At 72.3% G+C, this 57,671-nt stretch carries 47 protein-coding genes and 1 pseudogene; 22 read left to right on the top strand and 26 right to left on the bottom strand.

All coding sequences use genetic code 11. The features are described from left to right. Window positions 1-47: 47 nt before the first annotated feature. Together ACFVWU_RS00240 and ACFVWU_RS00235 are read right to left on the bottom strand one after the other, a co-directional pair. Entirely contained in the window at window positions 48-1,280 is a 1,233-nt protein-coding gene (locus ACFVWU_RS00240) for a M64 family metallopeptidase (RefSeq protein ID WP_387613354.1), read from the bottom strand. A 144-nt stretch (window positions 1,281-1,424) separates the two neighbouring features. Beyond that, window positions 1,425-2,657 carry a benzoate/H(+) symporter BenE family transporter gene (locus ACFVWU_RS00235; RefSeq protein WP_387613352.1) on the bottom strand — a complete coding sequence of 411 codons (1,233 nt, stop codon included), beginning with the start codon at window positions 2,655-2,657 and terminating at the stop codon, window positions 1,425-1,427. 204 nt (window positions 2,658-2,861) lie between these two features. Between ACFVWU_RS00235 and ACFVWU_RS00230 the strand changes: the two genes are divergently transcribed. Both ACFVWU_RS00230 and ACFVWU_RS00225 read left to right on the top strand, forming a co-directional pair. Further along, complete coding sequence (locus tag ACFVWU_RS00230; protein WP_387613350.1) at window positions 2,862-3,755, top strand: hypothetical protein; 894 nt, start codon at window positions 2,862-2,864, stop codon at window positions 3,753-3,755. Between the two features lie 213 nt (window positions 3,756-3,968). After that, on the top strand, window positions 3,969-4,919 hold the full coding sequence (locus ACFVWU_RS00225; RefSeq protein ID WP_387613348.1) for a hypothetical protein: 951 nt from the start codon (window positions 3,969-3,971) through the stop codon (window positions 4,917-4,919). An 80-nt stretch (window positions 4,920-4,999) separates the two neighbouring features. On the opposite strand, the gene ACFVWU_RS00220 is transcribed toward ACFVWU_RS00225, so the two are convergent. From ACFVWU_RS00220 to pdhA, 3 genes are read right to left on the bottom strand one after another with little or no spacing between them, the layout of a single operon-like run. Further along, window positions 5,000-6,415 carry a dihydrolipoamide acetyltransferase family protein gene (locus ACFVWU_RS00220; protein ID WP_387613345.1) on the bottom strand — a complete coding sequence of 472 codons (1,416 nt, stop codon included), beginning with the start codon at window positions 6,413-6,415 and terminating at the stop codon, window positions 5,000-5,002. A gap of 15 nt (window positions 6,416-6,430) precedes the next feature. Continuing rightward, window positions 6,431-7,405 carry an alpha-ketoacid dehydrogenase subunit beta gene (locus tag ACFVWU_RS00215; protein WP_387613343.1) on the bottom strand — a complete coding sequence of 325 codons (975 nt, stop codon included), beginning with the start codon at window positions 7,403-7,405 and terminating at the stop codon, window positions 6,431-6,433. After that, entirely contained in the window at window positions 7,405-8,559 is a 1,155-nt protein-coding gene (pdhA, locus tag ACFVWU_RS00210) for a pyruvate dehydrogenase (acetyl-transferring) E1 component subunit alpha (protein ID WP_387613340.1), read from the bottom strand. The genes ACFVWU_RS00215 and pdhA overlap by 1 nt, the downstream gene beginning before the upstream one ends. A gap of 426 nt (window positions 8,560-8,985) precedes the next feature. Here pdhA and ACFVWU_RS00205 point away from each other — a divergent pair, with 426 nt between their 5' ends. Further along, window positions 8,986-9,645: a response regulator gene (locus ACFVWU_RS00205; RefSeq protein ID WP_387613338.1), complete on the top strand. Its 660-nt coding sequence runs from the start codon at window positions 8,986-8,988 to the stop codon at window positions 9,643-9,645. Window positions 9,646-9,710: 65 nt separating this feature from the next. Further along, window positions 9,711-10,799, top strand: coding sequence for a phosphotransferase (locus tag ACFVWU_RS00200; protein ID WP_387613335.1), 1,089 nt, complete (start codon window positions 9,711-9,713; stop codon window positions 10,797-10,799). Between the two features lie 5 nt (window positions 10,800-10,804). Here ACFVWU_RS00200 and ACFVWU_RS00195 read toward each other — a convergent pair whose 3' ends face one another. The 11 genes and pseudogenes from ACFVWU_RS00195 to ACFVWU_RS00145 all read right to left on the bottom strand — a co-directional run bounded on the left by ACFVWU_RS00195 (window position 10,805) and on the right by ACFVWU_RS00145 (window position 22,237). Beyond that, the gene (locus ACFVWU_RS00195; protein ID WP_387613332.1) at window positions 10,805-12,556 is read right to left on the bottom strand and encodes a protein kinase; all 1,752 of its coding nucleotides are present in this window, start codon (window positions 12,554-12,556) and stop codon (window positions 10,805-10,807) included. 112 nt (window positions 12,557-12,668) lie between these two features. Further along, a complete protein-coding gene (locus ACFVWU_RS00190) occupies window positions 12,669-14,105 on the bottom strand; it encodes a protein kinase (RefSeq protein ID WP_387613330.1) in 1,437 nt (478 codons plus the stop codon). A 284-nt stretch (window positions 14,106-14,389) separates the two neighbouring features. After that, entirely contained in the window at window positions 14,390-15,004 is a 615-nt protein-coding gene (locus ACFVWU_RS00185; RefSeq protein WP_387613328.1) for a bacterial proteasome activator family protein, read from the bottom strand. Between the two features lie 258 nt (window positions 15,005-15,262). Continuing rightward, the gene (locus ACFVWU_RS00180) at window positions 15,263-15,931 is read right to left on the bottom strand and encodes a hypothetical protein (RefSeq protein ID WP_387613325.1); all 669 of its coding nucleotides are present in this window, start codon (window positions 15,929-15,931) and stop codon (window positions 15,263-15,265) included. A 138-nt stretch (window positions 15,932-16,069) separates the two neighbouring features. Then, a complete protein-coding gene (locus tag ACFVWU_RS00175; protein ID WP_387613322.1) occupies window positions 16,070-17,047 on the bottom strand; it encodes an NAD(P)H-quinone oxidoreductase in 978 nt (325 codons plus the stop codon). A gap of 36 nt (window positions 17,048-17,083) precedes the next feature. Beyond that, complete coding sequence (locus tag ACFVWU_RS00170; protein ID WP_387613319.1) at window positions 17,084-18,142, bottom strand: potassium channel family protein; 1,059 nt, start codon at window positions 18,140-18,142, stop codon at window positions 17,084-17,086. 123 nt (window positions 18,143-18,265) lie between these two features. Continuing rightward, window positions 18,266-19,474, bottom strand: coding sequence for a molybdopterin molybdotransferase MoeA (locus tag ACFVWU_RS00165; RefSeq protein ID WP_387613316.1), 1,209 nt, complete (start codon window positions 19,472-19,474; stop codon window positions 18,266-18,268). Beyond that, a pseudogene (locus ACFVWU_RS00160) lies at window positions 19,471-19,752 on the bottom strand (DUF6457 domain-containing protein); the annotation flags it as partial. The pseudogene ACFVWU_RS00160 and the gene ACFVWU_RS00165, both read right to left, overlap by 4 nt. 106 nt (window positions 19,753-19,858) lie before the next feature. Next, window positions 19,859-20,455 (bottom strand): molybdenum cofactor guanylyltransferase, encoded by a 597-nt coding sequence (locus ACFVWU_RS00155; RefSeq protein WP_387613313.1) that lies wholly within the window; start codon window positions 20,453-20,455, stop codon window positions 19,859-19,861. Between the two features lie 31 nt (window positions 20,456-20,486). Continuing rightward, the gene (locus tag ACFVWU_RS00150) at window positions 20,487-21,461 is read right to left on the bottom strand and encodes an MBL fold metallo-hydrolase (protein ID WP_387613311.1); all 975 of its coding nucleotides are present in this window, start codon (window positions 21,459-21,461) and stop codon (window positions 20,487-20,489) included. Between the two features lie 128 nt (window positions 21,462-21,589). Then, a complete protein-coding gene (locus ACFVWU_RS00145; protein ID WP_387613308.1) occupies window positions 21,590-22,237 on the bottom strand; it encodes an FMN-dependent NADH-azoreductase in 648 nt (215 codons plus the stop codon). Window positions 22,238-22,341: 104 nt separating this feature from the next. Between ACFVWU_RS00145 and ACFVWU_RS00140 the strand changes: the two genes are divergently transcribed. Beyond that, window positions 22,342-22,749, top strand: a complete 408-nt coding sequence (locus ACFVWU_RS00140; protein WP_387613305.1) for a winged helix-turn-helix transcriptional regulator — start codon at window positions 22,342-22,344, stop codon at window positions 22,747-22,749. An 88-nt stretch (window positions 22,750-22,837) separates the two neighbouring features. On the opposite strand, the gene ACFVWU_RS00135 is transcribed toward ACFVWU_RS00140, so the two are convergent. After that, window positions 22,838-23,605 (bottom strand): polyprenol monophosphomannose synthase, encoded by a 768-nt coding sequence (locus ACFVWU_RS00135; RefSeq protein ID WP_387613302.1) that lies wholly within the window; start codon window positions 23,603-23,605, stop codon window positions 22,838-22,840. A 329-nt stretch (window positions 23,606-23,934) separates the two neighbouring features. Between ACFVWU_RS00135 and manA the strand changes: the two genes are divergently transcribed. Then, the gene (manA, locus tag ACFVWU_RS00130; protein ID WP_387613299.1) at window positions 23,935-25,134 is read left to right on the top strand and encodes a mannose-6-phosphate isomerase, class I; all 1,200 of its coding nucleotides are present in this window, start codon (window positions 23,935-23,937) and stop codon (window positions 25,132-25,134) included. Between the two features lie 72 nt (window positions 25,135-25,206). Here manA and ACFVWU_RS00125 read toward each other — a convergent pair whose 3' ends face one another. Continuing rightward, window positions 25,207-26,589 (bottom strand): acyltransferase family protein, encoded by a 1,383-nt coding sequence (locus ACFVWU_RS00125; RefSeq protein WP_387613296.1) that lies wholly within the window; start codon window positions 26,587-26,589, stop codon window positions 25,207-25,209. Between the two features lie 69 nt (window positions 26,590-26,658). Next, complete coding sequence (dnaB, locus tag ACFVWU_RS00120; RefSeq protein ID WP_387613293.1) at window positions 26,659-28,254, bottom strand: replicative DNA helicase; 1,596 nt, start codon at window positions 28,252-28,254, stop codon at window positions 26,659-26,661. A gap of 452 nt (window positions 28,255-28,706) precedes the next feature. Between dnaB and ACFVWU_RS00115 the strand changes: the two genes are divergently transcribed. Beyond that, window positions 28,707-30,041, top strand: coding sequence for an MATE family efflux transporter (locus ACFVWU_RS00115; RefSeq protein WP_387613291.1), 1,335 nt, complete (start codon window positions 28,707-28,709; stop codon window positions 30,039-30,041). Between the two features lie 76 nt (window positions 30,042-30,117). On the opposite strand, the gene rplI is transcribed toward ACFVWU_RS00115, so the two are convergent. The 4 genes from rplI to rpsF all read right to left on the bottom strand — a co-directional run bounded on the left by rplI (window position 30,118) and on the right by rpsF (window position 31,884). Then, on the bottom strand, window positions 30,118-30,564 hold the full coding sequence (gene rplI, locus ACFVWU_RS00110) for a 50S ribosomal protein L9 (RefSeq protein WP_270145722.1): 447 nt from the start codon (window positions 30,562-30,564) through the stop codon (window positions 30,118-30,120). 17 nt (window positions 30,565-30,581) lie between these two features. After that, complete coding sequence (gene rpsR / locus ACFVWU_RS00105) at window positions 30,582-30,818, bottom strand: 30S ribosomal protein S18 (RefSeq protein ID WP_030059640.1); 237 nt, start codon at window positions 30,816-30,818, stop codon at window positions 30,582-30,584. A 79-nt stretch (window positions 30,819-30,897) separates the two neighbouring features. Further along, window positions 30,898-31,497, bottom strand: a complete 600-nt coding sequence (locus ACFVWU_RS00100; RefSeq protein ID WP_387613286.1) for a single-stranded DNA-binding protein — start codon at window positions 31,495-31,497, stop codon at window positions 30,898-30,900. 96 nt (window positions 31,498-31,593) lie between these two features. Next, a complete protein-coding gene (gene rpsF, locus ACFVWU_RS00095) occupies window positions 31,594-31,884 on the bottom strand; it encodes a 30S ribosomal protein S6 (protein ID WP_030233085.1) in 291 nt (96 codons plus the stop codon). A gap of 319 nt (window positions 31,885-32,203) precedes the next feature. On the opposite strand from rpsF, the gene ACFVWU_RS00090 reads away from it, so the two are divergent. The 3 genes from ACFVWU_RS00090 to ACFVWU_RS00080 all read left to right on the top strand — a co-directional run bounded on the left by ACFVWU_RS00090 (window position 32,204) and on the right by ACFVWU_RS00080 (window position 34,839). Further along, window positions 32,204-32,503, top strand: a complete 300-nt coding sequence (locus ACFVWU_RS00090; protein ID WP_387613283.1) for a hypothetical protein — start codon at window positions 32,204-32,206, stop codon at window positions 32,501-32,503. A gap of 169 nt (window positions 32,504-32,672) precedes the next feature. Further along, a complete protein-coding gene (locus tag ACFVWU_RS00085; RefSeq protein WP_387613280.1) occupies window positions 32,673-33,791 on the top strand; it encodes a lipid II:glycine glycyltransferase FemX in 1,119 nt (372 codons plus the stop codon). A gap of 13 nt (window positions 33,792-33,804) precedes the next feature. Then, entirely contained in the window at window positions 33,805-34,839 is a 1,035-nt protein-coding gene (locus tag ACFVWU_RS00080) for an alanine racemase (RefSeq protein WP_387613277.1), read from the top strand. A 176-nt stretch (window positions 34,840-35,015) separates the two neighbouring features. Here the strand turns inward: ACFVWU_RS00080 and ACFVWU_RS00075 are convergent, their stop codons facing one another. Then, a complete protein-coding gene (locus ACFVWU_RS00075; RefSeq protein ID WP_387613275.1) occupies window positions 35,016-36,593 on the bottom strand; it encodes a glycosyltransferase family 87 protein in 1,578 nt (525 codons plus the stop codon). Between the two features lie 172 nt (window positions 36,594-36,765). Next, window positions 36,766-39,228 carry a transglycosylase domain-containing protein gene (locus ACFVWU_RS00070; RefSeq protein ID WP_387613272.1) on the bottom strand — a complete coding sequence of 821 codons (2,463 nt, stop codon included), beginning with the start codon at window positions 39,226-39,228 and terminating at the stop codon, window positions 36,766-36,768. Window positions 39,229-39,743: 515 nt separating this feature from the next. Here ACFVWU_RS00070 and ACFVWU_RS00065 point away from each other — a divergent pair. The 5 genes from ACFVWU_RS00065 (at window position 39,744) to ACFVWU_RS00045 (ending at window position 45,006) form a co-directional block, all read left to right on the top strand. After that, on the top strand, window positions 39,744-40,442 hold the full coding sequence (locus tag ACFVWU_RS00065) for a helix-turn-helix transcriptional regulator (RefSeq protein ID WP_387613269.1): 699 nt from the start codon (window positions 39,744-39,746) through the stop codon (window positions 40,440-40,442). Window positions 40,443-40,569: 127 nt separating this feature from the next. Further along, entirely contained in the window at window positions 40,570-41,652 is a 1,083-nt protein-coding gene (locus ACFVWU_RS00060) for an inositol-3-phosphate synthase (protein WP_387613266.1), read from the top strand. 133 nt (window positions 41,653-41,785) lie between these two features. Then, window positions 41,786-43,123: an MFS transporter gene (locus ACFVWU_RS00055; RefSeq protein ID WP_387613263.1), complete on the top strand. Its 1,338-nt coding sequence runs from the start codon at window positions 41,786-41,788 to the stop codon at window positions 43,121-43,123. Window positions 43,124-43,318: 195 nt separating this feature from the next. Further along, window positions 43,319-43,933: a hypothetical protein gene (locus ACFVWU_RS00050; protein WP_387613260.1), complete on the top strand. Its 615-nt coding sequence runs from the start codon at window positions 43,319-43,321 to the stop codon at window positions 43,931-43,933. A 35-nt stretch (window positions 43,934-43,968) separates the two neighbouring features. Next, the gene (locus tag ACFVWU_RS00045) at window positions 43,969-45,006 is read left to right on the top strand and encodes a hypothetical protein (RefSeq protein ID WP_387613257.1); all 1,038 of its coding nucleotides are present in this window, start codon (window positions 43,969-43,971) and stop codon (window positions 45,004-45,006) included. Between the two features lie 72 nt (window positions 45,007-45,078). Here ACFVWU_RS00045 and ACFVWU_RS00040 read toward each other — a convergent pair whose 3' ends face one another. Further along, window positions 45,079-46,503 carry a CCA tRNA nucleotidyltransferase gene (locus ACFVWU_RS00040; RefSeq protein ID WP_387613684.1) on the bottom strand — a complete coding sequence of 475 codons (1,425 nt, stop codon included), beginning with the start codon at window positions 46,501-46,503 and terminating at the stop codon, window positions 45,079-45,081. 364 nt (window positions 46,504-46,867) lie between these two features. Here ACFVWU_RS00040 and ACFVWU_RS00035 point away from each other — a divergent pair, with 364 nt between their 5' ends. From ACFVWU_RS00035 to trxA, 7 genes are all read left to right on the top strand, one after another. Next, complete coding sequence (locus tag ACFVWU_RS00035) at window positions 46,868-49,384, top strand: DUF6049 family protein (protein WP_387613254.1); 2,517 nt, start codon at window positions 46,868-46,870, stop codon at window positions 49,382-49,384. 58 nt (window positions 49,385-49,442) lie between these two features. After that, entirely contained in the window at window positions 49,443-51,938 is a 2,496-nt protein-coding gene (gene murJ / locus ACFVWU_RS00030) for a murein biosynthesis integral membrane protein MurJ (protein ID WP_387613251.1), read from the top strand. Between the two features lie 306 nt (window positions 51,939-52,244). Then, window positions 52,245-54,290 (top strand): serine/threonine protein kinase, encoded by a 2,046-nt coding sequence (locus ACFVWU_RS00025; protein WP_387613248.1) that lies wholly within the window; start codon window positions 52,245-52,247, stop codon window positions 54,288-54,290. A 37-nt stretch (window positions 54,291-54,327) separates the two neighbouring features. Next, on the top strand, window positions 54,328-55,098 hold the full coding sequence (sigM, locus tag ACFVWU_RS00020; RefSeq protein ID WP_387613245.1) for an RNA polymerase sigma factor SigM: 771 nt from the start codon (window positions 54,328-54,330) through the stop codon (window positions 55,096-55,098). After that, the gene (locus ACFVWU_RS00015) at window positions 55,095-56,009 is read left to right on the top strand and encodes an anti-sigma factor family protein (protein ID WP_387613243.1); all 915 of its coding nucleotides are present in this window, start codon (window positions 55,095-55,097) and stop codon (window positions 56,007-56,009) included. Before sigM ends, ACFVWU_RS00015 begins: the two co-directional genes overlap by 4 nt. 194 nt (window positions 56,010-56,203) lie before the next feature. Beyond that, complete coding sequence (gene trxB, locus ACFVWU_RS00010) at window positions 56,204-57,169, top strand: thioredoxin-disulfide reductase (protein ID WP_380608871.1); 966 nt, start codon at window positions 56,204-56,206, stop codon at window positions 57,167-57,169. A 131-nt stretch (window positions 57,170-57,300) separates the two neighbouring features. Continuing rightward, a complete protein-coding gene (gene trxA, locus ACFVWU_RS00005) occupies window positions 57,301-57,627 on the top strand; it encodes a thioredoxin (protein ID WP_387613241.1) in 327 nt (108 codons plus the stop codon). Window positions 57,628-57,671 lie beyond the last annotated feature (44 nt).

Here is a 57,671-nt window from a genome sequence, read left to right as displayed (position 1 = left end):
TTAGTCATCCCATGATTGGACGCCCAGCCTGGGGTGAGGGCGGGCCCTCAGCCGGTCACCGTCCAGGACACCGACCTGGTCATATAGCGGTCCCGGAAGGCCTCGTCCCGCACCCACTCCGTGGTGTCCCGGACGGTCGCGGTGACGGTGGCCGTCCGGCCCGGGGCCAGGTCCAGTTGCGCGGTGTCCAGCGAGCCGCCGTCCGGGGCCTGCGGCGTCACCGGGACCCCGTCCACCTTCCACTCCACCGTCAACTGCCGGGTGCCGGTCAGCGGCAGCGGCCGGACGTCCAGCCGGGGGCGCCCGGTCACCTCGCCGGGCGGCGGCGAGGGGGCGTCGGTCGGCCGGACCTTGCGGTACACCTCCTCGATGATCGCCTCGCGCGAGGGCAGGTTGTAGGTGCTGCCCAGGGTGCGCATCACCGAGTCGGGGGTGGGCCGGTAGAGGCCGTTGGCACCGCGGTACGCCCCGACGGTCCCGGCGCCGTCCGGGGAGTCGACGCCCAGCCAGCGCCACCACTTGGTCTGCTTCTTGCGCATGTCGTCGGCGTTGAGGGTGGAGAGGTTCGGGTAGTCGGCGTCCTCCGGGGCGCTGTCGTACTCGTCCCCGAGGTCCCCCACGGTGTGCCCGATCTCGTGCTGGATGATCCGCCCGGAGTCCGGGCTGCCCCCGGCCAGGGTGGTCACCCCGGTGCCCCCGGCACCGCCGTACTCGGCGGAGTTGGCCAGCGCTATCAGGTACTGCGGCCCGGCGCCGTCCCCGGCGTACCGGGCGGTGGCGGACTCGTCGGCGCAGAGCAGCCGGGCGGTCCCCTCGCACCAGAAGTGCATCCCGAGCGGGGTGGCGGGGTTGCGGCCGCGGCTCTCGGTCTCGGCTATCCCGGAGACCGGGGAGACCACCTCGACCCGCCTTATGTTGAAGAACCCCTGGTAGGTGCGGAACGGCTCGATGTCCATCAGCGCGTGCCAGGCCTTGTCGGCCTGCTGCCGGAACAGCTCCTGTTCGTCGCCCGTGTAGCCGTCACCGAGCAGGACCAGGGTGATCCGGTTGGCCGGGTCCCCGGTGCGGCGTATGTCGAAGGTCGGGGCGGCCGCGGGTATTCGCTGGTCGGCGTGGTGCGAGGTGTGCGGCGGCACCGCCCGGTCGGCCGGGGCGCCCGCCCCGATCACGCCGAACGGCGAGGGGCCGACCGCCTCCAGTGTGGCGGGGAGTACGGCGGTGGACGCCAGCACGAACGCGGCCAGACTTCGGACGAGACGGCCTGGGGTGCCAGAAGGCATACGGGTTCGTCCTCGGGGCTCCGGTCACCCGGCGTCGCCCGGGTGGTGGAGCGGAGACGTACCCGGACCGGTGTGTCGCCCCAACCGGCCGACGAAAATGTCACCGACCTGGCCGAACGATTCCTATCGCGCCATTCATACCAATCAATCCCGGCGGCGCTTCCCCAGGGTCAGCACGAGGTGCGTCCCGAGTCCGAAGAGCAGCCCCCAGAAGGCCGAACCGATGCCGAACAGGCTCATCCCCGAGGCGCTCGCCAGGAAGGTCACCACCGCCGCGTCCCGCCCGCGCTCCTCCGCGACCGCCGCCGCCAGGCTGCCCTGCAGCGAGGCCAGCAGCGCGACCCCGGCGATCACCGCGACCAACTCCTTCGGCAGCCCGGTGAACAGGCTCACCAGCACCCCGCCGAAACTGCCCACCAACACGTACAGCACGCCCGAGGACATCCCCGCGACGTACCGCCGGCGCGGGTCCGGGTGGGCCTCCGGACCCGAGCAGATCGCCGCGGTGATCGCCGCCAGGTTCACCCCGGGCGAGCCGAACGGCGCCATCAGCATCGCCATCGCACCGGTCGAGCCGATCAGCAGCCGGTCGTCCGCCTGGTAGCCGAAGGCCCGCATCACCCCGAGGCCCGGGGCGTTCTGCGAGGCCAGCGTGACGATGGTGAGCGGCAGTGCCAGCCCCACCAGGGCCGACCAGGAGAAGGCCGGCACCGTCAGCACCGGCACGGTCGGCCCGCCCGAGCCCAGGTGCAGCGGCAGCCCGACGGTCAGCGCCGCCAGCACCCCGCCGACCAGCAGCGCGACCGGTACGGCGTACCGGGGAGCGAACCGCTTGGCCAGCAAGAAGGCCGCGAAGCCGCCCACCACCAGCACCGGCGCGCTGTGCACGGCGCCGAAGATCCCGGCGCCGAAGGAGAACAGGATGCCCGCCAGCATCGCGTTCACGATCCCCACCGGCACCGCCGCGATCAGCCGGCCGAACCAGCCGGTCACCCCGAACAGCGTCACCACCGCGGCGCTCACCAGGAACGCCCCGACCGCCTCCCGGTACGGGTAGCCGCCCAGGCTGGTCACCAGCAGCGCGGTCCCCGGGGTGGACCAGGCGGTGATCACCGGCGTCCGGGTCCACCAGCTGAGCGCGAAGCCGCTCACCCCGCTGCCGATCGCCACCGCCCAGATCCAGGACGCGGTGTGCGCCTGGTCCAACCGCCCGGCGGCCGCCGCCGCCAGCACCACCACCAGCGGCCCCGAGAAGGACACCGCGACGCACACCAGTCCCGCCAGCAGCGCCGGCCCCGACACGTCCCGCCGCAGCGACCGCCGTTCCCCGCCCTCGACCGCCGTCTTCTCCGGTCGGATCGTCAGCTCATCCGTCATTCCGGCAGTATCCCGAAGCCCGGCCGAAGACTCCCGAAAAAACTTTTCAACCGACCTGCAACCCCCGGCGGGGATGGACGTCTATACGGATGAAGGCACGGAGAGCGAGACCGGCGAAGCCGGGGGGCGCTTCCGCTCACAAGGAGCGGGGCCGGTCGTCTTCACCCACACACCGTCAGACACATGACCCTGGGGAGTCACGTCATGCGCACGTCCGTTATCACCCGTTTTGCGAAGAACGACCGCGCCTTCTCCGGCCGCCGCCGCATCGCCGTCCTCGCCGCCGCCACCGTCCTCGCGGGCGGCGTCCAGGTCATCGCGACCACCGACTCCGCCTGGGCCTGCGGCGACGGGCGGTTCAGCACCCCGTACACGGTCGACAAGCCGACCGTCCCGTCCGCGGACTTCCGGGTCTTCGACTCCAACAGCGTCGCCGCCGACGGCAGCTGGACCGAATTCGGCCTGTCGATCACCAACTTCACCGGAGCTGACGTCGCCACGACCACGCCGTCCTTCAGCCTGGCGTCCGCCACCCAGGGCGCTCCCCTGCGCACCAAGGACCTCCGGGTCGAGGTCATGCAGCACGGCTCCTGGAAGTCGCTGAAGCTCAACGCGGGCTGCATCGGGATCGACGCCGACACCAAGTCGCTGGCGCAGCCGCTGTCCAACGGCCGGGCCGCCAACTTCATGTTCCGGGTCTCCCTCTCCCCCGACGCCCCGAAGGACCTGACCGCGCTGAACCTGGCGACGGATGCCAGCAACGACAAGTTCACGCTGGAGTCCTGGGACTTCCGCACCGTGAAGGTCACCCACCCCAAGACCGCCCCCGCCGCCCAGAAGCAGGCCCCGACCGAGAAGCCCGCGCCCGCCAAGCCCGCCGCCGAGAAGCCCGCCGCCGCTCCCGCCACCGAGCAGAAGCCCGCCACCGAGCAGACCCCCACCGCCGCTCCGGCGACCACCGCCCCGGCCGGCACCCCCGAGCTCGCCCACACCGGCGCTTCCGAGACCAACACCTTCCTCGCCCTGTCCTCCGCCGCGCTGCTCGCGCTCGGCGCCGGCGTCCTGATCGCCGTCCGCCGCCTCCGGCACCAGCGCTGACCGGCCACGGCACAACCGCAGGGGCCCTCGGCCCCGATCGATCGGAAGAAATTCCGAAACGACCTGCAACCCCCGGAGGGGATGCGCGTCTATCAATGTGAGGGCACGGAGACCGAGACCGGCAGAGCCGGGGGGGTGCTTCCGCTCACGAGGACCGGAGCCGGTCGCCCTCACCCAACACACCGCCAGACACGACCTGGGGAGAGTCACGTCATGCGCACGCCCGTTATCACCCGTTTCGCGAAGAACACCCGCTCGCTCTCCGGCCGCCGCCGCATCGCCGCGCTCGCCGCCACCACCGTCCTCGCGGGCGGCATCCAGTTCCTCGCCACCGACACCGCCTGGGCCTGCGGCGCCGACGAGGGCAGCGCGCCCGTCACCGCTCCCGCGAAGCAGTCCGCCGTGGAGGAGCAGGACCAGTCCGTCGAGCTGCACGGCCAGGGCGCCACGACCACGTTCACCTCGACCCCGGCCGCGATCACCATCGGCGGCCCCAAGGCCGAGTTCGATGTCGCGGTCTCCAACAGGACCGGCGCCGACTATCACTGGATCATGCCGGGAATCTCGGTCTTCAACACGCACGGCGCCACCCCGAGGCCCTCGCAGGTCACCGCCGAGATCATGGTCAACGGCCAGTGGCAGCGCCTGCCGATGCGGAACGGCTGCGACCCGGCGGTCGGCAGCGAGGCTCCGGCCGCCGGCGCTCCGCTCGCCAAGGGCCACACCGTCAACTACCGCTTCCGGGTCGGGCTCTCCGCCGACGTCGCCAAGGACATCGACGGGCTGCAGGTCATCGTCTCGCCGAGCAACGGCCGCGGCGCGATCACCGACGTCAAGGTGGCGCACCCGCAGGCGCCTGCCAAGCCGACCACCCCGGCCAAGCCCAAGCCCACTCCGACCAAGGAGGCCAAGGAGGCCAAGGAGGCCAAGGAGGCCGAGCCCGCCACCGACCGGACCCCCGCCGCGCCCACCGAGGCGACCAAGTCCCCGTCGCCGCAGGCCACTTCCGCCGCCCCGGCGACCACCGCCCCGGCCGGCACCCCCGAGCTCGCCCACACCGGCGCCTCCGGGACCAACACCTTCCTCGCCCTCTCCGCCGCCGCGCTCCTCGCGCTCGGCGCCGGCGTCCTGATCGCCGTCCGCCGACTCCGTCCCCAGCGGTAGTCGACGGGCGAGCACGACGAAGGGGCCCTCCTCCGTACGGCGGTACGGAGGAGGGCCCCTTCGTCAGTTCCGGCGAACCGTCAGCCCCAGGTGATCAGGCGCTTCGGGTACTCCAGCAGCGCGGCCACGTCGGCCAGCACCTTGGAGCCCAACTCCCCGTCCACCAGCCGGTGGTCGAAGGAGAGCGCGAGCGTGGTGACCTGGCGCGGGACGACCTTGCCCTTGTGCACCCACGGCAGCTCCCGGACCGCGCCGAAGGCGAGGATGGCCGCCTCGCCCGGGTTGAGGATCGGGGTGCCGGTGTCGACGCCGAAGACGCCGACGTTGGTGATGGTGACCGTGCCGCCCTGCATGTCGGCCGGCGAGGTCTTGCCCTGGCGGGCGGTCTCCACCAGCTCGCCGAGCGCGACGGCCAGGCCGGACAGGGTCCTGGACCCGGCGTCCTTGATGTTCGGGACGATCAGGCCGCGGGGGGTGGCCGCGGCGATGCCGAGGTTCACCTGCCCCTTGATCACGATCTCCTGGGCCGCCTCGTCCCACTGGGCGTTGATCTCCGGGTGGCGCTTGATCGCGGTGAGCAGCGCCTTGGCGACCAGCAGCAGCGGGCTGACCCGGACGTCCCGGCCCAGTTCGCCGCTCTCCTTGAGCCGACGGACGAACTTCATCGTGCGGGTCACGTCGACCTGCACGAACTCGGTGACGTGCGGGGCGGTGAAGGCCGAGGCCACCATCGCCTGCGCGGTCGCCTTGCGGACGCCCTTGATCGGCACCCGGACGTCGCCCGCGGCGGGGGCGAACACCGGCACCTCGACCGCGGCGACCTCGGTCACCTCGACGGCCGGAGCCGCCGGAGCGGCCTGGGCCGCGGCGTGGGCGTGCACGTCCTCGCGGGTGATCACGCCGTCCGGGCCGGTCGGGGTGACGGCCCGCAGGTCGATGCCGAGGTCCTTGGCCAGCTTGCGCACCGGCGGCTTGGCCAACGGCCGCTCACCGACCGGCACTTCGGCCACCGGGGCGGGCGCGGCCGGAGCCGGGGCGACCGGGGCGGCGGGCGCGGCCGGAGCCGGCTTCGACGCGGTGACGGTCTTGGTGGTGGTCGTCCGCCGGGCCCGGCGCTGGCTGCCGCCGGTGCGCGGGCCGTACCCGACCAGCACCTCCCGGCGCTCCGGCTCGGCCTCGGCGGCCGGCACCTCGGCGGCGGGGGCGGGCGCGGGCACAGCGGCCGGAGCGGCCGCCTCGCCGGCCACCGCGACCGAGATGATCACGGTGCCGACGTCGACCGTCGCACCCTCCGGGAAGAAGAGCTGCTCGACGACCCCGTTGAACGGGATCGGCAGCTCCACGGCCGCCTTGGCGGTCTCGACCTCGCAGACGACCTGCCCGTCGGTGACGGTGTCACCGGGCTTGACGTACCAGCTGAGGATCTCGGCCTCGGTGAGGCCCTCGCCCACGTCGGGCATCTTGAACTCGCGGAGCGAGCGAACTTCGGTGGTCATCTTCGCTCCCCGGTATCAGTACGCGAGCGCGCGGTCGACGGCGTCGAGCACGCGGTCCAGGTCGGGCAGGAAGGACTCCTCGACCCGGGACGGCGGGTACGGCGCGAAGTAACCGCCGACCCGCAGGACGGGCGCCTCCAGGTGGTAGAAGCACCGCTCGGTGAGCCGGGCGGCCAGCTCGGCGCCCATGCCCATGAAGACCGGAGCCTCGTGCACCACGACGGCCCGCCCGGTGCGCTTGACCGACTCCTCCAGGGTGGTGAAGTCCACCGGGGAGAGCGAGCGCAGGTCGACGACCTCCAGCCGGCGGCCGTCCTCCTCGGCGGCCGCGGCGGCCTCCAGGCAGACCTTGACCATCGGGCCGTACGCGATCAGCGTCGCGTCGGCGCCGGGGCGGACGATCCGGGCGTCGTGCAGGCCCAGGTCGGCGGCGGCGCCGACCTCGCCCTTGTCCCAGTAACGCCGCTTGGGCTCCAGGAAGATGACCGGGTCGTCCGACTCGATGGACTGCCGCAGCATCCAGTGCGCGTCGTGCGCGTTGGCCGGGGTGACCACCCGCAGACCGGCGGTGTGCGCGAAGTACGCCTCGTGCGACTCGCTGTGGTGCTCGACCGCGCCGATACCACCCGCGTAGGGGATGCGGACGGTGATCGGCATCTTGACGTGGCCCAGCGCACGGGCGTGCATCTTGGCCAGCTGGGAGACGATCTGGTCGAAGGCCGGGTAGACGAAGCCGTCGAACTGGATCTCCACGACCGGGCGGTAGCCGCGCAGCGCGAGGCCGATCGCGGTGCCCATGATGCCGGACTCGGCCAGCGGGGTGTCGATCACCCGGCCCTCGCCGAAGTCCTTCTGCAGGCCGTCGGTGATCCGGAAGACGCCGCCGAGCTTGCCGATGTCCTCGCCCATCAGGACGGTCTTCGGGTCGTTCTCCAGCGACTTGCGCAGCGCCTCGTTGAGCGCCTTGGCGATGCTCAGCTGACCGGCCATCAGTGGTTCTCCCCCGCCTCGAAGGAGGCCGCGTACTCGATGTATTCGGCCCGTTCCTCATCGACCAGCGCGTGCGGTTCGCTGTACACGTGGTCGAAGATCAGCGTCGGGTCCGGGTCCGGCATGCTGCGCACGCCCTCGCGCACCCGCAGGCCCAGCTGCTCGCTCTCGGCGTCGACGGCGGCGAAGAACTCCTCGTCCGCCAGGCCCTCCTTCTCCAGGAGGGTGCGCAGCCGCAGGATCGGGTCCTTGGCCTTCCAGGCCTCGGTCTCCTCGGCGAGCCGGTAGCGGGTGGGGTCGTCGGAGGTGGTGTGCGCGCCCATCCGGTAGGTGAAGGCCTCGATCAGCACCGGGCCGTTGCCGCTGCGGGCGTAGTCCAGCGCCCAGCGGCTGACCGCGAGGCAGGCCAGCACGTCGTTGCCGTCCACCCGCACGCCCGGGAAGCCGAAGCCGGAGGCGCGGCGGTACAGCGGGATCTTGGTCTGGGTGGTGGTGGGCTCGGAGATCGCCCACTGGTTGTTCTGGCAGAAGAACACCACCGGCGCGTTGTAGACCGAGGCGAAGGTGAAGGCCTCGTTGACGTCGCCCTGGCTGGAGGCGCCGTCGCCGAAGTACGCGATCACCGCGTCGTCCGCGCCGTCCTTGGTGATGCCCATCGCGTAGCCGGTGGCGTGCAGGGCCTGCGCACCGATCACGATGGTGTACAGGTGGAAGTTCTTCTCGTTCGGGTCCCAGCCGCCGTGGTTCACGCCGCGGAACATGCCGAGCAGGTTCAGCGGGTCGACGTCGCGGCACCAGGCCACGCCGTGCTCGCGGTAGGTGGGGAAGGCGTAGTCGCCGGTGCGCATGGCGCGACCGGAGCCGACCTGGGCGGCTTCCTGGCCGAGCAGCGAGGCCCACAGGCCCAGCTCGCCCTGACGCTGGAGGGCGGTCGCCTCGCCGTCGAACCGGCGCACCAGCACCAGGTCGCGGTAGAGGGAGCGCAGCTCCTCCGGAGTGATGGTGAGGGGGTAGTCCGGGTGCTCGACCCGCTCGCCTTCCGGGGTGAGCAGCTGCACGAGCTCCGGCTGGGCGTCCTTACCCGTGGCGCGGAGGGTGTCAGGGACGCCGGGGGCCGCCTTCTTGCGAGCCCTCGCCGTGCTTTTGACGGTCACGTTCACTCCTCGGTCTGTCCGGCCGCCCGGGGTCGCCGGTGACCGGTCCGGTCACCGCCTCGCGGGGCGCGCGTGGGTGTGCGCACCTACTGCGTGGCAGGTGGTGATCCTGTTCCGACGGCGTCCCTCACGAGAACGTTACCCAGCGTCCGCCCTTGGCGCGCTTGCGCTAGGACGTCCTACTTGTTCAGGGCCTACAACCCCGAGGGTGCCGCGCCGGGGCTCGCCGTCGGAAGGGTGGGGGTGACGGTCGGCGTGACGCAGCTCTCAATTCGAGCGCCTTCAGGACACCAGCGCACGTTATCCGGGCAGACGCCCGTACGAAAGGGGGTTCTCGGTATCGGTTTCGGCGACTGTGGCCGGATCACGTCTTTACGCCGATGCGAACGATAGGCCTTATGTAGGGTGATATGGGAGGCTTTGGGCGTGACTGATAACGGACAAATCAGGGTGTTCCTGCTCGACGATCACGAGGTCGTCCGACGGGGCGTGCACGACCTGCTCTCGGTCGAGGACGACATCGAGGTGGTCGGCGAGGCCGGCACGGCCGCCGAGGCGCTCACCCGGATCCCGGCGGTCCACCCCGACGTCGCGGTGCTCGACGTCCGGCTGCCGGACGGCAACGGGGTCGAGGTCTGCCGCGAGGTCCGCTCCCGGCTGCCCGAGATCAAGTGCCTGATGCTGACCTCCTTCTCGGACGACGAGGCGCTGTTCGACTCGATCATGGCGGGCGCCTCCGGCTACGTCCTGAAGGCGATCCGCGGCACCGACCTGATCACCGCCGTCCGGGACGTCGCGGCCGGCCGCTCGCTGCTCGACCCGGTCGCCACCAGCCGGGTGCTCGCCCGGCTGCGCGACGGAGGCGAGAAGGAGGACGAGCGACTGTCCCAACTCACCAAGCAGGAGCGGCGGATCCTCGATCTGATCGGCGAGGGGATGACCAACCGTCAGATCGGCAACGCGTTGCACCTGGCCGAGAAGACGGTGAAGAACTACGTCTCCAGTCTGCTCGCCAAGATGGGCATGGAGCGGCGCACCCAGGCGGCCGCCTTCGTGGCACGGCACCAGACCGACCATCAGTACTGATCCGGCCAGTTCACACATCCGACGGTTTGTCAAGGGCCCCCACCAGGGGGCCATAACCTCTGCACGTGACTTTCAGCCAGACCCTCGCCTGCGCCCCGGCCCGCCCCGACCTCTCCGCCCCGCCGATAGGGACCCTCAGTCCGCCCGTCCCGCGCAGCGCACTCGACGAGGTCCTGGCCCGCTACCGGGTGGGGCGGCTGCTGACCGCCGAACCGGTCGCCGAAGGCCTGCTGAACCGGGGTTACCGGGTCACCACCGAGGCCGGGGCGTACTTCCTGAAGTGCTACGTCGACGCCGCCACCGCCAACCGTCCGAAGATCCTCGCCCACCACCGCGCGATGACCGACCTGCACGCCCTCGGACTGCCCGTCTCACCCCCGCTGACCTGCACCGAACGCGCCGGCACGGTGGCCGGCCTGGGCGGCCGGCTGTTCGCGCTCTTCCCCTGGGTCGATGGCCGACACCAGCACGGCACGGAGCTCCCCCTGCCGCAGTGCGACGCGCTCGGCGCGCTGCTCGGCCGACTGCACGGCGCGCTCGACGACGTCTGCGCCCCCCTCGACCAGCCCGCCGGCTACCGCAGCGCCGACCCCCTCGACAGCGCCGAACTCGCCCGCGAACTGCGCCGCCACGCCCGCGAGCACCGCCCGTACGGCGAACTGGACGCCCTGGTCGAACAACGGCTCGCCGAACGGCTGGAACTGCTCGCCGACCACGCCCACCGCCGCCCCGACCCGCAGGCCGCCCCGCCCACCGGCTGGACCCACGGCGACTTCCACGGCCTCAACCTGCTGTACGACGGCGACCGGGTCGTGGCCGTCCTGGACTGGGACAAGCTCGGCCCCCAGCCGCGCGCCGAGGAGGCCGTCCGCGGCGCCACGCTGCTCTTCAACGACCGGACCACCGGCACCCTCGACCTGGTCCGGGTCCGCCGCTACTCACAGGCCTACCGGGCCTCCGGGGCCGCCACCGCCGAGCACCTGGCCGCCGCCGTCCACCGGGTCTGGTGGGAGCGGCTGAACGACTTCTGGATGCTGCAGTGGCGCTACCAGCGGGCCGACCACCGGGCCGACCCGCTCTACCCCGCCTCGGCGGGCCAGTTGGCGTGGTGGTGCCAGGAGTACGAGCAGGTCCTGGACGCCTTCGCCAACTGAGCCCGTCAGCCGGTCACCACCGGCGGCGGCACGGTGCCACCGCCGCCACCGGTCGGCTTGGAGGTCGGCGGCGCCGTGGTCGGGCCGCCACCGCCGCCCGAGGTCGGCGTCGACCCCCCCGAGGTCGGCCCGCTGGTCCCCGTCGAGGTGGCCGTGGGGACGTGGGTGGGCGTCGACGTCGCCGTCTGGGTCGGCGTCGGGGTCGGCGTGTGCTTGCCCGAATTCGGCGACGGCGACACGTTGTTGTAGCCACCGCCGCCGTTGCCGGTGTAGCTGCCGTTGTCGGTCGGCTGCTGCGGCCGCCGACTGCCGGTGACGGACGGCGGCGGGGTCGTCTGGCCGCTCTGGGTCGGCGTGCTCGGCTCGGTGGTGCTGACCACCGGGGCGGGCGTGTTCGGCGTGATCGTCTTGTCGTTGTCGCTGCCGCCGCTGAGGGCGAAGGCGATCCCGGCACCGGCCGCGAGCAGCACGGCGAGCCCGCCGACCACCCAGCCCCAGGGCCCGCGCCGACGGCCGGAGCCGTGGTCGCCGTGGTCGCCGTCGTCCTCGCCGCCACCGCCGTACGGGCCGCCGGCCGCCGGGTAGGGCGAGGAGGGGGTGCGCGGGCCGCCCGTCGAGTACGGCAGCACGGAGGTCTGGTCGCCCGCGCCGACCGCACCGAAGGCCTGGGTGGCCGCCGACTGGTCCGGGCGGATCACCTGGGTGGCGCCGGTGTCGCCGGCCGTCGCGCCGACCCAGCCGGCCCCGGCCGCGCCGTGCATCTCACGCAGCGCGTGCTGCACGTGGGCGCGGAACTCGTCGGCGTCCTGGAAGCGGTCGTCCGGGTTCTTGGCGAGCGAGCGCAGCACCAGCGCGTCCAGCCCGTACGGCACCCGGCTGTTGGCCTGCGAGGGTGGCACCGGCGGGTCCTGGACGTGCTGGTAGACCACCGAGAGCGGGGTGTCGCCGGTGAACGGCGGGCGCAGCGTGAGCAGCTCGTAGAGCATGCAGCCGGCCGCGTACAGGTCGGAGCGGTGGTCGACCGCCTTGCCGAGCGCCTGCTCGGGCGACAGGTACTGCGGGGTGCCCATGACCATGCCGGTCTGGGTCATCGTGGTGGCCCCGCCGGTCAGCGCCCGGGCGATGCCGAAGTCCATCACCTTGACCGCGCCGGCGTTGGTGATGCTCACGTTGGCGGGCTTGATGTCGCGGTGCACGATGCCGTTCCGGTGGCTGTAGGCCAGCGCCTCCAGCACCCCGGCGATGATGATCAGCGCCTGGTCGACCGGCGGCGCCTCCTCGTCCACCAGCAGCTCGCGGACGGTCCGGCCCTCGACCAGCTCCATCACGATGTACGGCGTGGACTCGTCCCCGACGTACTCCTCGCCGGTGTCGTAGACCGAGACGATCGCGTGGTGGTTCAGCGCCGCGACGGCGTGTGCCTCGCGGGTGAAGCGCAGTCGGGCGACGTCGTCCTGGGCCAGCTCGCCGCGGAGCAGCTTGACCGCGACGGTGCGGCCCAGCCGCACGTCCTCGGCGGCGAAGACCTCGGCCATGCCGCCGCGGCCGAGCCGGTGGGTCAGCCGGTAGCGGCCGTCGCCGACCGTGCCCAGCGGGGCGGCGGTGCCGCGGCCGGGGGTCTGCGGCCCGCTCCGGCCGAACGGCGGCAGCGCGGAGGTCGCGGCTTCGCTGCCCGGCTCGGGAATCCTCGGCGTCCCGCCGGTCCGTCCGTCCGCTCGGGCACCCGCGTCGTCGTCCGGCTGCTGCGTCTGTGCCATCGCTCCTCGCCCCGGGCGTTCGCTCGGAATCGCGGTGCCCTGTCGCTTACGTATCCCCGAACGCTACCGCTTCCGGCGCGCACCCGTGACAGCCCGAACCTGCCGGAAACCGTCAGAGCAGGCCATTCCGGTCGGTCGGCTGGTCCAGCACCAGCACCGCGGCCGGCCGCTCCGCGTGCCCGCCGAACTTGCTCTTGGTCTTGTCCTGCGCCTTGTTCACCACGATCGCGATGATGATGCCGGCCAGCACCAGCACACCGACGATGATCGCGACGACCACGAACGCCGTGGAGCAGCCGCCGCTGTTGGGCTTCGGCTGCTGGTACGGCGGCATCGGCTGGGGCATCGGCTGCGGCACCGGGGTGTGCATCGGCCGCTGCCCGCCCTGCTGGTGGAACTGCGGCTGCGGGGCCGGGGTCTGGTAGGCGGGCGGCGGCGTCCGGTACTGCGGCTGCGCCCCTTGCTGGAGGTACTGGGGGTGCGGCGTGTGCGGAGCCTGCGGGACCGGGGTCTGGTAGGCGGGCGGCGGGGTCTGGTACTGCGGCTGCTGGGGGAAGGGGTGAGGGGTCTGCGGGGTCTGCGGGGCCTGCGGCGCGGCGTGCACCGCGCGCGGGCCCTCCTTGATCATCAGCGGGGTGCTCGCCTGGAGCGAGTGTCCGCCGCCGCCCTTCAGCTCCGCGATCAGCCGCTCCGCCTCGTCCCGCATCGCGGCCGCGCTCTGGAAGCGGTGCGCCGGGTCCTTGCGCAGCGCCTGGGCGACGTAGGCATCCACGGCCGGGGTGATCGAGCGGTTGAGGCTGGAGGGCGCCGGCGGCTCCTCCTGGACGTGCTTGTAGGCGATCGAGAAGGCCGAGTCGCCGTCGAAGACCAGCTGGCCGGTGAGCATCTCGAAGAGCATCACGCCGACCGAGTAGAGGTCGGAGCGGGCGTCCACCGGCTTGCCCAGCGCCTGCTCGGGCGAGAGGTACTGCGGGGTGCCGACCACCATGCCGGTCTGGGTCATCGACGTGACGCCGGATTCCAGCGCCCGGGCGATGCCGAAGTCCATGACCTTGACGTTGCCCTTGCGGTCGAACATGACGTTGCCGGGCTTGATGTCGCGGTGCACCAGGCCCATGTCGTGCGAGGCCTCCAGCGCGTTCAGCACGCCGACGGTGACCTTCAGGGCCTCTTCGGTGGGCACCGCGCCGTACTGGGCGACCGCCTCGTTGATCGTCTCGCGCAGGCCCTTGCCGTCGATCAGCTGCATGACGATGTACGGCGTGCTGGAGCCGTCCGCAGCGACGTCCTCGCCGCTGTCGTACACCGTGACGATGTTGGGGTGCTCCAGCCGGGCCACCGCCTGGGCCTCGCGGCGGAACCGCTCCTTGAACGAGTCGTCCCGGCCCAGCTCGCTGTGCATGCTCTTCAGCGCGACCTGCCGGTCGAGCACGCTGTCGTACGCGAGGTGCACGGAGGCCATGCCGCCCTCACCCAGCAGCCGCTGCAGCACATAGCGGCCGTTGCCCAGGGAGAAGCCCTCGACCGCCGCGTTGCCGTGCTCGCTCATGGTCCTCTGCTCCCCCTCGGCGCGGCCGTGCTGCCGCAGCCGTGACGTTCGGTCTCGTCCGTGCGTGGTGGGCCCGGCCCGCTGGCCTGGCGGACCCCTGTCGCGGCGGCTCGACCGGCCAGCGACAGGGGTCAGGGTATCGGCTCTCGCCGACGGTGATCGGTGCAGGGCCGATCCTGGCCCCGGGCCGTCGGCGCCCCTCCACGGCGCCGCGGCCCGGGGCGGATCGTCGCGGTACGTCCGGTCCGGCGACGGCCTACAGGCTGCGGTCCGCAGGCTGCTGTCTACAGGTAGGGGCCGGAACGGATGCCGCGGCCGTGACCAGGCTCCTCCTCGTCCGGCTCGCCGCCGTGCAGACCGGGCGGCAGGGCGCGGCGCATCTGCTCCAGCTGGGCCCGCGCGGCCATCTGCTGGGCGAACAGGGCGGTCTGGATGCCGTGGAACAGGCCCTCCAGCCAGCCCACCAGCTGGGCCTGGGCGATCCGCAGCTCGGCCTCGGTCGGGATGCTGTCCTCGGTGAACGGCAGCGACAGCCGCTCCAGCTCGGCGACCAGCTCCGGGGCCAGCCCGAGCTCCAGTTCCTTGATCGAGCTGGCGTGGATGTCCTTCAGCCGGGCCCGGCTGGCCTCGTCGAGAGGCGCGGCCCGGACCTCCTCCAGCAGCTGCTTGATCATGCTGCCGATGCGCATGACCTTGGCGGGCTGCTCGACCATCTCGGTCACCGGGAGCTCACGCGGGAGGTCGCCCTCGTCGTCCCCGTCTCCCGCCGGCCCGGCGAACCCCTGGCCCACCGGCAGCCCGTCCGGTCCGACGATCAGCACCTTCTGGCCGTCCTGCGACTGCCCGCCGGCGGCCCGGAAGGGCTCCTGCGACGAGCGCTCGTTCATCGGATTCGTCATGAACAACATTCTCTCTCACTGGGGTTGGTCGGGCGGAAGCCCCCGTTCGTCCCGCCGTCCTGCGCCACCCCGTCACGACGGTACGCCCCCACGCCCCGCGCGGGAATCCGTACGGATACTCAGTTCCCGCCCCGCCCCGACCGACTCCCGCCGCACGCCCCCCAGGAGCCCACCCCGGAACCCGCACCGAACCTCCACCTCCGGCAGGGCCGGAGGGGTGCTCTCGACGGGCCGAAGCGGGCCGAAGCGGGCCCCGGTTCAGCCCTTCCGCAGGCGGAGGCCGATCAGACCGAGACCGCAGCCGATCAGGCCGAGGCCGACGCCCAGGGGGAGCTGGAGGGTGGAGGGGTCCTGCCAGCGCGCCGGGAGGACGGCGGGGACGACGGGGACAGCGGGGGCTGCGACGGGCTGGTCGGAGGTGCCCGTGACGGTGTCCGGGGCGGTGGGGTCGGCGGGGGCCGGGGTGCCCGCGTCGCTGTCCGGCCGGTCGGCCTCGAAGCTCCGGCCCTGGGCCTGGCCGGGGGCCTGGTCCGGGGCCTGCTCGACGCTCTGGTCCGGGATCCGCGCGGGAGGCTGCTGGACGGCCTGGTCCGGCGCCCGGTCCGGCGCCTGCTCGACCGCCGCACCGGGGCGCTCAGGCGCCGAGGCCAGGCGGTGGCGATGGGCATGGGGGAAGTCGCCGGCGGCCCGGCGCGGCCTGGGCCCCTGATGTTGCGGCCGTGCGACCGAGGGCTCCGCCCCGACGCTCAGCCCGGTGTCCGACAGGGCCCCCGCGGCGGTCGTCGTCGCGGGGGCCGCCGTCGCGACGGCCAGCGGGAGCATCAGCCCCAGCACGGCCGCCGCGAGCAGCCTCTGGGTGCGGTGGGTACGACGGTGGTGCGGCGCGGCGGGCAGCGGCCCGAGGGATGAGTGGAATGATGCGGCCACGGTCGGAGTCCTTCCGACGGCCGACCGCGCCCGGAGGCGGGGCCGGCGGCGGGACAGCTCCGGACCAGCCTCACACATTCCGCCGAATGCGGCATTTCAGACGCCCCGGGCCACCCCGCCGCCCTGCGGACCCGCCGCTCAGGCCTTCAGCACGACCTTCCCGACCTGCTCCCCCGCCTCCAGCACCCGGTGCCCCGCACCGGCCTCGACCAGCGGCAGCACCCGGTCCACCACCGGCTTCACCACGCCGGACTCGACCAGCGGCCACACGTGCTCCCGCACCGCCGCCACGATCGCCGCCTTCTCCGCCAGCGGCCGCCCGCGCAGGTTGGTGGCGATCACCGCCGCCCGCTTGCGCAGCAGCGCGTTGAGGTCGAGCTCGCCCTTCACCCCGCCCTGCAGCCCGATGATCACCAGCCGTCCGTTGACCGCCAGCGCGTCCACGTTCCGCTGCAGGTACTTGGCGCCCATGATGTCCAGGATCACGTCCGCCCCGGCCCCGTCGGTGGCCTCCCGGAGCACCTCGACGAAGTCCTGCTCGCGGTAGTCGATCGCGATGTCCGCGCCCAGCTCGACGCACCGGGCCAGCTTCTCCGCGCTGCCCGCCGTCACCGCGACCCGCGCGCCGACCGCCTTGCCCAGCTGGATCGCCATCGTTCCGATGCCGCTCGCGCCGCCGTGCAGCAGCACCGTCTCACCGGGCCGCAGGTGGGCCGTGAGGAACACGTTGGACCAGACCGTGCAGGCCACCTCCGGCAGCGCCGCGGCCTGCTCCGCGCTCAGCCCCTTCGGGATCGGCAGCAGCTGCCCGCTCGGCACCGCGACCCGCTGCGCGTACCCGCCGCCGGCCAGCAGGGCGCACACCTCGTCGCCGACCGCCCAGCCGGACACCCCCGGCCCGAGCGCGACGATCCGCCCGGCGCACTCCAGCCCCGGGTAGGGCGAGGCGCCGGGCGGCGGGTTGTAGAAGCCCTGCCGCTGAAGCAGGTCGGCGCGGTTGACGGCGGTGGCCGCCACCTCGACCAGGACCTCGCCCTCGCCGGGGACCGGGTCGGGCACCTCGGCCCACACCAGGGCCTCGGGGCCGCCGGGTACGGGAATCGTCATCGCATACATGCCCCGAACCTACTGCGACTCACGGCAGTTCGCGGGTCAGGCCCCTCGCCGGTCGGTCGACTTGATGACGATCACCCGATCGGTCAGCTGCAGCACGGCGGCCTCCGGCTCGGTGTAGTTGAGCACCCGTCGGCCCCGGACCACCGCGACCACCAGGTCCGCGCACTCGCGCGGGCTGTGCCCGGCCTCGGCCCGGGTGACCGGCCGCTCCACCACATCCAGCCCGTGCCCGTACGTCAACAGGTCCTCCATCACCGCTCCGGCGTGCGGGCTGAGCATCGACAGCCCGAGCAGCCGCCCGGCCGAACTGGAGCTGGTGACCACGACGTCGGCGCCGCTCTGCCGCAGCAGCGGCGCGTTCTCGTCCTCCCGCACCGCCGCGACCACGGTGGCGGCCTTGTTCAACTGCCGCGCCGTCAGGGTGATCAGCACGGCGGTGTCGTCCCGCTCGGGCGCGACCACCACCCGGGCCGCGGTGGGCAGGGCGGCCCGCACCAGGGTGTCGGTCCGGGTCGCGTCGCCGACCACCCCGACCAGGCCGTGCTGCGAGGCGTGCTCGATCACCTTGGGCTGCGGGTCGACGACGACGATCTTCTCCTTCTTCACCCCCTGTCCGAGCAGGGTGTCGACGGCGCTGCGCCCCTTCGTCCCGAAGCCGATGACGACGGTGTGCTCGCGCACGGTGGACCTCCAGCGGTTCAACCGCCATTGCAGGCGGGTCCGTTCGGTGAGTACCTCCAGCGTGGTGCCGACCAGGATGATCAGGAACAGCACGCGCAGCGGGGTGATCACGAAGATGTTGGTGAGACGGGCGCTGTCGCTGAACGGGGTGATGTCGCCGTACCCGGTGGTGGAGAGCGTCACGGTGGCGTAGTACGCCGCGTCCAGGAAGCCGAGCTCGCCGCCCGCGTTGTCGTGGTAGCCGCCCCGGTCGAGGTACACGATCACCGAGGTGGCGACCAGGAGGGCCAGCGCCAGCATCAGCCGCGAGCCGACCTGCCGGAGCGCCGGCGCGGTCCGCCGGGCGGGCAGCACGATCCCGGCGTCCGCCCACGGCTCGGTCCCCGACGCCGAGATCCGCCGCAACCGGCTCATGCGCCCGCCTCGCTGCGCTCGGCAGGGGCACTCGCCCACGCGCACCCTTCGACGATGAGCTCGCTCCGCTCACTCATGCGCCCACCCCACCGGCCTCCGGCCGGGGGTGCCCCCATCGCTCGCTCACGGCGCCTCCACCAGCTCGACGGCCTGCCCGGCCGCCGCCCCGCCGGGCGGGACCACGGCCAGCGCCTCCGCCCGCGCCAGGCCGCGCAGCATCGCGGGCCCGTCGAAGGCGAGCGGTACGACCCCCTCGACGGTGCGCCGCACCGGCTGCAGCCGGGTGTCCACCGGGTGCCCGGGCAGCAGCACGGCCGCCGGCGCGAGCGCGGGGGCGGCGACGGACCGCCCGTCGCGGGCGTGCAGCAGCGGCAGGGCGAGCGTGACCATCCCGGCGACCGCGGCCAGCGGGTTGCCCGGCAGGCCCACCAGGTGGCGCCCGCCGGGGAGTTCGGCCAGCAGCATGGGGTGTCCGGGCCGCACGGCGACGCCGTCCACCAGCAGCCGGGCACCGGACTCGGCGAGCGCCCGGTGCAGGAAGTCCACCGGCCCGGCGGCCGTCCCGCCGGTGGTCACCACGACGTCGGCGGTGGAGTGCCGCAGCGCGTCCCGCAGCAGCCCGAAGTCGTCGCGGACGCACCGGACTTCGGCCACCTCCGCACCGGCCGCCCGCAGCCAGGGCGGCAGAAGCGGTCCGAGCGCGTCCCGGACCAGCCCCGGCCCGGGAATCCCGGAGGCGAGCAACTCGTCGCCCAGTACCAACAGTTGGACCACCGGGCGGCGGCGGACGGCGAGCCGGTCGTGGCCGCAGGCGGCGGCCAGGCCGAGCGCCGCCGGGCCGATCACCGTCCCGGCCGGCAGCAACTCCTCGCCCCGGCGGCACTCCTGGCCGCGAGGGCGGACATCCTGACCGGGGGTCAGCTGCTGCGGGCCGCGGTCGTGCAGCAGCGCGCCGTCCGCCCGACCGTGCTCGCGGCGCAGTACGGCGGTGGCGCCGGGCGGAAGTTGGGCCCCCGTGGCGATCTCGACGGCGCTGCCGTCGGCCAGCGGCGTCACGTCGGTGCGGCCGGCCAGCACCCGCCCGGCGACCCGCCAGGGCCCGGGACCGGCGACCGCCCAGCCGTCCATCGCGGAGGTGTCGAAGGCGGGCAGGTCGGTCAGCGCGCCCAGCGGTTCGGCGAGGGTGTGGCCGAGCGTCTCGGCCAGCGGCAGCCCGATCACCGGCAGCGGGCGCAGCCCGGCCCGGCGCGCGGTCTCCCGGGCCCGCGGCCAGCTCAGCAGGCCGGGGCCGGTCGCCGGGGTGGCCACGGTGGCCTGCCCGACCTCGCTCACGGCTCGCCCGGCCCGGCGGCGGCGCTCCAGCTCTCGGCGAGCGCCGTGGTCCGCCGGGACGCCTCGGCCACGGCCTGCGACCCGCCGCCCTGCTGCGCGGCCGCGTAGCCGATCAGAAAGGCGGTCAGCGGCGCGGCCGGCCGGGCGACCCCGTGCGCGACCACCCGGGCCATGTCGAGCAGGCCCCGGACGTCCACGTCCAGGTCGATACCCAGGTCGGCCTTGACCTCGGCGATCCAGTCTTCCAGCGTGCGCTCCATGCGCCCATGCTGCCTGATCGGCGGTTTCCCCGAGGTGTTCACCCCGTGTGCAAGGCGCGTCGTTTCCCTCACGGACCGGCGACGGACCCCGTGAGGTCCCTGGCGACCGCCGCGCGGCGAACCCTCAGGACTTCTCCCGCCAGGACTTCTCCCGCTCCCGGGCCTGCTCCAGGTCCTCCCAGGTGTCGCAGTCGTACGCGACGTTGTCGGTGTCGGCCACCAGCAGCCGGGACAGCCCTCCGACGAGCCGGCGCAGCGGCAGCCCGTCCGGGTCGCCGAGCCCTGCCAGCGCGGCCCGCAGCGGGGCGGTCCGGTAGGCGGCGGCGAGCGGCTGCTCGCGTCCGCCGGCGTCGACCAGGACGGTGGCCGCCACGGTCGGGTCGGCCGCGTCGAGGGCGCCGACCAGCCGGTCCACCGTCCTCCGGTCCAGGAAGGGCAGGTCGGCGGCGAACAGCAGCACGGTGTCCGCGGTGACGAGGTCGAGCCCGGCCGCGACGGCGGCGACCGGCCCGCCGCCGGGCGGCTGCTCCCTGGTCCAGCGGACCCCGTCGCGCGCGGTCGGCCGGGCGGGACCGACCACCACGGTGGTGCGGGCGCCCGCGCAGGCGGCGAGCACCCGGTCGAGCAGGGTGGTCTCCCCCACGGTCAGACCGGGCTTGTCGACCCCGCCGAGGCGGCGGGCGGCCCCACCCGCGGGGACGATCACGTCGTACGGCGTCATGCGGCCAGTATCCGCCCGGCCGCGCCGGGCCCTACTCGGGCGGGTCGTCCTCGACGATCTCCGCGTCGATGATCCCGTCCTCGGCCTCCGCCGCCGCCTCCCGGGCGGTGTTCGCCACCGCGCCCAGTTCCAGGAAGGACGGCAGGGTCAGCTCCCCGTACCGCTCGCTCATCGCCGTGACCAACGCCTCCGGGTCGGCCGGGTGCGCGGCCAGCGCCCGGTCGAAGTCCCGCAGGTACTCCCCGGTGAAGGCGAGCACCCGGGCCGCGTCGTCGCCCTGTTCGGGGGCGCGGTGTCCGGCGATCACCCGGTCCACCCCGAGGTCGGCGATCCGGCCGAGGTTGTGCCCCCAGGTGGCGCGCTGGGCCGGGGTGGTGTCGGCGGTCCACACGTGGGTGCCGTTGCCGACGAAGTCCCCGGCGATCACGGTCCGGATGCTGGGCACGTGGACGACCGAGGACTCCCCGCAGTCGGCCTGGCCGAGCAGCAGCACCGGGATCACCTGGCGGTCGAGCATCAGCGGCTGCGGCAGCAGCGGGGCCGGGACCAGCGGGTGGTCGGGGATGTCGTCGCCGTACACCGGTTTCCACTGCGCGACCTTGGCGGCGACGGTGCGCCGGATGCCCTCGACCACCGCCGGCGCGGCCAGCAGCTGGGCGTCCGGGAAGAGCTTCAGCACCTCCTCGGCGCCGAAGTAGTGGTCGGGGTGCTGGTGGGTGACCACGATGGCGAGCAGCCGGCGGCCCTTGCCCGCGACCCACTCGGCCAGTTCCCGCCCGGCGCTGCGGGTGAGCTGGGCGTCCACCAGGATCGCGGTCCGCTCGCCGAGGATCAGCGTGGAGGTGGTGAAGAAGGCCGACTCGGGACCGGTGAAGACGGCGACCTCCAGCGGCCGCGCGGGCCGCTCGGCCTGCGCGGCGGCGTCGGCCGCCACGGGATCGGTCGCAGCGGGCTCGGCGTCCGCCCGGTCCGCACCGGCGCTCTCCTCGGGCGGGGACGACGTCACGGGCTGCTCCCTCTGGTCGGCGGTCGGACTCCCTGCGCCCTACAGCATGGGAGTACCGGCGGCCGATCGCGCGGAAGGCGCGCCCGGCGGGGCGCGCCTTCAGACGCGGCTCACACGGCTCGGACGGCTCACACCGCGGCGAGGGCGGCGGTCTCCTTGCCGCGGCGGGCGGCCTGCTCCAGCGCCTGCGCCTTGGACTCGGCGGCCTTCGGCACGAAGTCGGCCATCGCCGGGACGGTCCCGGCCAGGGTGAACTCCGGAACGATGAAGTCGACCTCCAGCCCGAGCATGCCGGTCAGCACCTTCTCCAGGTAGGTGGTGACGAACTCGTACGGCTCGCGCGGGGCGCCGGGCGCGTACGAGCCGCCGCGGGCGGCGACCACGGTGACCGGGGTGCCCTTGGCGGAGGGCTCCTCGCCGGCCGTGCGGCCCATCAGGATCACCTGGTCCAGCCAGGCCTTGAGGGTCGACGGGATCGTGAAGTTGTACATCGGGGTGCCGATCAGCACGGCGTCGGCGCCCTCCAGCTCGGCCATCAGCTCGTCGCGCAGCGCGAAGGCGGCGCTCTGCTCGGCGCTGCGGCCCTCGGCCGGGACGAACCCGCCGGTGATGCCGTGGACGTCCAGGTGCGGGATCTGGTCGACGGCGAGGTCCCGGTAGATCACCGTGCCCTCGGGGTGCTCGGCCTGCCAGGCGGCCCGGAAGGCGGCCGTGACCTCGCGGGAGACGGAGCCGTCGGCCACCGCGGAGGAGTCGATGTGCAGAAGCGTGGGCATGAGGGACCTCCAGAGAATAAGTAGCTGCTGTTTTCGCCGCAGCTGCAAGTACCATAGCAGCTTACTTTTCTGCAGTCACTAGTGGCACGAGTAGTCTGGATCCCATGGCCGAGCACGAGGTAGTGACCGATGGGGCGCCCACCGCCGTGGAGGCGTGCGTCGCCGGGGAACAGGGCGGCTGCACCAACGTCGAGCTGGCCCTCACCCGGGTGTTCACCCTGCTCGGGAAGCGCTGGACCGGCCTGCTGCTGGGCGTGCTCGCCCAGAGCGGCCCGGCCTACTTCTCCGAGCTGCGCCGCGCGGTCCCGGGCATCAGCGAGCGGATGCTCTCCGACCGGCTGTCCGAGCTGGCCGAGGCCGGGATGCTCGTCCGTGAGGTCGACGCGGGCCCGCCGCTGCGGGTCAGCTACCGGCTCACCGAGGGCGGCATCGCGCTGAAGCCCGCACTCACCGAACTGGCCGTCTGGGCCGACCGCTACCTGCCGGAGAGCGCCCTCAAGGGCGGCTGCTGACCGGCCCGGGCCGCAGCAGCCGAAAACCCCCGGACACGACGAAGGGCCCGCCCGCCGGAAACCGGCGGACGGACCCTTCGCCCAGGACTCAGCGCTTGGTCAGGCGACCACGCAGTCGGGCCACCCGGTCGGCGACACCCCAGGAGGTGACCCGCCAGAGCGCCTCGATCACGATGTTGCGGCTCATCTTGGACGCGCCCAGCTCGCGCTCGACGAAGGTGATCGGCACCTCGGCGACCTTGAACCCGGCCTTCACCGTGCGCCAGGCCAGGTCGACCTGGAAGCAGTACCCGGCCGAGGCCACCTGGTCCATGCCCAGCCCCTGCAGGGTCTCCTTGCGGAAGGCCCGGTAGCCGCCGGTGACGTCCCGGATCGGCACGCCCAGCATCAGCCGCGAGTAGGTGGAGCCGCCGCGCGAGAGCAGCAGGCGCGACTTCGGCCAGTTCACCACCCGGCCGCCCGGCACCCAGCGCGAGCCGAGCACCAGGTCGGCGCCGCGCAGCGCGCCCAGCAGCCGGTCCAGCTCCTCGGGCTGGTGCGAGCCGTCCGCGTCCATCTCGACCAGGACGTCGTAGCCGTTGTCGATGCCCCAGCGGAAGCCCGCGAGGTAGGCGGCGCCCAGGCCCTCCTTGCCCTTGCGGTGCATGACGTGCACGTTCTGGTCCTCGGCGGCCAGCTTGTCGGCCAGCTCGCCGGTGCCGTCGGGGCTGTTGTCGTCGGCGACCAGCACGTGCGCCTCGGGCACCGAGGCGCGGACCCGGCCGACGATCCGCTCGACGTTCTCCGCCTCGTTGTAAGTCGGGATGATCACCAGGACCCTGCCGAGATCAGCAAAACTCTGCTGGTTCACGGTCACGTACAAACCTCTCGGCCGGTGGCGGGGAGTATCAGAACACCGTCGCCCGCACTCTGGAACGCGGTCCCGCCGACAGCCCGCCGACGGGGTTGACCACGGTGGAGAATGCTGTGCGGGGCTGGGACTACTGCGTCCTGGCATCCTACTACCGCGCCCGGGAACCACCGGTCCGACCATGGCACTCCCACCGGATGACCACCGTTTCCCCGTGGGTCCGGCAGGTGGGCTAGGGTCGATGCCCTTGCCCGTGCCCGGACTCCCCGCACCGCCGGGCCCGCCCCGGCGATCCGGCAGACCCGCCCAGACAGCGAAGGAGTAGGACCGCGCGCATGGACAGGCTCGTCAACACCGTCCGCCCGTATGCCTGGGGGTCGCTCACGGCCCTGCCCGAGCTGCTGGGGCAGCAGCCGACCGGCGAACCGCAGGCCGAGCTGTGGATGGGCGCCCACCCCGGCGACCCGTCCCGCGCCGACCGCGGCGAGGGGCCGCGGCGGCTGGACGAACTGATCGCGGCCGACCCCGAGGGCGAGCTCGGCCCGGCGAGCGTGGCCAGGTTCGGCCCGACCCTGCCGTTCCTGTTCAAGGTCCTCACCGCGGGCACCCCGCTGTCCATCCAGGCGCACCCCACGCTGGACCAGGCCAAGGCCGGCTTCGCCGCCGAGAACGCCCTCGGGATACCGCTGGACGCCCCCGAGCGCAGCTACCGCGACGACAACCACAAGCCCGAAATGATCTGCGCGCTGGGCGAGTTCGAGGGCCTGTGCGGCTTCCGCCGGCCCGCCGAGGCGGCCGAGCTGATGGCCGGGCTCTCGGTGCCCGGGCACGACGCGCTGATCGACCTGCTGTCCGCCGAGGACGAGGCCGAGGCGCTGCGCGGAGCCCTGGCCGCCGTCCTCACCATGGACGACCGGACCGCCGAGCGGATCGCCCGGGAGACCGCCCGGGCGCTGGTGGAGGGCGACGACGGCGACCCGGACTGGGACTACGCCCCGTACGCCAGGATCGCCGAGGACTTCCCGGAGGACCGCGGCCTGATCACCGCCTTCCTGCTCAACCACTTCCGGCTGCGCGCCGGCGAGGCGCTCTACCTGGGCGCCGGGGTGCCGCACGCCTACCTGTCCGGCGCCTGCGTCGAACTGCAGGCCAACTCGGACAACGTGCTGCGGGCCGGTCTCACCCCCAAGCACATCGACGTGCCGGAGCTGCTGAAGGTCGTGGTCTTCGAGCCCGGCGCAGCCCGGATCGTCCGTCCCGTCCCCGTCGCGGCGACTCCCGGCGAGCAGCTCTACCCCGTCCCGATCGACGAGTTCCGGCTCTCCCGCTTCGAGCTGGACGGCGTCGAGCGCGAGATCGACGGCCGCACCCCGCAGATCCTGCTCTGCACCGAGGGCGCGGTGCGGCTCACCGCCACCGACGGCACCGCCCTGGACCTCGCCCGCGGCCAGTCGGCCTTCCTCCCGGCCACCGGCGCCCCGACCCGCCTCGCCGGCACCGGCAGCACGCTCTTCCGCGCCACCGTCAGCATCTGACCCGGCACCCCGGACCGACGCGAAGGGCCCGCACCCCGGGGTGCGGGCCCTTCGATGTCCGTGGCGAGCCGCTCAGCCGCTGCGCGAACCCGACTCGGCCGGGACCTTCGGCTCGGTCGGAGCCGCCGGGGCCGGTACGCCCTGGGCCGGTGCCGCGGGCGCGGGCTGGGCCGGCGGTGCCGGCAGGACCCGTTCGAGCGTCTTCAGCGCCTTCCGGCCGAGCTTCTGGAACGGCAGTTCCACCAGCCGGTACATCAGGTAGGCGGCCACCAGCGACACCGACAGGAACTCGGCCGTCCAGAGCACCTTGGCCCCCGTCGCGGTGGGTCGCGGCGGGACGCCGACCATCGGGCCGATCGTGTGCAGCAGGTGGAGGTGCAGCAGGTACAGCGAGAAGCTCACCGCGCCGAGCCAGGTCAGCACCTTCGGGAAGCGCCGCTTGCGCAGCGCCATCGCACCGAGGAAGGTCGCCCAGGCCCCGGTGTAGGACAGGCACCACGCGACCCAGCCCGAGGTCCAGGTGGAGTTCTCCATGCCGTTGCGGTTGTACATCCACCCGATGGCCACGCCGGAGACCACCACGAAACCGCAGACCAGCCAGGCCTGCGTCCGGTCGATCTGCCCGTGCTCGGCCCGGTAGAGCACCGTGCCGGCGAACATCGTCGCGAAGATCGTCAGGGTCTCGAAACCGGGCGCCCGGCTGTTGGTGAACAGCAGCACGGCGCCCAGGGCGCCCACCAGCAGGCCGCCGATCCGGGTCAGCGCCGGGTTGCCGCTGAGCATGCAGACGAAGCCCATCAGCACGATCAGCGCCGCCGCCAGCACCAGGTGCCGGGTGGAGTCGACGTCGTGGCCGAAGACATCGGCGACCAGCGTGCCGCCGAACAGCAGGCCCACCGCGGCGAAGCCCACCGCGAACACGCTGCTGCGCTTGTGCCAGCCCAGCGTGAACAGACCGGTGACCAGGAAGTAGAAGACCATCTCGTAGGTCAGGGTCCAGGTCACGCCCATGCCGTTCACCACGTTCAGCATGTCCTGGAGCATGGTGGCGTTGGCCGTCAGCGAGATGAGGTCGTGGCCGGTCCGGAACAGCGCGACCGAGCCGTCCCCCTTGGGCAGGATCGCGATGGCCACCACGTAGGTGGCGATCAGCGCCGGGTAGATCCGGAAGAGGCGCCCCACCCAGAACGCCCGCACGTCACCCCGGCGCTCCAGCGAGGCCGGGATGATGTAGCCGCTGACCAGGAAGAACACCATCACCCCGTACAGGCCGAGGTCGAAGTGCGCCCAGACCGCCCCGCCGAACGGCAGCAGTTCGAGGATGCCGAAGTGGTGCAGCGCCACCACCAGTGCGGCCAGCCCGCGCAGCGCGTCGAGCCAGCCCAGTCTGGACCCCGCGGCCGGGGCGTTCTCGGCACCGCGCCTGCCAGGCGGCCACAGTCGTCTCTGCCTCATCGCAGGGACAGTAGCCCATCGCGGCGTCGTTTCCACCACGGGAGCTCCGCGTACGACTGACCGATGGGCTCAGTCCCTGGTCATGTCGACGAAGCGCGAGTAGTGGCCCTGGAAGGCCACGGTGATGGTGGCGGTCGGACCGTTACGGTGCTTGGCGACGATCAGGTCGGCCTCGCCCGCGCGCGGGGACTCCTTCTCGTACGCGTCCTCGCGGTGCAGCAGGATGACCATGTCGGCGTCCTGCTCGATGGAGCCGGACTCACGCAGGTCCGAGACCATCGGCCGCTTGTCGGTGCGCTGCTCGGGACCACGGTTCAGCTGCGAGAGCGCGATGACCGGGACTTCCAGCTCCTTGGCCAGCAGCTTGAGGTTACGGGACATGTCCGAGACCTCCTGCTGGCGGTTCTCGGCCCGGCGGGAGCCGCCGGACTGCATGAGCTGGAGGTAGTCGATCACGATCAGCTTGATGTCGTTGCGCTGCTTGAGCCGGCGGCACTTGGCACGGATCTCCATCATCGACAGGTTCGGCGAGTCGTCGATGAACAGCGGCGCCTCGCTGACGTCGGGCATCCGGCGGGCGACCCGGGTCCAGTCGTCGTCCGTCATGTTCCCGGAGCGCATGTGGTGCAGCGCGACCCGGGCCTCGGCGGAGAGCAGACGCATGGCGATCTCGTTGCGGCCCATTTCGAGCGAGAAGATCACGCTCGGCAGCTTGTGGTGGATCGAGCAGGCGCGGGCGAAGTCCAGCGCCAGGGTGGACTTACCCATGGCGGGGCGGGCCGCGATGACGATCATCTGACCGGGGTGCAGGCCGTTGGTGAGCTGGTCGAAGTCGGCGAAGCCGGTGGGCACGCCGGACATCTGGCCCTGCCGGGAGCCGATCGCCTCGATCTCGTCGAGGGCGCCCTCCATGATGTCGGCCAGCGGCGCGTAGTCCTCGTTGGTGCGCTGCTCGGTGACGGCGTAGATCTCCGCCTGGGCGGCGTTGACGATCTCGTCCACGTCGCCCTCGGCCGCGTAGCCCATGCCGGCGATCCGGGTGCCGGCCTCGACCAGGCGGCGCAGCACGGCCCGCTCGTGGACGATCTGGGCGTAGTACTCGGCGTTGGCCGCGGTCGGGACGGAGTTGACCAGGGTGTGCAGGTAGGAGGCGCCGCCGACGCGCTGCAGTTCGCCGCGCTTGGTCAGCTCGCCGGCCACGGTGATCGGGTCGGCCGGCTCGCCGCGGGCGTAGAGGTCGAGGATCGCGCCGTGGACCATCTCGTGCGCAGGCCGGTAGTAGTCGGCCGGCTTGAGCACCTCGACGACGTCGGCGATGGCGTCCTTGGACAGCAGCATGCCGCCCAGGACGGACTGCTCGGCGGCGAGGTCCTGCGGGGGGACGCGCTCGAAGCCGTCGACGCCGCCCTGGCCCTCGTCCTCGCGGCGGTCGCGGTCGTCCCGGCGGTCACCCTTCTTGAAGCCACCGCCCTTGCGGAAACCCTCGCCCCGGCCGCCACCCTGGCCGCCCTGACCGCCGCGGTTGCGGGAGACCGGGAGCCGGTCGCCGGGGCCGTCCGGGAAGGGGGCGTCGTCGAAGGCGCCGACCGGGAAGGGATCCTCGGCGGTCTGCCAGTCCTCCTCCGGCGGCGGGGCGTCGTGGTCGTCGTACTGGGGGCCGGTCACGCGTGTTCCCCGATCAGCGAGTGGTGCGAGTTGGAGCGGGCCTTGCCGGTGGCTGGGTGGAGCGGATCCGCTCCTCTTTGTACGCCACGGCACCGACAAATCGGACGCCGAGGCGGGCGGGAGTGTCGGGCGGAGAGCCCACGCTAAGGCGCCGGGAGCCCTTGCGCCAAGGCGGTTATCCACAGGGGGTGTGGACGAGTGGCCCCGGGCTGTGGAGAACTGCCGCAAAGCTGTGGACACCCCTGTGGAAGCTCCTGTGGATAACCGGACGATCGATCCACCGTCAACCGGCTGACCTGCGATTACCTCTTGCCGGGCCTGTGCATGAGAAATTCTTCACACACCTCCGAACGGCTGTGGGCGCACAGCGGACGGAGCTCGTCGCTCAAGGTATCGAGTAATGACCCAAAGCGCCTAGCAGTCGTTACCTGTGGATGAGTACCCTGGAGCCCATGACCGCCGCCCCCACCGAGCCCTCCATACGCCGACACGACCGCGAGATCCTCGCCCTGGCGATCCCGGCCTTCGGCGCGCTGGTCGCCGAGCCGCTGTTCCTGATGGCCGACTCGGCGATCGTCGGCCACCTCGGCACCCCCCAGCTCGCCGGGGTCGGCGTCGCCTCCGCCGCGCTCACCACCGCGACCGGCGCGTTCGTCTTCCTCGCCTACGCCACCACCGCCGCGGTGGCCCGCCGGATCGGCGCCGGGGACCGCCGGGGCGCCGTCCAGCAGGGCGTCGACGGCCTCTGGCTCGCCCTCGGGCTGGCCGTCCCGGTGGTCCTGCTCACCGTGCTGCTGGCCCCCTGGGTGGCCGACCTCCTGGGCGCCTCGCCGACCGCCGCGCCGTACGCGGTGACGTACCTGCGGATCAGTTCCCTGGGCATCCCGGCGATGCTGCTGGTGATGGCCGCCACCGGTGTGCTGCGCGGGCTCCAGGACACCCGCACACCGCTGCTGGTGGCGGTCGCGGGCTTCACCGCCAACCTCGGCCTGAACGTCGGCCTGGTGTACGGCGCCGGGCTCGGGGTGGCCGGCTCGGCCTGGGGCACCGTGCTGGCACAGACCGGGATGGCCGCCGTCTACCTGACCGTGGTGGTGCGCGGCGCCCGCCGCGAGCGGGCCTCGCTACGGCCCGACGCAACGGGCATCCGGGCCAGTGCCAGGGCGGGCGGTCCGCTGCTGGTCCGGACGGTCAGTCTGCGCGGGGTGCTGATGATCGCCACCGCGGTGGCCGCCCGGCTCGGCGACGACCAGGTGGCCGCGCACCAGATCACCATGACGCTGTTCAGCTTCCTGGCCTTCGCGCTGGACGCCATCGCGATCGCCGGGCAGGCCATCATCGGCCGCTACCTGGGCGCCTCGGACGTCACGGGCGCCAAGGCCGCCACCCGGCGGATGGTCCAGTGGGGTGTCGGCTCCGGGGTGGTGCTCGGCCTGCTGGTGGTGCTCGCCCGCCCGCTGTACGTCCCGCTGTTCACGCCCGATCCGTCGGTGCGGGCACAGCTGGACACCGCCCTGCTGCTGCTCGCGCTCAGCCAGCCGGTGGCCGGCCTGGTCTTCGTGCTGGACGGCGTGCTGATGGGCGCCGGCGACGGCCCGTACCTGGCCTGGGCGGCGCTCGCGACCCTGGCGGTCTTCACCCCGGCGGCGGCCGCGGTTCCGGCCAGCGGCACCGGGCTGGCCGGGCTCTGGTGGGCGATGAACCTGTTCATGCTGGTCCGCGCGGTCTTCCTGGCGGCCCGCGCCCGCGGCGGCCGCTGGCTGGTCACCGGCGCCGTCCGGGGTTAGCACCCCGCCCCCGCGAAAACGACCGAGGGCCGGACTCCCCCTGGGGAGTCCGGCCCTCAGGCCACTGCTACGGAACTCAGGCAGCCACGACGGCGACGTCGAGGTTGGCCACGACGTCCGAGTGCAGCTTGACCGAGACCTTGTGGGTGCCCACGGTCTTGATCGGCGAGGCGATCGCGACGGCGCGCTTGTCCACAGCCGGGCCGCCGGCGGCCTTGATGGCCTCGACGACGTCGGACTGGGTCACCGAACCGAACAGACGGCCGGCGTCACCCGAGCGAACGGCCAGCTTGACCTGGACGCCCTCGAGCTTGCCCTTGACCTCGTTGGCGGCCTCGAGGGTCTGGATCTCGTGGATCTTGCGGGCGCGACGGATGGCGTCGACGTCCTTCTGACCACCCTTGGTCCAGCGGATGGCGTAGCCACGCGGGACCAGGTAGTTGCGGGCGTAGCCGTCCTTGACCTCGACGACCTCGCCGGCGGAGCCGAGACCCGGGACCTCGTGCGTGAGGATGATCTTCATTACTCGGTCACCCTCTCTTAGCGCGCGGTGCTGGTGTAGGGCAGCAGCGCCATCTCACGGCTGTTCTTCACGGCCGTGGCGACGTCACGCTGGTGCTGGGTGCAGTTGCCGGTGACCCGGCGGGCACGGATCTTGCCGCGGTCGGAGATGTACTTCCGCAGCAGGTTCGTGTCCTTGTAGTCAACGTAGTTGACCTTGTCCTTGCAGAAGACGCAAACCTTCTTCTTCGGCTTGCGAGCAGGCGGCTTCGCCATGGTGTGCTCCATTTGGGGTTCACGGCCCGGCGGGCGTCCGGGGACGCCGACGGCCGGGCCGCACGAAATCTGTCAGCTCTTAGAACGGGGGCTCTTCCGAGAAGCCGCCACCGGACGGGGCACCCCAGCCGCCGCCCTGGTTGCCGCCGGACGGGGCGCTGGACGCCCACGGGTCGTCGGAGGGGCCGGACTGGCCGCCGCCGGAGTTTCCACCCCAGCCGCCGCCCTGCTGGCCGCCACCGCCGCCCCAACCGCCCTGGCCGCCACCCTGCTGGCCGCCGAAGCCGCCACCAGGACCACCGGGGCCACCGGACCGGTTGGCCCGGGTGACCTTCGCGGTCGCCGAGCGCAGGCTCGGGCCCACCTCGTCGACCTCGACCTCGAAGACCGTCCGCTTCTCGCCTTCCTTGGTCTCGTAAGACCGCTGGCGCAGCCGGCCCTGCACGATGACGCGCATGCCGCGCTGCAGCGACTCAGCCACGTTCTCCGCCGGCTGACGCCAGACGTTGCACGTGAGGAAGAGGCTCTCGCCGTCCTTCCACTCGTTCGTCTGACGGTCGAAGGTGCGGGGGGTGGACGCGATGCGGAACTTCGCGACCGCCGCACCCGACGGGGTGAAACGCAGCTCGGGGTCGTCGACGAGATTGCCGACGAGGGTGATGACGGTCTCGCCTGCCATGGTGGTGATGACCTCTCGGGAAGATGTCCGTTCACCGCTGTTTCACGTGAAACAGCGGACGCGAGCTACCCGAGACCCGAAGGCCTCAGAGGTGGCTCAGTGGGTGTCCGGGCGCAGGACCTTGGTCCGCAGAACCGACTCGCTCAGGCCCATCTGGCGGTCGAGCTCCTTGACGACCTCAGGCGTGGCCTTCAGGTCGATGACCGAGTAGATGCCCTCGGACTGCTTGTTGATCTCGTAAGCCAGACGGCGACGACCCCAGGTGTCGACCTTCTCCACCTTGCCGCCGCCGTTGCGGACGACAGTGAGGAAGTTCTCGATCAGGGGGGAGACAGCGCGCTCCTCGACCGAGGGGTCGAGGATGACCATCACCTCGTAGTGACGCATGAGTAACCCACCTCCTTTGGACTCAGCGGCCACGGTCTCTCCGTGGCAGGAGGGTTGTGCGTAGCGTCGGCACCGGAGCAGTGACGACTCCGGCCCACCGTAGCGGCCGGGTCCGACAGTCGGCCCCCGCTCACCCGAAAGAGGATGTCGCCCGGAAGAGGGCACAAGGGGGCACAACTACACCAGTGCAGACGGCACAGCCTACCTGCACCCGGACGGCCGAACAAAACGCATAGGGGTTGTGAGAGCGACCCAACCGCCGCAATCTGGACGGAACGGGATTCCTGCCCGTTCGTCTCCACGCCAGGAGGTGGGACTCATGGCCCAGTCCGTCCACCGCATGCCCGCGCTCACGCTGAACACCGACGGCCACCCGCACCCCCGCGAGAACACCCTGGTGGCACTGACCGCCGTGCTGGGCGTGATCGCCTTCACCACCTCGTTCTTCCACAACCTGCACGTGCTGACCTCGTGGACCGGCCTGGCCGGGATCGCCACGGGGCTCTGGGGCATGTACGTCTCGGTCACCACCGCCGAGCGCTTCGTCCTGATGATCACGCTCGGCGCCTCCGCGATCGGCTTCTACCTCGGCATCGCCCGCGGCGGTCTGGTGGGCTGAGCCGGCGGGCCCACGGAACCCTCGGCGCCCCCGTCGCGTATCTGCAAGAAGACAGGTACGCGACGGGGGCTCCGTCGTGCCCGCACCGGCGGGCCCCCGGGCCCCGGACGATAGGGTCACCCCGAGAACCTGGGGCCACCGCAGCCCGACCGACGAGGAGCACCGAGCAATGAGCCTTCGCCTGAGGACGATCACCCGCGAGGAGCACCTCGCCTTCATCAGGAGCCGTGCCTCGGCCAGCCACATGCAGGTGCCGTCCTGGGGCGACGTGAAGGCCGAGTGGCGCTCCGAGTCGATCGGCTGGTTCGACGAGCACAACCAGCTGGTCGGCGCCGGCCTGGTGCTCTACCGCCAGCTGCCCAAGGTCAAGCGCTACCTCGCCTACCTGCCCGAGGGCCCGGTCATCGACTGGTTCGACCGCGACCTCGACCGCTGGCTCTCCCCGATGCTGGCGCACCTGAAGTCGCAGGGCGCGTTCTCGGTGAAAATGGGCCCGCCGATCGTCATCCGCCGCTGGAACGCCCCCACCATCAAGGAGGCCATCGCCGCCAAGCAGGCCAAGCGCCTGCGCGACGTCGAGGCCGACTGGTACGAGGCGCGCGCCTTCGAGGTGGCCGACCGGCTGCGCAAGGCCGGCTGGCTGCAGGGCGAGGACGGCGGCGCCGGTTTCGGCGACGTCCAGCCGCGCTACGTCTTCCAGGTGCCGCTGGCCAACCGCTCGCTGGACGACATCCACAAGAACTTCAACCAGCTCTGGCGCCGCAACATCAAGAAGGCCGAGAAGAGCGGCGTCGAGGTGTACCAGGGCGGCTACGACGAGCTGCCGATCTTCCACCAGCTCTACCTGGTGACCGCCGAGCGCGACAAGTTCACCCCGCGCCCGCTGTCCTACTTCCAGCGGATGTGGAAGGCCCTCACCGCCGAGGACCAGAACCGGATGCGGCTCTACATCGCCTACCACGAGGGCGAACCGCTGGCCGCGACCACGATGCTGGTGGTCGGCGAGCACGTCTGGTACTCCTACGGCGCCTCGGCCAACCACAAGCGCGAGGTCAAGCCGTCCAACGCGATCCAGTGGCGGATGATGCGCGACGCCTACGCCCTCGGCGGCGGCGTGTACGACCTGCGCGGAATCAGTGACACCCTGGACGAGAACGACCACCTGTTCGGTCTGATCCAGTTCAAGGTCGGCACCGGCGGCCAGGCGGCCGAGTACCTCGGCGAGTGGGACTTCCCGCTGAACAAGCTGCTGCACAAGGCCCTCGACCTCTACATGTCCCGCCGCTGAGGAGGCTGCCCCGATGACGCTGTCGCTCTACCTCGACACCGAACGCTGGCGGACCCACCAGCGGTCCGTGCTGGCCGAGTTCCCCGGCCTGGTGCCGGTCGCCAAGGGGAACGGCTACGGCCTCGGCAACCACCGGCTGGCCGAGGAGGCGACGCTGCTCGGCACCGGGGTGCTGGCCGTCGGCACCGCCTACGAGGCGGCCGACGCCGCCGAGTGGTACGGCGGCGAGCTGCTGGTGCTCACCCCGTACCGGATCGGCGAGGAGGTGCTCCCGCTGCCGCACGCCCGGGTGATCCGGACGGTGGCCAGCGTGGACGCGCTGCGCGCGCTGCACGGCGCCCGAGTGGTGCTGGAGTGCATGACCACCATGCGCCGGCACGGCGTGAGCGCGGCCGACCTGCGGACGGTGGCCGGCGAGCTGGACGGGGTCTCCTTCGAGGGCCTGGCGCTGCACCTGCCGATGGACCGGCCGGACGGCTCCAGCCCGATCGAGGAGGTCGCGTACTGGGTGGACACCGCCAAGGCGGCCGGCATCCCGGTGCACACCGTCTTCGTCAGCCACCTCGGCGCGGCCGGCATGGACCAGCTGACCCAGCGTTACCCGGGCACCGTCTTCCGGGCCCGGATCGGCACCCGGCTCTGGCTGGGCGACCACGCCGCGCTGGAGGTCCGGGCCACGGTGCTGGACGTCACCCCGCTGAAGAAGGGCGACCGCTACGGCTACCGCCAGCACCCGGCGCCCTCCGACGGCCACATCCTGGTGGTCGCCGGCGGCACCGCGCACGGCATCGGCCTGGAGGCGCCCAAGTACGTGGCGAGCATGGGTGCGCGCGCCAAGGGCATCGCCCGGGCCGGTCTGGCGACCGTCAACAAGACCAAGTCGCCGTTCCACTGGGCCGGCAAGCAGCTCTGGTTCGCCGAGCCGCCGCACATGCAGGTCTCGCTGCTGTTCCTGGACGGGGAGACCGCGCCCCCCGCGATCGGCGAGGAGCTGGGCCTCCAGGTCCGGCACACCACCACGCACTTCGACCGCGTGGTGGACCGCTGAGCACACGCCCCTTTTTGGGGCTCGGCTCGCCTCCGGGCCGCTCCGACCCGGTGCCGACGGTCGGCGCTCCGGCGCTCGTGCCTCGCTGGTCGCTTCTCCCTTTCGGCACCGGCGCGGCCCTTCGGCTCGCTCGCGGTCTTACGGCTCGTTCGCGGCCCTTCAGGTCGTTCACGGTCTTACGGCTTCTCGACCGGCTCCGGCAGTCCGGGCTCCTTGAGCCACTGTTCGGAGCCGGTCGGCGCGTAGGCGGCGTAGCTCTCCTCCTCGTGCAGCCGCCGGGCGGCGCCCAGCACGAACACGTCCGGGGCACGGTCGAGCACCCCGCCGGAGGGGTCGTCGCTGCCGTCCCAGCGGACCGGGTCGCGGTCCGCGTGCAGGGCGTCGCGGACCACCAGCACGCCCAGGTAGAGCGTGCCGAGCAGGTGCAGCACGATCGCGAAGTGGTACCAGGGCTCGCCGATCCCGTGCTGCTTGGGCCCGGTCACGAAGCCCAGGTGGGACCAGATCCCCAGGGTGTACAGCACCTCGCAGGCCTGCCAGATCAGGATGTCCCGCCAGCGCGGCCGGGCCAGCGCCGCGAGCGGCAGCAGCCAGAGCGCGTACTGCGGCGAGTACACCTTGTTGACCAGCACGAACAGCGCGACCACCAGGAAGGCCAGCTGCGCGAGGCGCGGCCGGCGGGGCGCCGAGAGGCCCAGCCACGCTATGGCCGCGCAGCCCAGCAGCATCAGCACCCCGATGTAGAGGTCGAGGTCGGCCAGCCCGACGCCGCGGTTCTGCATCAGGATCAGCCAGAACGAGCCGTAGTCCTCGCCGCGGTGCTTGCTGAAGACGTAGAAGGTCGACCAGCCCTGCCAGTTGGCCAGCATGATCGGCAGGTTGACCACCAGCCAGGCGCCCACCGCGCCGCCCAGCATCACCCGGAACTCGCGCCACTTCCCGGCCCGCCAGCAGAGCACCAGCAGCGGGCCGATCAGCAGCAGCGGGTAGAGCTTGGCGGCGGTCGCCAGGCCGATGAACACCCCGGCCCAGCCCGGCCGGGAGCGCGCCCACCAGGCCATCGCCACGGCGGCCAGGGCGACCGCGAGCAGGTCCCAGTTGACCGTGCCGTTCAGCAGCAGGACGGGCGAGAGCCCGAACAGCAGGGCGTCCCAGGGGCGGCGGCGGTGGGTGCGCGAGAGCGCCACCACGGCGACCACCGCGCAGGCCATCAGCATCCCGGCGTTGATCGCCCAGAACCACTGCTCCTGGCTCTGCTGGTCGCCGCCGCCGGGCGTCAGCCAGGCCGCGACCTGCATGAACAGACCGGTCAGCACCGGGTACTCGAGGTACTGGAGGTCCCCCGAGCTGCCCGGGATGCGGTCCACGTACGGGTGCAGCCCGGCCGCGAAGCCGCGACCGGAGAACAGGTGCGGGATGTCGCTGTAGCAGGCGTGGATGTACTGCGGCGAGCCCGGCTGGAACCAGGCCTGCTGGTAGCAGGGCAGGTTGTGCACCATGCCGAGCGCCGAGACCACGATCACCACCAGCGCCAGGAAGCGCGCCGGGATCCACCAGGAGACACCGAGCAGCGCCCGGCGGCCGGGCGGGCCGCCGAACACCTCGCTGCCGGCCGCCGCCACCCGGTCCTCGTCGGCCGGGACGACCACGGTGTTGGCCGGCGGCGCGGCCGTGGCGACGGCTGCCGGGGTGGGCCCTGCGGCGGCGCCGGGCCCGTGCGGGCCCGCGGTTTCGTCACGATCGCTCGACGTCATGCCGGACATCCTGCCGCACCGCAGGCGCCGGGACGAGGAGGACCCCGCGGTGGCCCCGGCGGTACGGGTGGTACGCAGGGGGCGCGGACGGCGAAAGGTGACGAAACGGCGGTGGCGGCCCTCCGAGGAGGACCGCCACCGCCGTTTCGGCGTCTCACCGACCAGCCGCGCCCTACGGGGTGGTCGTACTGCTCGGAGTCGGCTTGCCACCGCCGGTCGGCTTGCCACTGCCGCCACCGCTGCCGCCACCCGGCGGGTTGGTGTCGGTCGGCGTCGGTGTCGTGCAGCCCAACAGGCCGCAGGTGGGCGTCGGCGGCTTCGGCTGGTGGGTCGGGGTCTGGGTCGGCTGGCAGTCCACACCCGGCACACAGCCCCCGCCCTGGGTGGGCTGCGGCGGCTGCGGCTGGGTCGGCTGCGCCTGGGTCGGCTGCGCCGGGGCCGACGGGGTCTCCGTCGCGGTCTGGGTCGGGGTCTGGGTCGGCGTGGCCGTGGCCGTGGACGGCGCACCGGAGGAGTCCACCTCGGTGCCGACCGGCTGCGGGTTCGGGAAGTCCATCTTCTTCTCGTTGGCCAGCGCGGCCTTCATGTACCGGGTGAAGACGTCCGTCGGGATGTCACCACCGTGGATGGACTCCTTGCCGCCGGTGCCGTTCAGCGAGAGCCGGTCGTGCTTGTTCGGGTCCTCGCGCCACATCGCGACGCTGGTCACCAGCTGCGGGGTGTAGCCGACCCACCAGGCCGACTTGTTCTGGTCGGTGGTACCGGTCTTGCCGGCCACCGGGCGGCCCAGCGTGTTGGTCTTGGTGCCGGTACCGTTCTTCGCCACGTTCACCAGCACGTCGGTGACGTTGTCGGCGACGGCCGGCTCCAGGGCGACCTTGGTGTCCTTCTTGCCGAAGCCCGGGCGCTCCTTGCCGTCCACCTCGACCTTGGTGGCCGAGTAGGGCTCGGCCTCCTTGCCGCTGGCCGCGAGGGTGCCGTAGGCGGTGGCCATCCGGATCGGGCTGATGGTGGAGGTGCCGAGCGGGAAGGTCGGGGTCTTCGGGTCGGCCAGGCTGTCCTTCTTGATGCCCATCTGCACCGCGATGTCGGCCACGTTCTGGCCGCCGACGTCCTGGTTCAGCTGGACGAAGGGCACGTTGTACGAGAACTGCATGGCCTGGCGCAGCGAGACGTAGCCGCGCTTGCCGGCGTCCTCGTTCTTCTGCCGGTAGGGCTTGCCGTCGTCGCCGATCACCAGCGAACCGTCCGGCTTGCGGATCTCGGACAGGTCGTCGGAGAGGTAGCGGCTGTCCGCGTTGATCCGCTTCGGCTTGCCGTCGTCGCCCTTCGCGGTCTGCACGCCGACCTGCATCGCGGTGGCCAGCACGAAGGGCTTGAAGGTCGAACCGACCTGGACGCCCGTCGCGTTGGCGTTGTTGTCGAAGTGGCCGTTCTCCACGCCGTCACCGCCGTAGATGGCGACCATCGCACCGTCGCCGGGGCGGATGCTGGCCGCGCCGAACTGGATGAAGGTGTCGTTGTCGGGCCGCTTCTGCGGGTTGAGGTTCTCCGCCTTGACGTCGTCGACCGCCTTCTTCAGGGCGTCGACCTTGTCCTTCTCGAAGGTGGTGTAGATCTTCAGGCCGCCCTTGTCGATCATCTGCTGGGTGATCGACTTGTCGGTGGACATCACGTACTGGTTGACGGTGTCGACCAGGTAGCTGATCTCACCGTTCATGTTGGAGCTGGGCTTCTGCTGGATCGGCTCGGGGAACGTGGTGCACTTGGCCCGCTCCTCCGGGGTGGTGTTGTGGGTGATCACCATCCGGTCCAGGATCCACTTCCAGCGATCCACGGCACGGTCGTGGTTGGCGGGCTTGGAGGGGTCGTAGTAGTTCGCGCCCTTCAGCAGTCCGGCCAGCATCGCGCTCTGGCAGAGGTTCAGGTCCTTGGCGTTGACGCCGTAGTACGCCTGGGCGGCGGCCTGCGCGCCGTTGGCGTTGCGGCCGAACCAGCTGGTGTTGAGGTAGCCCTTGAGGATGTCGTCCTTGCTCGTCTGCTGATTGATCTTCAGCGTGATGAAGAACTCCTTCAGCTTGCGGCTGAGGGTCTGCTCCTGGCTCAGGTAGGCGTTCTTGACGTACTGCTGGGTGATCGTCGAGGCACCCTGGGTCTCCCCGCCCTTCGCCATGTTGTAGACGGCGCGCAGCATGCCCTTGGGGTCGATGCCGCTGTCGGTGCGGAAGGTCTCGTTCTCCGCCGAGATGACGGCGTTCTGCAGGTTGGGGCTGATGTCGCTGAGCTCGACGATCTGGCGGTTGGTGTCGCCCTTGCGGGTCATCTCACTGCCGTCGGCCCAGTAGTAGATCGTGTTCTGCTCCTTCACCAGGTCCTTGAGCTGCGGGACCGTCGTGGTCTGGTAGAGGTAGAACACGATGCCCACGCCGGTGGCGAAGAAGAGCAGGAAGGCGCTCAGCCACTGCTTCCAGGACGGCAGCCAACGCCGGACGCCGGTCTTGCCCCACCGGGGGTAGTCGATGAAGCGCTTCTTGCCGGGGCCGGCGGCCGCGGCGGCGGAAGCGGCGGCGGCATCCCGTCGGCCGCCCCCCTTGCCCTTCTTCTGCGCGGCCTTGCGCATCTCGGCACGGCCCATCCGGGGCTGCTGAGCGGTCTCCCGGACGCCGGGCGGGCGTCGACGGCCGAGCCCTTCCGAGCTCAGCTCGTCGGGACCGGGTCCACCCCGACGGCCACCGCCTCCCGGGGGCTGCTGCCCGTCACCGCCCGGGTTGGGCGTCCTTCGCCGTCGCTCGCTCATGTTCCAGCCACTCCTCGCCAGGCCTGTCCAGCCTGAAGGCAGGGTTCACGTCCGATGCCCGGACCGCCCTAACCCCGGAGGTTGGTCCTCGTGCACACGCGACAGCGTACGCAGCACGAAATGGCAACTAATCGGGCATCAGCCGTCAATTACCGCAAAACGGCGACAGATCATTACACGCCCGTTGCCAACCCCACCCGCGCGTCGGCTTGTGATCACATTCACGCGTGCCCCCCTTGCCCGTTCCGAGGGCCGGGTTTACTGTTCTCGATATATCGAGCCGATACATCGAAGCGGTATACCGTCGGATGCAGCGGCCGGGACGAAGGTCGAGAGGGAGGAGGACGACGGCAGTGGGCAGGCGCTCAGGAGTGCTGGAGTTCGCCGTTCTCGGCCTGCTCCATGACGCCCCGATGCACGGCTACGAACTGCGCAAGCGGCTCAACATCCTGCTCGGAGCGCTGCGGGCGCTCTCCTACGGAACGCTCTACCCGTGCCTGAAGAGCCTGGTCGCCCAGGGTTTCCTGGTCGAGGACAACCCGGACGTCGAGTACGTCCCGGCCACCGCGCTCAACGGCAAGCGGTCGAAGATCGTCTACCGGCTCTCCCCCGAGGGCAAGCAGCGCTTCGAGGAGCTGCTCGCCGACTCCGGCCCCGACGCGTGGGAGGACGAGCGGTTCGGCGTCCACTTCGCGTTCTTCGGCCAGACCGACCGGGCGGTCCGGATGCGCGTCCTGGAAGGTCGCCGGAGCCGGCTGGAGGAGCGCCTGGAGCGGATGCGCAGCTCGCTGGCCCGGGCCCGCGAACGGTTCGACGACTACACCGTCGAACTCCAGCGGCACGGACTGGAGTCGGTGGAACGCGAGGTCCGGTGGCTCAACGAGCTGATCGAGACCGAGCGGGCCAACCGCACCGGCCGGACCGGGCCCGCCACCGGCGGCACCGCCGCCGGACCCCACCAGACTTCGGACGGCCGTGGCCAGGAGACCGGGTCCCCGGACCCGTCCGGGCCACCGTACGACCGCCCGGGGCGCTCCGCCCAGGAGCGCTGACACCGCGTCAGCCCTGTGCCACGCGGCAGGAGAGGGCGCCTCGCGCCCGGACAAGCAGTCATCGAAGAAGCAGGACGAGTACCGCCGACCTCGGCGGTCCTCATGAGATCACAGGGAGCAACCGGAAATGGGTTCGGTTCGCGTAGCCATCGTCGGCGTGGGCAACTGCGCCGCCTCGCTGGTGCAGGGTGTCGAGTACTACAAGGACGCCGACCCGGCCGGCAAGGTCCCCGGGCTGATGCACGTCCAGTTCGGTGACTACCACGTCCGTGACGTGGAGTTCGTCGCCGCGTTCGACGTCGACGCCAAGAAGGTCGGCTTCGACCTGGCCGACGCCATCGGCAACAGCGAGAACAACACCATCAAGATCTGCGACGTGCCGCCGACCGGCGTGACCGTCCAGCGCGGCCACACCCTCGACGGCCTGGGCAAGTACTACCTGGAGACCATCGAGGAGTCGGACGAGGCCCCGGTCGACGTCGTCCAGGTCCTCAAGGACAAGCAGGTCGACGTCCTGGTCTGCTACCTGCCCGTCGGTTCCGAGCAGGCGGCCAAGTTCTACGCCCAGTGCGCCATCGACGCCAAGGTCGCCTTCGTGAACGCCCTGCCGGTGTTCATCGCGGGCACCAAGGAGTGGGCGGACAAGTTCACCGAGGCCGGCGTGCCGATCGTCGGTGACGACATCAAGTCCCAGGTCGGCGCCACCATCACGCACCGCGTGATGGCCAAGCTGTTCGAGGACCGCGGTGTCATCCTCGAGCGCACCATGCAGCTGAACGTCGGCGGCAACATGGACTTCAAGAACATGCTCGAGCGCGAGCGCCTGGAGTCCAAGAAGATCTCCAAGACCCAGGCCGTCACCTCACAGATCCGCGACCGCGAGCTGGGCGCCAAGAACGTCCACATCGGTCCCTCGGACTACGTGGCCTGGCTGGACGACCGCAAGTGGGCGTACGTCCGCCTGGAGGGTCGCGCGTTCGGTGACGTCCCGCTGAACCTGGAGTACAAGCTCGAGGTCTGGGACTCCCCGAACTCCGCCGGTGTCATCATCGACGCCGTGCGCGCCGCGAAGATCGCCAAGGACCGCGGCATCGGCGGCCCGATCCTGTCGGCCTCCTCGTACTTCATGAAGTCCCCGCCGGTCCAGTACTTCGACGACGAGGCCAAGGAGAACGTCGAGAAGTTCATCCGCGGCGAGGTCGAGCGCTGAGCACTGAGCTGACGACTCGTAGTCGCTCATAGCTCTCCGGAAGGGCCCACGATCACCGGATCGTGGGTCCTTCACCGTTTCGCGGCCAATGTTTCACGTGAAACGGTGCCCGGTTCCATGGCACCCTGGGCGGGTGGCGATCACCGAGAACGGCAGCACACACCAGTCCGCGCACCGTGCCACGCTCCTCGGTCTGCTCCGCGGCCGGGACTTCCGACGGCTGCTCACCGCCCGGGTGCTCTCCCAGCTCTCGGACGGCGTCTTCCAGGTCTCGCTCGCCGCCTACGTGGTCTTCTCCCCCGAGAAGCAGTCCTCCCCCGCCGACATCGCCTCGGTGCTGGCCGTGATGCTGCTGCCGTTCTCAGTGATCGGCCCGTTCGCCGGGGTGCTGCTGGACCGCTGGCGCCGCCGCCAGGTGCTCTACTTCGGCAACCTGGCCCGCTTCGGGCTGGGCCTGGGCACCGGCGCGCTGCTCCTGGTCCAGGCCCCGACCTGGCTGTTCTTCGCCTCCGCGCTGCTGGTCACCGCGCTCAACCGGTTCATCCTGGCCGGCCTGTCCGCGGCCCTGCCCCGGGTGGTGGAGCAGGACCACCTGGTCACCGCCAACGCCCTGTCCCCCACGCTCGGGACGGTCGCCGCCGCCTCGGGCGGGGGCATCGGCTTCCTGCTGCACCAGGTGATGACCCCCGGGCCGCGGGCGGACGCCGCGCTGGTCACGGTCGCCTCGCTGCTCTACCTGTCGGCCGCGCTGGCCGCCCGCCGGATGGACCGCGATCTGCTCGGCCCGGAGAAGCACGACGACCACCCGGCGCTCAGCCAGGCGCTGGTGCGGGCTGCCGTCGAGCTCGGCGCCGCCCTGCGCCACCTGCGGCGGGACTGCCGGAGCGCCGTGCACGCACTGGCCGCCGTCACCGCGGCCCGGTTCTGCTACGGCGTGCTGATCGTGGTCGTGGTGATGCTCGCCCGGTACACCTTCAACGACCCGGCCGACAGCGCGGCCGGGCTGGCCACCCTCGGCCAGGCGGTCGGCTTGTCGGCCGCCGGGTTCTTCGTCGCCGCCGTGGTCAGCCCCTGGTGCACCCGGCGGCTGGGCCTGGCCGGCTGGATGACGGCCTGCCTGCTCGCCCCCGTCGTCTTCGTCCCCGCGCTGGGCCTGTTCTTCGCCCCGGTGCCCTGCCTGATCGCCGCGCTGCTGCTCGGGGTGGTCACCCAGGGAACCAAGATCTGCGCCGACACCGTGGTCCAGGAGTCGGTCGCGGACGAGTACCGCGGCCGGGTCTTCGCCATCTACGACGTGCTGTTCAACGTCGCCTTCGTGGCCGCCGCCATGGTCACCGCCCTGGTGCTGCCGCTCTCCGGCCGGTCGGTCGGGGTGGTCGTCGGGGTCGCGGCGGTGTACGCGCTCACCGCGGTGCTCTACCTGCGGGCCGCCCGCCGCTCCGGTCCGCTGCCCGGCGACCGGCACTCCTGAAACCGCGCCGCCGAAGGCCTCGGTGCGGCGAACCACCGGGCCCGGCAAGCGCGATGTCCGAAACCGCGCTGTCCCGGAATGGAAACCGCCTGGTCCCGAAACCCCTTGTGGACTCCGGACGGATTGCGTCCGACCCAGTCGCTAGGGTACGTAGACCTGTCGGAGCGACAGCACTTGGTCTCGGGGGACGAACTGATGAGCACACCGCCCGGCCCGTACGGGCCGCCACCACCCACGCCGGCATCCCCGGTCGGCTTCGGGCCGCCCCCGCCGGCCTACGGACAGGCGCCGTACGCCCAGCCCCCGTACGGTCAGGCACCGTACGGTCAGGCACCGTACGGGCAACAGCCCTACGCCCAGCAGCCGTACGCCCAGGCTCCCTACGGGCAGCCGCAGCCGTACCCGCAGACACAGCCCGCCCCCGCTCCCCAGACGCCCCCCGCCAAACGCGGCCTCCGGTCCAAAGTGCGGATCGCCGTTGGGGCCGTCTGCGCCGCCGGGCTGGCCGTGGCCTACTTCGTGGCCGGCCCCAGCGTCAGCAGCGCCAAGGTCGGCGACTGCGTCCGGGTGAGCGGCTACAGCAATGTCGAAATCGTCAAGTGCAGTGACTCCAAGGCGAATTACAAGGTGCTGGCGAAATTCACCGGCACCACCGACGTGAACCGCTGCCAGCAGACGCCGCAGACCACCCGCACCGTCTACGGCAAGACCGGCCGCCGCTGGAACACCAAGCGGTACGTGCTCTGCCTCGGTTCGCTGGCCCCCACCGCACCCAGCACCACCGGCTACCCGCCGGTGAAGAAGTCCTGAACTCGTCAACCACCACCCTTCTCCGGGGGGACCACTTGTCCGTTCCGCCTCCGCCCCAGATGCCGTTCGGCCCACCGCCGGGCGACGGCAACCCGTACTCCGGCGGCAGCCCGTACGGCGCGCCGCCCCCGCCGGCCGCGGGCCCGCCCGGGTACGGCTACCCGAGCGCCCCGCCGCCGGAGCCGCCGTACGACGCCCAGCCGCCCGGCTACGGCTACGGGTACCCGCCGCCGGCCCCGATGGACGGCCAGACCTGCCGCTTCTGCGGCGGCTACCCGGCGGTGAGCGCCACCGTCCGCGGCCACCAGGGCCTGGTCCTGGCCTACCGGATGCTGCGGATGCACGGCCCGTTCTGCCGCACCTGCGGGACGGCCACCGTGCGCGACATGTCCGCCCGGACCCTGGTCCAGGGCTGGTGGAGCCCGGCGTCGCTGATCCTGGCACCGATCACGCTGCTGCTGAACCTCGGCGCCAACGGCCGGATCAAGCGGCTGCCCCCGCCGATGCCGGGCACCCACGGGCCGCAGCTCGACCCGGGCGTCCCGCTGGGCCGGCGGCCGCACATGGCGATGCTGCTGCTGCCGGTCTCCCTGGTCGTCACCGTGATCCTGGCCGCCACCGGCGTGCTCGGCCCGAAGGACGACAACAACAACGCGAACCCGGGACCGACGCCGGCGCCGATCACCTTCTCGCCGACGCCGCTGCCGATGCCCACCTACACCCCGCCGACCTTCCCCTCGCCGACCTTCACCCTGCCGCCGCTGCCGAGCATCACCCTGCCGCCGGTCACCACGCCCACCCCGACCGACTCGACGGACGGCCCGGACGACGCCAAGATCGGCGACTGCCTGCGCAACGAGAACGGCACCAGCGAGACCACCGACAACCACCCGAAGGTCAGCGTGCTGCCCTGCACCGACTCCAAGGCGCAGTACAAGGTGGTGTACAAGTACTTCGCCACCTCCGACCAGAAGGTCTGCGAGAAGCAGCCGAAGGCGGACAGCTGGTACACCAGCAAGCACCCCAGCCTCCCGGCCCTGGACTACGTGCTCTGCCTCAAGCAGCTCAAGTAACCGGCGCCGGTACGACCGCGAGGGGTGGCCCCGGCCGCGTGCCGGGACCACCCCTCGCGTCGTGAACGGACGTCAGCCCTGCTGCTCGGCCCACCAGGCCCGCAGCGCCGCGACCGCCTCGTCGTGCTCCATCGGGCCCTGCTCCAGCCGCAGTTCGAGCATGTGCTTGTACGCCTTGCCGACCAGCGGACCGGGCTTGACGCCGAGCAGCTCCATGATCTGGTTGCCGTCCAGCGCCGGGCGGACGGCGTCCAGCTCCTCCTTCGCCTTCAGCTCGGTGATCCGCTCCTCCAGGCCGTCGTAGGTGCGCGACAGCGCGGCGGCCTTCTTGCGGTTGCGGGTGGTGCAGTCCGAGCGGGTCAGCTTGTGCAGGCGCTCCAGCAGCGGCCCGGCGTCGGTCACGTAGCGGCGCACCGCGGAGTCGGTCCACTCGCCGCCACCGTAGCCGTGGAAGCGCAGGTGCAGCTCGACCAGGCGCGAGACGTCCTCGGTGAGCTCCTTGGAGTACTTCAGCTCGCGCATCCGCTTGCGGGTCATCTTGGCGCCGACCACCTCGTGGTGGTGGAAGGAGACCCGGCCGTCCAGCTCGAAGCGGCGGGTGCGCGGCTTGCCGATGTCGTGCAGCAGCGCGGCCAGCCGCAGGGTGAGGTCCGGGCCGTCCTGCTCCAGGGCGATGGCCTGCTCCAGGACGGTCAGCGAGTGCTCGTAGACGTCCTTGTGCCGGTGGTGCTCGTCACGCTCCAGCCGCAGCGCGGGCAGTTCCGGCAGCACGTACCCGGCCAGCCCGGTGTCGACCAGCAGCCGCAGGCCCTTCACCGGGTGCTTGGCCAGCAGCAGCTTGTTCAGCTCGGCCTGGACCCGCTCGGCCGAAACGATGGCGATCCGCTCGGCCATCTCCGTCATCGCGGCGACCACCTCGGGCGCCGGGTCGAAGTCCAGCTGGGCGGCGAAGCGGGCGGCCCGCATCATCCGCAGCGGGTCGTCGGAGAAGGACTCCTCGGGGGTGGCGGGGGTGCGCAGCACCCGCGCCTCCAGGTCGTCCAGGCCGTGGTGCGGGTCGACGAAGCCGCGGCCGGGCAGGTCGACGGCCATCGCGTTGACCGTGAAGTCCCGGCGGACCAGGTCCTCCTCGATGGTGTCGCCGTAGGTGACCTCGGGCTTGCGCGAGGTGCGGTCGTAGGCCTCGGAGCGGTAGGTGGTGATCTCGATCAGGAAGGAGCCCTCGGTGGTGTCCTTGCGGGCGCCGACCGTGCCGAAGGCGATACCGACGTCCCAGACCGCGTCCGCCCAGCCCTTGACCAGCTTGAGCACCTGCTGCGGGCGGGCGTCGGTGGTGAAGTCCAGGTCGTTGCCGAGCCGGCCGAGCAGCGCGTCCCGCACCGAGCCGCCGACCAGCGCCAGCCGGTGACCGGCCGCCTGGAAGCGGCGGGCGATCTCGTCGGCGACCGGCGACACCCGCAGCAGCTCTTGCAGCCCCAGGGTCTGGGCCTCGCTCAGGCCTGGGACGACCTGGACGGCGGTGCTGGAACGATCGGTGCGCGCGTTGGGCTCATTGGCAGTGGACACGGCTCACAAGGGTACGTGCCCCGACAGGTCAACCGCCCGCGCGTTTTGGGCGTCTCATCCCACAGCCCGCAACACTGCACGCCAGGCTGGATCGTTACCATGCCGGTGGACGAGTCTCGCGCACCGGAACCGGGGATGCGGTGTCGCGTGCCGCCACCGCCGACGGAACCCTCCGCGGCAGCAGTGCGGCGAACGGCGTCAGGCGAAGAACGTCGAGCGGGGAACGTCCGGCGGCAGCGCCGGACGGACAGCATCAGCAGCGAGCGATCGATCGAGAACGGCGAGGGCGAAGCGAGTGAGTGAGCCGGCACGGCACTCGGGCCTGGGGGCGCACCGACGGCCTGGACGGGCCGCGGGCCCCGCCGAACGTCCCGCGGAACGCGCCGCCGACGGACGGAGCCGGGGCCGCCGCGCCCGCCGCTTCGCCGCCGCCTGCGCGGCCGCCCTGACCCTGTTCACGGCCGCCCCGGCCGTGGCGCTGCCGACCGGCGGCGACATCCACCCGGCCGCCGACGCCACGACCACCGCGGAGTACCCGGTGGCGCTGACCATCGAGACGGTGGCCCCGCAGGTCGCCGCCCCGAACGGCACCGTGAGCATCAGCGGGCACGTCACCAACGCCGGCAAGTCGGCGCTCAAGGGCGCCCACGCGGCGATCCGCAGGCCGGCCTCCAGCAAGCCGCTGCAGCGGCGCAGCGAGCTGCAGCTGGTGGCCACCCGCAACGCGCCCGGCAGCGCCGACGGCGTGGAGCTGGACAGCCCGCAGTACGCCCTGCCGGAGCTGAACCCGGGCCAGAGCCAGCCGTACACCCTGAGCGTCGCGGTGAGCGACCTCGGGCTGTCCGACAGCGGCGTCTACGAGCTCGCGGTGGACGCCTGGGGCGCGACCACCGACAACCCGCGCGACCGGGCCCTGGGCATCGCCCGCAGCTTCCTGCCGTACAGCCAGGGCGGCACCGAGGCCCAGCCGACGAAGATCACCACGCTCTGGCCGCTGGTGCACGCCCCGGTGCTGGCCGCGCAGACCGTCTCCGACAACGACCAGGCCGTCCCGGTGCTGCGCGACGACAGCCTGGCCGCCGAGTTCGCGCCGGGCGGCCGGCTGTACGAGCTGGTGGACACCGGCTCCAAGCTGTCCAACCTGACCTGGATGGTCGACCCGGACCTGCTGGACGCCGCGTTCGCGATGACCAGCAAGCAGTACCGGGTGCAGAAGCCGGGCACGGATCCGGGCAAGCCGGCCAGGGACGACAACACCGTCCCGGGCACCGGCTCGGCCGCCGCCACGGCCTGGCTGGACAAGCTGCGCGCGGCCGTCGCCAAACAGGGCAGCCAGGTGGTCGCGCTGCCGTACGCCGACCCGGACCTCGCCTCGATCGCGCACAACGGCGCCGACCTGACCGGGATGGGCACCGCCCTGAACAAGGCGGCCACCGCCGGCCGGCTGACCGTCGAGGGCCGGCTGTCCGTGGACACCCGCTCGGACATCGCCTGGCCGTACCAGGGCTACCTCGACCAGCAGATCGCCGGCATCGCCCGGCAGGCGGGCGACGGGCTGGTGCTGGTCAACGGCGCGAGCATGCCGGAGCCGGACTCGGTGAACTACACCCCGACCGCGGTGCGCCCGATCGGCAACGGCCAGAACGCCCTGGTCGCCGACGACACGGTCTCCTCGCTCTTCCAGAAGGACCTGACCAGCCCCAAGGACCAGACCGAGGCGGCCCAGCGCTTCCTGGCCGAGACCTACACGATCACCCACGAGCAGCCGCAGAACCAGCGCGGACTGCTGGTCATGCCGCCGCGCGAGCTGTCCGCCGCCACCGCCAAGGTGCTGGCCGGCGCGCTGCAGGCGGCGACCGACAAGTGGCTGACCCCGGTGAAGCTGGACACGCTCGCCCAGTCCGCACCGGACCCGAAGGCCAACACCGCCGTCCCCTCGCCCGCCGACTACCCGACCCAGGCCCGGGCCACCGAGCTGTCGGCCGCCGACCTGAGCACCACCGACGAGATCCAGCAGAAGCTGGACATCCTGATGCGGGTGCTCACCCTGCCGCAGCGGGTGCGCGGCCCGTTCAGCGCCGCCATGGTCCGCTCGCTCTCCACCGAGTGGCGGGCCCAGGGCCCGGCCGGCAGCACCTACCGCGACAGTGTCAAGAAGTACCTGGACGACCTCACCGGCGCCGTCAAGGTGCCGGACAAGAAGGTGGTCACCCTGGCCGGGAACACCGGCCTGCTGCAGGTCAGCGTGAAGAACGACCTCACCCAGACGGTCACCAACCTGAGGCTGGTGCTCAGCTCGAACCAGCAGAACAGGGTGTGGGTGGGCAAGGCGGAGGACCTGGTCATCCCGGCCTCGCAGAGCGTCACCCTGCGCTTCCCGGCCGAGGCGCGCAACAACGGCCCGGTCACCATGACCGCCCAGCTGTGGACCACCGGCCCCAACCCGCAGAAGTACGGCGAGGCCAAGACGTTCCGGGTCGAGGTCACCTCGGTGACCAACGGGGTACTGTACGTCTTCGCCGGCGCCGGCGTCCTGCTGCTGCTGGCCGCACTGCGCTTCGTCCGCCAGCGCAAGCGCCGCGGCGGGCAGCCGCACGAGGACGGCGACCAGCCGATCGGGGACGGCCCCGCGACGGGCGGCGCCGGGGACGCCACCGAAGCGGAGCCGGAGGCCCCGGAGGAGGGCTCCGCGGAAGGCTCTGCGGAGGGCCCGGCGGAGGACTCCGCCGGTGACGGTCCCGCACAGACACCGCGCGCCAGCAGCCCGGATGGCCGGGATCGGACCGCCGGTGATGAGAAGGTTGGTCCTTGATACCGCCGACCCCCCGTAACGCCGGGCCGGCCTCCCCCCACGACAGCGAAGAGGTGACATGACCGGGCGCAGCGAGGAGCGGCCGCCTGGCCGCGGTGAGAGCCGGCCGGGCGCCGAGTCGCCGTCCGGCGACTGGTACGTGGCCGACACCTACGCCCAGGACCCGTACGCGGGCGACGCGTACGGGACCCCGCAGGACGACCAGGACCCGTACGGCCTTCGGACCGGGCGGCCCGCGGCCCCGCAGCCGCCGGCCACCGCGTACGACGTGCCGCCGCAGCTGCCGCCGCAGAGCGGCGGCTACCCGACCCCGGTGCCGCCGGCCCAGTTCTCGTCGCCGACCCCGTTCTCACCCCCGGTGCCGCCGATGCAGCCCGGCTGGGACACCCCGGCGCAGACCGCCTGGCCGCAGCAGCAGCCGCCGGCCCCGGCGGGCGGCCAGTGGGGCGGCGCCGAGCAGCCCCAGCCGCAGTGGGAGCCCGGCCCGGCGCACTCGGCCTGGGACAGCGAGACCACCGAGTACGTCGGGGTGGACGCGCTGTTCGGCGGCCGCCAGTCGGAGCCCGCGGGCCCGCCGCCGGTGCCCCAGCCCGCCCCGGCCCAGCCGACCGCGCCCGTGCCCCCGGCCGAGCCGTTCCCGGCCGCGCCGGTCCCGCCGGCCGCCCCCGCGCCGTTCCCGCCGACGGGCGGCTACCCGGGGCAGCCGCAGTACGGCGGCCCGGAGGGGCAGCGCCCCTTCGTGCCGCCGATCGAGTTCGACCCGCCGCTCTCCGAGGAGGAGGCCACCATGCAGGTGGCCGCCGTGGCGGTGCCCCCGGCGGTCGAGCCGCTGGCGGACCTCACCGACGAGCCCGCCGCGCAGCCGCAGGAGCAGGCCGCCGAGCCGGCCCCGGCCGCCGGCGGGGGTGGCGGCAAGGTCGCCAGCCTGCTGAACTCCAGCGCGATCATGGCGGCCGGCACCCTGGTCTCCCGGGGCACCGGCTTCCTGCGGACGATGGTGATCGCCGGTGCGATCGGCATCGCGGTCATGGGTGACTCGTACAACGCGGCGAACACCCTGCCGACCCTGCTGTACATCCTGATCGGCGGCGGCGCGCTGAACGCGGTCTTCGTGCCGCAGCTGGTGCGCAGCATGAAGAACGACGAGGACGGCGGCACCGCCTACGCCAGCCGACTGCTCACCCTGGTGATGGTCGGACTCGGCGGCGTGGTGTTCCTGGCGGTGCTCGGGGCGCCCCTGCTGGTCCAGCTGATCGCGCACCCGATGATGTCGAACCCGGCCCGCGCCGACACCACGGTGGCGCTGGCCCGGTACTGCCTGCCGACCATCTTCTTCATGGGCGTCCATGTGGTGATGGGCCAGATCCTGAACGCCCGCGGCCGGTTCGGCGCGATGATGTGGACCCCGGTCCTCAACAACATCGTGGTGATCTTCACCTTCGGCGCGTACATCTGGGTCTACGGCGGCTACAACGGCACCCAGGTCACCCCGGAGAACATCTCCCCGGAGGGCGTCCGGCTGCTCGGCCTGGGCACCCTGCTCGGCCTGGTGGTCCAGTCGCTGGCGATGATCCCGTACCTGCGGGCCGCGGACTTCCACTTCCGTCCGCGCTTCGACTGGCGCGGCCACGGCCTCGGCAAGGCGGCCCGGCTGGCCAAGTGGACCTTCTTCTTCGTGCTCGCCAACCAGGCCGGCTACCTGGTCATCACCCAGCTGGCCACCGCCGCCGGCAGCGCCGCCGAACAGGGCGGTCACGGCGGTGTCGGCCTGTCGGCCTTCTCCAACGCCCTGCTGATCTGGCAGCTCCCGCAGGCCGTCATCACCGTCTCGATCATGAGCGCGGTGCTCCCCCGGCTCTCCCGGGCAGCGGCCGACGAGGACGCCGGCGCCGTCCGGGACGACCTGTCCTACGGGCTGCGCACCACCGCGGTGGCGGTCGTCCCGGCGGCCTTCCTGTTCCTGGCGCTCGGCCCGGCGATCGGCCGCTCGATCTACGCGGTCGGCGGCGGCAGCACGGCCCTGGACAACGCGACCAACGTCGGTCTGATGCTCTCGGCCTTCGCGCTCGGGCTGATCCCGTACTCGGCCCAGTACGTGATGCTGCGCGGCTTCTACGCCTACGAGGACACCCGGACGCCGTTCTCCAACACCGTCTGGGTGGCCGCCTGCCAGGCCGGCTTCTCGCTGATCTGCTGGGTCGCGCTGCCCGCGCAGTGGACCGTGACCGGAATGGCCTTCGGCTACGGCCTCGCCTACGCCGTCGGAGTGACGGTCGCGGTGCCGAAGCTGAAGAAGAAGATCGGCGGGCTGGACACGAAGCGGATCGGCAAGACCTACAGCCGGCTGGCCGCCGCCTGCGTCCCGGCCGCGGTGGTCGGCCTCGGCGTCAGCCTGGCGGTCCAGCAGGTGCTCGCCGGCTGGCTGGGCAGCGTGCTGTCGGTGGTCCTGGGCGGCGGCCTCCAGATGCTGGTGTTTGTGTTCATCGCCAAGCGTCTGCGGATCGAGGAGATGAACGCCATGCTGGGCATGGTCCGAGGCCGACTGGGCCGCTGATCACCGCGTCAACCGGCCGGACGAGCGGGCGCCCTGACCGGGCGTCAACCGGGGCGACCACCGCCTCCGCCCGTCCGGCCGAATGCTGTGCCGCCACCCGTACCGGGCGCTCCCGGGCCCACAAGGTGGCGGCCCGGTGTCGGATCTGCACCACATCTCTCCACCCCTACGCAACCGAGCGGACCTTTCAGCGGTCGTACCCGGTGGAGAAGAGTGGGCACAATTGTCCTGGAGCACAGGACGGCCAATCCGCGGGCTCCAGCGACTCTCTCAAGCCGGGGCGACACAAGGGGAGGCAGGACCACGGTGGCTGATGGCACCAAGGCGGTCGTCGACACGTCAGCAGCTGACGCGGCGGCGGACGAGGCCGCGCTGGCCGCGGCGATCGACGAGCTCGGGAGCGGGAAGGCCGCCCCGGCGGACGCCGCCGACGTCCCCTCCGCCGACGCACCCTCCGCGGACGCCGCCGAGGCCGACGACGAGACCGACGACGAGGCGGCCGCCGAGGCCGACCTCGAGGCTGACAACGAGGCCGACCTCGAGGCCGCCGAGTCCCCTGCGGCCGACGACGCGGACGCTCCCGCGGAGCCCCGACCGGGGGCCTCCGTCGGCGAGGAGACCTCGGAGATCACCGCCCCGCTCTCGGTCCAGGAGATCGCCGCCGAACTGGCCGCCGGCTCCGCCCCGAAGAAGCCCGCCCCCGCCCCGGAGCCGGCCGCCGCCAAGCGCCGTCCCACCGACCCGCAGCCCACGGTCGACCCGCGCGACACCGCCACCCTCCCGCGCACCCTCCCGGCGCCGATGCGGCACAGCGGCGACATGATCGGCCACCGGTACCGGCTGGAGGAGTGCATCTCCCAGACCGAGACCTTCAGCAGCTGGCGCGCCGTCGACGAGAAGCTGCGCCGGGCCGTCGGTGTCCACCTGATGGCCTCCGGCCACCAGCGCGCCCGCAAGGTGCTGGCCGCCGCCAAGTCCGCCGCCCTGCTCGGCGACCCGCGCTTCGTACAGGTCCTGGACGCCGTCCAGGAGGGCGAGCTGGTCTACGTCGTGCGGGAGTGGCTGCCGCGCGCCTCCGACCTCGCCAAGCTGCTCGTCGACGGCCCGATGGAACCGCACGAGGCGTACCAGATGGTCCGCCAGGTCGCCGACGCGGTCGCCGCCGCCCACCGCCGCGGCCAGGCCCACCTGCGGCTCACCCCGCGCTGCGTGCTGCGCACCGACAGCGGCCAGTACCGGATCAACGGCATCGCGGTGGACGCCGCGCTGCGCGGGCTGCCCGCCGAGGACTCCGACGAGGACGCCCAGCGCACCGACACCCGTGCGATCGGCGCACTGCTGTTCGCCGCACTCACCCACCGCTGGCCGTACCCCGAGGACCGCTACGACCTCCAGGGGCTGCCGAAGGGCCTGCAGAACGCCGCACCGGACCAGGTCCGCGCGGGCGTCCACAAGGGCCTGTCCGAGCTCGCCGCGCGGGCCCTGTTCGACCACCCGCCGCACCACGCCGAGCCGATCACCACCCCGGAGGAGCTGGTCCGGGCGATCGCCCGGCTGCCCAAGATCCGCCAGCCCGAACCGGAGCTGCCCGCCTTCCAGGCCCCGCCCCGGCACAACACCCACGCCCTGCCCACCGCGCCCAACCCGACCCGGGTGGCCGACACGACGGTCGCCCCGCTGCCGCCCTCCTCCCGGCCCACCGCCTCCCGGCGCACCAAGCGGCGGCTGCGCCGGGTGATCAAGGCCACCGCCTGGACGGTCGCGCTGGGCGCGATCGGCGTCGCCTCCTGGCAGTTCGTCGGCAGCCTGCGCAACCCCCCCGGTCAGACCGTTGCCACCCCGCAGCCCTCGGTCAGCACCACCGCGCCGAGCGCGCAGCCGACGGCGCACACGCCGGTGCCGATCCAGATCAAGGAAGCCTTCTCCTACAACCCGCGGGGCGACTCGCCGGAGTCCCTCTGGCTGCTTCCGAAGGTCTTCGACGGGGACCCGAACACCGCCTGGGTGACCAAGACCTACAACGACCCCTTCGGCCCCAAGCCACCGTTCAAGGACGGCACCGGCCTGCTCATCGACCTCGGCTCGGCGCAGTCGGTCAGCTCGGTGAACGTCCAGTTCACCGGCATCACCACGGCTGAGCTGCGGGTGCCGAACGCCCAGGCCGCCGTCAGCCCGCAGGGCGCCCAGCCCGAGGCCTACAACGTGCTGGACAAGCAGAGCGGCAGCACGGTCGACTTCACCCTGAGCAGCCCGACGAACACGCGTTATCTCTTGATCTGGCTGACCAGCCTGCCGAAGGATACGGGTGGTGGTTATCGCGGTGGGGTCAACGAGGTGAAGGTCTTCGGCTGACCGCGCGCCCGCACACACCGGACGACGGCGACAAGGGGTGACAGTGGCGGACGACGACGCGACACTGCTCGCCCGGCACGTCGCCGGCGACCCGGACGCCTTCGGCCTCCTGGTGAACCGCCACCGCGACCGACTCTGGGCGGTCGCCCTGCGCACTCTGGGCGACCGTGACGAGGCCGCCGACGCCCTCCAGGACGCCCTGGTCTCCGCCTTCCGGGCCGCCGCCGGCTTCCAGGGGCGCTCGGCGGTCACCACCTGGCTGCACCGGATCGTGGTCAACGCCTGCCTGGACCGCGCCCGGCGCAGCGCCACCCGCCGCACCACCCCGCTGGACGACGACCCCCAGCGGCTGGACGCCCTGGTCGGCTCCGCCGAACCGGCCGACTCCCCGGTGGTCCGGGCCGAGGTGCACCGCGAGCTGACCGCGGCGCTCGCCGAGCTGCCCCCCGAGCAGCGGGCCGCACTGGTCCTGGTCGACATGCAGGGCTACCCGGTCGCCGAGGCCGCCGAGCTGCTGGGCGTCCCGGTGGGCACGGTGAAGAGCCGCTGCGCACGCGGCCGGGCCCGGCTGCTGCCGCTGGTCCGGCACCTGCGCGAGGCGGACGACGGGTCCGGTGTTCCACGTGGAACACCGGCGCGCGGAACGCCGGGACGCGGGACACCCGCACGAGAGACACCGAGCGCCCCCGGCGCGGCCCCGCCGTCACGCCGGGGCACCGCGGGGAACCCGTCGGGCCCCCGCACCGTCACAGGGACAGGCCCGAGCACCGGCCGGACGATGCTGGAAGGAGATGCGAGCACGCGATGACGACCGCCCCCCTCTCCTCCCCCGAACCCGCCGACGCCCACCCCTCCGTCGAGGATCTCGCCGACCTCGCCGAGGGCCTGATCGAGCCCGCCGAGACCGCCGAGGCGCTGCGCCGGCACCTGGACGACTGCGCCGAGTGCCGGGAGACCGTCGACGCGCTGGCCGAGGTGCAGGCGCTGCTCGGTGCCGTCGAGCCCGAGCCGATGCCCGTCGACGTCGCCGCCCGGCTGGACGCCGCCCTGGCCGAGGCCGCCCGCTCCGAGGCCGCCGGCCGCCCCCAGGAGGCCGCCGGATCGGACCGCCGGACGGTCACCCCGGCTCCGCCCGTACGGGCCGCAGCGGCGCCCTCCGCGCCCCCGTCCCGCCCCGTCTCCGCCACCGGGCCCGGCCGCCCCCGCCCGCGTCGGCGGCGGGCCGGTCTGTTCCTCGGCGCGACCGCCGTACTGGCCGCCCTCGGGCTCGGCGGGGCACTGCTGCTGAACTCCTCCGACCCGACCGCCCGCCCCTCGGTCGCCGCGGGCGCCCCGGCGGGCACCTCCGCCACCGACCAGAGCGCCCGCACCCCCCGCAGCACCGGTCCGGTCACCGTGTACCAGGAGGACCGACTCACCGCCCAGGTGCAGCAGCTGCTGGCCCGCTCCGGCACCGCTCCCGGGCCGCGCGCCACCGGACCCGCCAAGTCCGACGCCGCGGCACCCGCCGAGGGCATCCGGCCGGAGCTCAACACCCCGGCCCCCTGTCCGGCCCCCGCCGCCGGCACCCCGCTGGCCACCGACCGGGGCAGTTTCCAGGGCGCCCCGGTCGAGGTCCTGGTCTACCCGGACGCCGGCCGGCCCGGGTTCGTGGAGGTCTACCTGCGTTCCCCCGACTGCGGCCCGATCGTGCTGCAGCGGACCGTCCCCAAGGGCTGACCAGGCGTTCCCAGCCGTCGCGGGACCGTTCCCATGCGATCGACGACCAGGACGCCACGCCGCTCCCACACTGCGGGCGCATGGTACTGATCGGCCTGGGAATGCGAGAGACTGGTCAGTCGTTGTCCCGGGCGGCGGAGCAGGACCGCCCTCCCCGCAGCAAACGCGGGTCGCGATGCGAACCAGGAGAAGCAGTGAGCGACGTCCGTAACGTGATCATCATCGGTTCCGGCCCGGCCGGGTACACGGCTGCGCTCTACACGGCCCGTGCCTCCCTCAAGCCGCTGGTCTTCGAGGGGGCCGTCACCGCCGGTGGTGCCCTGATGAACACCACCGAGGTCGAGAACTTCCCGGGCTTCCGGGACGGCATCATGGGCCCCGAGCTGATGGACAACATGCGGGCGCAGGCCGAGCGCTTCGGCGCCGAGCTGATCCCGGACGACATCGTCGCGGTCGACCTCACCGGTGACATCAAGACCGTCACCGACTCCGAGGGCAATGTGCACAAGGCCCGCGCCGTGATCGTCACCACCGGCTCCCAGCACCGCAAGCTGGGCCTGCCGAACGAGGACAAGCTCTCCGGCCGCGGTGTCTCCTGGTGCGCGACCTGCGACGGCTTCTTCTTCCGCGACCAGGACATCGCGGTGGTCGGCGGCGGCGACACCGCCCTGGAGGAGGCGACCTTCCTCTCCCGCTTCGCCAAGAGCGTCACGATCATCCACCGCCGGGACACCCTGCGCGCCTCGAAGGCGATGCAGGAGCGCGCCTTCGCCGACCCGAAGATCCGCTTCGAGTGGGACAGCGCGGTCGAGGCCATCCACGGCGACCCGAAGCTGACCGGCGTCACCCTGCGCGACACCACCACGGGCGAGACCCGCGAGCTGGCCGTCACCGGTCTGTTCATCGCGATCGGCCACGACCCGCGCACGGACCTGTTCAAGGGCCAGCTGGACCTCGACGCCGAGGGCTACCTCAAGGTCGAGTCCCCCTCGACCCGGACCAACATCGAGGGCGTGTTCGGCGCCGGCGACGTCGTGGACCACACCTACCGCCAGGCCATCACCGCCTCCGGCACCGGCTGCTCCGCCGCGCTGGACGCCGAGCGCTACCTCGCCGCGCTGGACGACCTGGAGTCCAAGGCCGCCGCCGTGGCGGTCTGACCCCCTCGCCACCGACCGATCCCCGCTGGGGTGTTCCACGTGGAACACCCCAGCCCCGGCCAGGCAGAAACAGAAACGGCCCTCCCGTTGTTCTCCTGGCAGCCCCCTCCGTCCGAACCCGAGGAGTTCCCGTGGCCGGCGCCACCACCACCGTCACCGACGCGACGTTCAAGTCCGACGTCCTGGACAGCGAGAAGCCCGTACTGGTCGACTTCTGGGCCACCTGGTGCGGCCCGTGCCGCCAGGTCGCCCCGGTCCTGGAGGACATCGCGGCCGAGCACGGCGACAAGCTGACCGTGGTCAAGCTCGACGTGGACGCCAACCAGGTGACCGCCGCCGAGTACAACGTCATCTCGATCCCGACCCTGATCCTCTTCAAGGGCGGCCAGCCGGTGAAGCAGATCACCGGCGCGCGTCCGAAGGCCGCGCTGCTGCGCGAGCTGGACGGCCTGTACTAGGCCCTTCGGTCCTCAACCGAACGGCGGCGGGGCTCCCCACACCC

It is taken from the genome of Kitasatospora sp. NPDC058190 (assembly GCF_042883685.1).
Lineage (GTDB): Bacteria > Actinomycetota > Actinomycetes > Streptomycetales > Streptomycetaceae > Kitasatospora.
Note: the sequence above shows the minus strand (reverse complement) of the source record. Positions and strands in the feature narration are given on the sequence as shown.

Coding starts and splice junctions, on each gene's coding strand:
- ACFVWU_RS00155 (WP_387613313.1), bottom strand. CDS start 20,455: ATGACGCCGTACGACGTGATCGTCCCCGCGGGTGGGGCCGCCCGCCGC.
- ACFVWU_RS00050 (WP_387613260.1), top strand. CDS start 43,319: ATGAGCACACCGCCCGGCCCGTACGGGCCGCCACCACCCACGCCGGCA.
- ACFVWU_RS00185 (WP_387613328.1), bottom strand. CDS start 15,004: ATGACGAATCCGATGAACGAGCGCTCGTCGCAGGAGCCCTTCCGGGCC.
- ACFVWU_RS00100 (WP_387613286.1), bottom strand. CDS start 31,497: ATGGCAGGCGAGACCGTCATCACCCTCGTCGGCAATCTCGTCGACGAC.
- rpsF (WP_030233085.1), bottom strand. CDS start 31,884: ATGCGTCACTACGAGGTGATGGTCATCCTCGACCCCTCGGTCGAGGAG.
- ACFVWU_RS00190 (WP_387613330.1), bottom strand. CDS start 14,105: ATGAGCGAGCACGGCAACGCGGCGGTCGAGGGCTTCTCCCTGGGCAAC.
- ACFVWU_RS00220 (WP_387613345.1), bottom strand. CDS start 6,415: ATGACCACCGAAGTTCGCTCGCTCCGCGAGTTCAAGATGCCCGACGTG.
- ACFVWU_RS00170 (WP_387613319.1), bottom strand. CDS start 18,142: ATGAGCCGGTTGCGGCGGATCTCGGCGTCGGGGACCGAGCCGTGGGCG.
- manA (WP_387613299.1), top strand. CDS start 23,935: ATGGACAGGCTCGTCAACACCGTCCGCCCGTATGCCTGGGGGTCGCTC.
- ACFVWU_RS00175 (WP_387613322.1), bottom strand. CDS start 17,047: ATGTATGCGATGACGATTCCCGTACCCGGCGGCCCCGAGGCCCTGGTG.
- ACFVWU_RS00235 (WP_387613352.1), bottom strand. CDS start 2,657: ATGACGGATGAGCTGACGATCCGACCGGAGAAGACGGCGGTCGAGGGC.
- ACFVWU_RS00115 (WP_387613291.1), top strand. CDS start 28,707: ATGACCGCCGCCCCCACCGAGCCCTCCATACGCCGACACGACCGCGAG.
- murJ (WP_387613251.1), top strand. CDS start 49,443: ATGACCGGGCGCAGCGAGGAGCGGCCGCCTGGCCGCGGTGAGAGCCGG.
- ACFVWU_RS00215 (WP_387613343.1), bottom strand. CDS start 7,405: ATGGCCGGTCAGCTGAGCATCGCCAAGGCGCTCAACGAGGCGCTGCGC.
- ACFVWU_RS00125 (WP_387613296.1), bottom strand. CDS start 26,589: ATGAGGCAGAGACGACTGTGGCCGCCTGGCAGGCGCGGTGCCGAGAAC.
- ACFVWU_RS00145 (WP_387613308.1), bottom strand. CDS start 22,237: ATGCCCACGCTTCTGCACATCGACTCCTCCGCGGTGGCCGACGGCTCC.
- rpsR (WP_030059640.1), bottom strand. CDS start 30,818: ATGGCGAAGCCGCCTGCTCGCAAGCCGAAGAAGAAGGTTTGCGTCTTC.
- ACFVWU_RS00075 (WP_387613275.1), bottom strand. CDS start 36,593: ATGACGTCGAGCGATCGTGACGAAACCGCGGGCCCGCACGGGCCCGGC.
- ACFVWU_RS00230 (WP_387613350.1), top strand. CDS start 2,862: ATGCGCACGTCCGTTATCACCCGTTTTGCGAAGAACGACCGCGCCTTC.
- ACFVWU_RS00225 (WP_387613348.1), top strand. CDS start 3,969: ATGCGCACGCCCGTTATCACCCGTTTCGCGAAGAACACCCGCTCGCTC.
- ACFVWU_RS00085 (WP_387613280.1), top strand. CDS start 32,673: ATGAGCCTTCGCCTGAGGACGATCACCCGCGAGGAGCACCTCGCCTTC.
- ACFVWU_RS00015 (WP_387613243.1), top strand. CDS start 55,095: ATGACGACCGCCCCCCTCTCCTCCCCCGAACCCGCCGACGCCCACCCC.
- ACFVWU_RS00140 (WP_387613305.1), top strand. CDS start 22,342: ATGGCCGAGCACGAGGTAGTGACCGATGGGGCGCCCACCGCCGTGGAG.
- ACFVWU_RS00195 (WP_387613332.1), bottom strand. CDS start 12,556: ATGGCACAGACGCAGCAGCCGGACGACGACGCGGGTGCCCGAGCGGAC.
- ACFVWU_RS00090 (WP_387613283.1), top strand. CDS start 32,204: ATGGCCCAGTCCGTCCACCGCATGCCCGCGCTCACGCTGAACACCGAC.
- ACFVWU_RS00060 (WP_387613266.1), top strand. CDS start 40,570: ATGGGTTCGGTTCGCGTAGCCATCGTCGGCGTGGGCAACTGCGCCGCC.
- ACFVWU_RS00070 (WP_387613272.1), bottom strand. CDS start 39,228: ATGGGCCGTGCCGAGATGCGCAAGGCCGCGCAGAAGAAGGGCAAGGGG.
- ACFVWU_RS00240 (WP_387613354.1), bottom strand. CDS start 1,280: ATGCCTTCTGGCACCCCAGGCCGTCTCGTCCGAAGTCTGGCCGCGTTC.
- ACFVWU_RS00080 (WP_387613277.1), top strand. CDS start 33,805: ATGACGCTGTCGCTCTACCTCGACACCGAACGCTGGCGGACCCACCAG.
- rplI (WP_270145722.1), bottom strand. CDS start 30,564: ATGAAGATCATCCTCACGCACGAGGTCCCGGGTCTCGGCTCCGCCGGC.